Source organism: Marivirga lumbricoides, from assembly GCF_014636295.1.
GTDB classification, from domain to species: Bacteria; Bacteroidota; Bacteroidia; order Cytophagales; family Cyclobacteriaceae; genus Marivirga; species Marivirga lumbricoides.
In genome coordinates, this window is record NZ_BMEC01000004.1 from 115,344 (window position 1) to 173,014 (window position 57,671).

Consider the following 57,671-nt stretch of genomic DNA (forward strand, 5'->3'; position numbering starts at 1 on the left):
TTTCTCTTTCTGAAGTTTCAGTCTGAACTCTTCATGTTCTTTGCCGGCATCATTTAGCTGTTTCATAGCACCTGCTTTTTCCTGAATACCTTTCGCTTCTGCAATTGCTTTCTCCTGGATAACATTGGCTTCGGCCAGACCTTCTTTTCTTTTCGCTTCTGCTATTTTTTCTATTATGATGGCATCAACCATTCCCTGTCTTTCGCTTGCATCAGCCTTGGCATGCATTACCTGAGCCTCAGACATTCCAATAGTAGCTTCTTCCTTAGCTTTAGCATCGGCAATTATTTTACGAGCTTCAGCTTCTTTATCTGCTGCATCTTTTTTAGCGCCTGCTTCAATAATCACTTTCTGTGCATCAAATTTAGCTGATTTTTCTCTTGCTTCTGCCGCTTTTACGTCCTCAATCAGGCCTTGTTCAGCTTCGAGGTTTGCTTTTATTAAAGCTACATCTTTAGATCTGTTGGCTTCTTTTAGTGCTACTACATCTTTTATTTTTTCCTGTTCCTCTACTACAGTTTTCTCCATCACCACTCTTTCGCGAATAGCATCCTGAATGTTTTTCTTCTCTATTTCAACTGCTTTCTCCTTTTCAATTTGAGCTAAAGCCACAATTCTTTCTCTTTCAGTAGCTTCAATGTCACGATCTTTTTGAACTCTCTCTGTTTCAACTGCCTCTGCTCTTTCTTTATTTTTAGCCGCAATAATTACCTGACGTAATTTATTTTCCATCTGAATCTCAAGCTGTTCATCAGTCCTGATCCTAACTTCTTCAGATTTCAATCTTTCCTGCGAACTTACTTTGTCAATTTCTGCCTGCTCTCTTGCTACAATGGTTTCGATTTCTCTTCGCTGAGCTTCTTCTTTTTCTTTCAGTTGTTTTTCAAGCTCAAGAATAGCTTCTCTTGCCTCAACATCTTGTTTCTTAATTGTTTTTTGTTCATCTCTTCGGATAAGGTTGGACTTAATCTTTTGCGCAGCAGTTAATTCAGTAATCTTTTTGATACCCTCAGCATCTAGAATATTGTCAGAGTCAAGATTTTCTACTTTGGTCTGCTCCAGGTAATCTATAGCACAGTCATCTAAAACATACCCGTTCAAGTCGGTACCTATGATGTCAATGATTTCATTCCTGAACTCTCTTCTGGCCTCGTATAACTCTATAAATTCGAATTTTTTACCTACACTTTTAAGAGCTTCAGAAAACTTAGCTTCGAAAAGGCTTTCCAACGTTTCATGGTCCGAAGCCCTTGCGCAGCCAATTGTCTGAGCCACATTTACAATATCCTGAACGGATTTGTTTACTCTTACAAAGAAAGCCACTTTTATGTCAGCACGCATATTATCTTTGCAAATAAGGCCATCTTTGGTCATTCTTGATATTTCAAGCTTTTTAACAGAAATATCCATAATTTCTTCCTTATGAAGAATAGGAATTACCATACCTGCATTGAAGAAGATTTTTACTCCTCCCTGTCCGGTTCTGACCAGCACCCGGCCCTGGCTAACTTTTTTATACATGGATATAAGCCAGAATGTCAATCCAAGAAGTACAATTACAGAAATTGTAGCTATTACGTAAAATGATTCAATCATAAATTTATTGTTTTAGTGGGGGTTATTAAAGTTTGTATTTTTGAGCTAGAAAATATTTTTTATCCTGCGACTCTTCAAGAATGATGACTGTCTCATTGTAATTAACTACTTCCTCATCCATGGATTTGGCGTAGACTTTTATTACATCATCTTTAAATTGTATTTCTATCTGACCTATTTTATTGAGACTGATAGGGGAGATAACTCTGCCTGTTTTACCAATAAAATCAATCGCTTCTTCACCTTTGTGGTTAAACTGGGAATAGAGTTTTACAAAAGGCTTTGCTACCAGTTTGGTGATGAGCATTGCTACTACCAGGCCGGGAATGTATAATAGAAAACCAAATATGTTGCTCTCAATACCCAGAAGAGCGGTGATGTTTACATTGAAGAGCCACATCGTAAATACTACAATGGTAATAATAAACATTATAGGTAATTCTCCTATGTAAAAGAAGGAGAGGAATGCACTCCAAAACCCACCGCCATCTAAATCTGCGGGCTCCACATCTGCATCTGTAAAGTCCAGATCAAAGCCTGTAAAGATTATCAGGATCCAGTAAAGAAGCATTATTCCTCCTAACAGTGTTAAAATAAAATTAGCAGGGGCTAATGCTATGTTAATAAGATTTTCCATTATAGTATTTTAATAAATTAGCTGTAAGCGATAGGTAAAAAGAATATAGTTACTTGTTTTGCCGCAAGGCAAAACAAGTTAAATTCCTAACTGCTTCTTCATTTGAGCCAGCTCGTCCTCTACAGAAATATTTTCTATTGCTTTATTCATTTTGTCCTCATGTGTTTCACTTGCGGAAGCCATTTCTCCATAAGCCTGTGCCAATGCCTCATCCTGATTAACCTTATCCTTCATTCTCTCAAGCATTGAAACTACACTGTTGCTATCCATATTGGTCATTTGCTTGTTTATTTTCTGTGTGGCACTGCTCACTTTTACCCTGGCTTTTAGTGTATTAAGCTCATTTTCCCATTGGCTGATTCCTGTCTTAATGTTTTTCACATTTATTTCCAGTGAAGCCACCTGTTTTTCGAGAGTTGCTACATCTTCCTTCATGAGTAAAATATCTTTTGATAGTTTCGCTTTTTGTCTCAAATTTTCTCTCACAAAGTTTTCAGCTTCATTAGCCTCAATTTCACCGGATTGGCTTTTCTTCAATAGAAGTACAGATTTATTCTGAAGGTCTTCTTCACGTTGGATGGCATCATTTAATTCACGATTACGCTTTATATGCATTGCTTTCACTTCAGCCAGAGAACGCATTGAAGCATCCTGGTTCTCTCTCATGTCTCTAAGACCCTGCTCTATCATTTTTATAGGGTCTTCCAGCTTATCAATCGCGGAATTAGTTTCAGCTTGTCCTATTTTAAATAATCTTCTTAATACATTCATGATTTTAGTTTTTTACTTTGAAAATGATACCAGTTCATTAGTGTATTCCGAAAGGAGTAATCCTAATGAGTTAATTGTACTCTCTAACTCTTTTAAGTCGAGCGTCTCTACCTGTAAAGTATTTCGAAAAATCACCTTTTCTCCGGTTTCATCTAATACAAATGCTCCGAAAACGATATCCCTGTTTTTAATCAGAAGCTGTTTAAAAATTTTCCCATCGTCTTTTACATCGAAAAGGTATTGCTCGATAATTAATATTGGAGTAGCAACTCCAATCACCATATTTTTGACTCCTAAATCTTCATTTTCTATTACTAAGAGGTTGTCATCCTCGTTTTCATATAAAATGATTGATCCAAGCTCTAAAATATATTCGCGTACTTTTTTGTATGAGCTGTCCATTTAATTGGTTTTATAATTATGGGTGCTTTGTTGATTAATCATATGACAATATCAATAAAAAAAATTATATTTGCAAATATTATTAGCATTTAATGTTAATTTTATTTGCATGATTTAAAATCATAATTCTGGAAATATGTCAAAGTATGGTGAGAATATTAAAAAAATAAGGAGTGTGAGGGGATTAACCCAATCCCATTTAGCAGATATGATTGATGTGAGTAGAGCGGTAGTAAGTTCTTATGAAGAGGGGAGGGCAGAGCCTAAAATTGAGACAATTATTAAAACTGCTGAAATATTTCATATTTCAATTGACACACTTTTAAAAAAGAATATTACCGTAAACCAGCTTAGCGGTTTTGCCATTCCTGATATTCAAAACCCAATAAAATCCAGAGGTTCTCAGAAGAAGTCGGACTATCTGGCCGGATTTTTTCCAGAAGGAGTGGTTGTACTTAAGCCTGAGCAAATGGAAGCCAATAACTATGTTAGTGGCGGACAGCTGGTTTTTGGGTTGGAAAGCAAACCACTTAAGAATCAGTTGAGCATTGTAGAGTATAAGGACAATTTTGTATTAGGAACTGTTCATGCTGCTAATGAGAAAACAATTAAACTTGAAGACCGGGAGATACAGTTGCAGGACGTGAAGCGAGTACTAAAAGTATTTGGTATTTTTAATCCTGTTTCACTAATTGAACGATCTGAGAATAGGCTGCTATTGATGGAGCAAAGATTAAATGATTTAGAGAAGCGATTAAAGTTAGTGGAAAAGTCACAAAAATGACAGTTGACTTTACCGCTCCTTCGGAAACTGCAAAGTAAAAGTGGTATTTACACCAGGGGTGGAGCTTGCATTGAGTTTTCCATTGTGTAGCTGCATGATCTGACGGGAAAGTGCCAACCCTATCCCTGAGCCTTCCTTTTTAGTAGTGAAGAAAGGAATAAAAATTCTTTCCAAAGCTTCAGGCACTATGCCTTCGCCATTATCTTCCACATTTATATAGTAAAAGTTCTGGGTGGTGATGATGGTAATGGACAATGATGGATTTTCAGTGTTATGTAACGATTCCTTAGCGTTTTTAATCAGGTTAATTAATATGAGTTGAATTTGCTCTTCATCCGCCCACAGCTTTACATCAATTTCGGGCAGGTTTAGTTGTAAGCTAATGCCTCCTTTCTGCAGTTCCTCCTTATACAATTTAGCCACATATCGTATGAGTTGCTGTGCTGAAATAGTAGAGAACTTTGGTGCAGGAATATTGGTGTAATCCCTGTAGGCATTAATGAAATTCACCAGGCCCCGGCTTCTGTTTTCTATAGTTTTTAAGCCAAGCTTCAGATCCTCATGCGCTTCCAGGGGCATATCGTAAGACATAGGTTGTTTGGTCAAATCCTCTTCCAGAATATCATTCATAGAACTCACCAACGTAGCTATAGGTGTTATGGAATTCATGATTTCATGCCTTAGCACCTTGGTGAGGTTTTGCCATGCATACAACTCATTCTGCTGTAATTCTGAATAGATATTATGAAGGGAAACGATTTTCCAATCCTTATTTCCCAAACGAAGGATGGTGCTGCTTAAGGCCAGTTTTATATCGCTGTTTACGATGATTAAATCACTTTTTCCCGGTTTTAACTCTACTAAACGCTTAAATACTTCCGGCTGGCTCCTTCTGATGTCATCCATATTCCTGATTTGAGGGGTTAGGAGCAATTTTTTAGTCATGCTGTTGAGCAAACCTACCTCTCCACTGGCATCGAAAGATAAAATACCAGTCTGGATATTTTGAAGTATGGTAGAAATCATGATGAGGTTCTGCTCTTTTTCAACTCTTGTTTTTCGAAAGATTTCTAAGACATCATTGAATGCCTGATTTAGTTTTTTAAAAGATTTGCCCAGCTTATTGTCTGTAGAAAAATTTGAAGAAAAATCGGAATATTGAACGGATTCCAAAAACCGAATTACTTTCTTATTGATGGTATTTACATAGTTGTAAAGCTCCACAAATTGCAGAATAGCTAAAGCAAGCAGAACTACAGGCCCCAGATAGTGTTCCGATGATTGAAACAGAAAGGCAGTTAGACTTAAGGTAATAAATGCTCCTATTAATCTAATAATGAGTCCGATGCTAAACCTCCTGAGTATCAAATGATTTTGTGTTTATAAGTTTTAATAGGTTGTGAAAATAGTTATTTTTCTTTAGTAAGTTCATTTATATAAATCCCTATCAAAGAACACCCCTATAATCCCCTCAAGGGGATAGCCACTCCGATTGAAATTTGTAGAAAGTAGTAAACTTTATCGCAAATATTAATTCTCTAAATACAGGTTTTCCATATTGATAAAGTGCCTCTAAATTCTGAGCAATTAGTTAATTTCATGCGATTGGAAAAGTACTACAATCCGTATTTTTCCAATCTTCTGTAAAGGGAAGAGCGTGTTAAGCCCAGTTCCTGTGCAGCCTGAGTTATATTACCATAATTTTTGTCCAATGCTTTTCTAATCAGTATTTTTTCCACGTCCTCAATGTTAAGATGATCCAGGTTTAAGCCTCCGTCTTTTTTGTTTTCTGATTGAGCCGATTGAAAGAAGAAATCCTCTGGTTGTAAAACAGAATGGCTGCTCATTATTACTGCCCTTTCTATACTGTGCTGTAGTTCTCTTACGTTACCAGGCCATTCGTATTTACACATTCTGGCTAAAGCAGCATCACTCAGTTTATAAATTTCCTTATTATATTTTTTGCTGTAAAAGTTAATGTAATGATCTGCCAGGTAAGGAATATCCTCAGTTCTCTCTCTTAAAGGAGGCAACTGAATTTCAATGGTGTTAATCCTATACAGTAAATCCTGCCTGAATTTTCCGGTTTGGATCATTTCCTGGATAGGCATATTGGTGGCACTGATTAAACGAATATCAATATCGATAGCTTTATTGCTTCCCACACGAGTGATTTTCCTGTTTTGCAGGGCGGTCAATAGCTTTGCCTGCTGCGGCAGACTGATGTTTCCTATTTCATCCAGAAACAGCGTTCCGTTTTGTGCTACTTCAAATCTTCCTGCCCTGTCTTCTTTGGCATCCGTAAAGGCTCCTTTTTTATGGCCGAATAGCTCGCTTTCGAATAAGCTATCTGTTACTGCACCTAAATCAACAGTTACGAAAACCTGGTCATCCCGAAGGGAATTCCGATGGATGGCACGCGCTATGAGTTCCTTTCCGGTGCCATTTTCCCCCGTAATCAAAACATTGGCATCAGTTCTTGAAACACGCTTAATGGCATCAAAAACCTGTTGCATGGCAGGGCCTTTTCCGATAATATCCCTGAATTTACGGTCAATATCTGCGGAAAGCGTTTTTTGTTGAGATTGTAGCTGGGATACTTTGTTCCCGGCATCTTTTAATTTTAAAGCAGCATTTAAAGTGGCTAAGAGCTTATCGTTCTCCCATGGTTTCAATACAAAATCAGTAGCACCTTGTTTAATTACTTTTACTGCTGTATTTACATCTCCGTATGCTGTAATCAACACGACAATAGCAGAAGGATCAATTTCAAGAATTTTATTCAGCCAGTGAAAACCTTCCTGACCAGTGCTCACATCCCGGGTAAAATTCATGTCCAGCAGGATGATGTCATAACTATCATTTTGCAGCAGTGTAGGGATAAGGTTAGGGTTACTTTCAATATCTACCCTTTTAAAGTGTCTTTTCAGAAATATTTTGGCAGCATTGAGTAAATCAAGATTATCATCAATTATTAAAATAGTGCCTGTCTTCTGCTCAATCATTTTTATCAATTATTAGTCTATCGTCAGCGGATATTCCTGCTATATTAATGAGATCTGGTCAAAAGCTATACCGTTTTAGGGGATTTAATATAATTATCAATCAGAAATTCTCAAAAAGTGGGTTTAAGATATTTAAATAAAGGTAATCTGAAATCTATCAACTGATAAGAATCACATAAGATGTCCGATATCGGACGTTAGTGGCCAGTGGTGGACGGGCTTGTTTTCTATCTACTGCTTTGTTAGAGTAAGCTTACCGATCTAATTTCAAGTAGATGATTTCCCCAAGTACCCTGCTGGTTTTAACCAGATATAAGGGTGGTAAGTCCATAGATAAATATCCTAAACCTTCGATGAAAAGCTTCCGTTCTAGACAATACATGTAGCAACATGTAATTTTAATTTAGAGAAGGAGATGTTTTGAAATAGGATTTTCAAGCATAAAAATTCCCTTTAACAGGACGTATAATGAAAATAAATAAACTAACCGAATCTTTTAATAAAACAGAGAAGATGCCGGTGCTTTTTTTGGGGCACGGTAGCCCTATGAATGCCATTGAGGAAAATGAGTTTGTAAGAGAATTTAGAGGGATTGGTAAAATATTACCGAAGCCAAATGCCATTCTTTGTATCAGTGCACATTGGGAGACACGAGGAACTTTAGTCACTGCCATGCAAAACCCTTCAACCATTCATGATTTTAGGGGTTTTCCAGATGCACTGTTCAACGTGCAATATCCCGCACCTGGCAGTCCGGAATTAGTAAGCGATGTAAAATCTACCGTCACTAAAACTAATATAGGATCAGATGAAAAATGGGGACTGGATCATGGTGCGTGGAGTGTGATAAAACACCTATATCCTAATGCAGACATTCCGGTGGTTCAGTTGAGCTTAGATTACTATCAAAAACCACAATATCATTATGAACTGGCTCAAGAGCTGAAGTCGCTAAGAGAAAGAGGCGTATTAATAATTGGTAGTGGAAATATGGTGCATAACCTAAGGATGGTAGAATGGAAAAGGTTGAATGATACTTTTGGTTTTGACTGGGCTTTGGAAGTTAATGAAAAGATAAAGCAATTTATATTTAATGACGATCATCAGGCCCTCATTAACTTTTCGAAACAAGGAAAACCCTTTCAATTAGCCATACCTACTCCTGAACATTATTTACCCATGCTATATGCTTTGGCACTGAAGGAGAAAAATGACACTGTCAGTTTCTTTAATGATAAGCCAGTAGGAGGTTCTCTTACTATGACGAGTTTAAAAATTGACCAAATGTAAAGAAGAATTATCATTAACAATTTAAATATAATAAAATGAAAAATACAGATAATAAAGTAGTTATCATTACAGGAGCTGCTATGGGCCTTGGCTTGGCAGCTGCTAAAGAATTAGCATCTCAGGGGACCAATCTATCTCTTGTCGATTACAATGAAGAAAGTTTAGCAGAGGCTAAAGAAGAACTTAGTAAGCAATTTCCAAATGTGAAAATTCATACGGTGGTAGCCGATGTGTCTAATGAAGATGCTGTAAAAAAATATGTGGATGAAACTGTAAGTACTTTTGGCCGCATTGATGGATTTTATAATAATGCAGGCATAGAAGGTAAGCAGGCAGGGATGATTGAGTATGATATAAATATATTCAAAAAAGTGATTGACATAAACCTAATGGGGGTTTATTACGGGATGAAATATGTGATTCCTGTGATGAAAAAACAAAAATATGGTAGAATTGTGAATGTAGCCTCTGTTGGTGGAATTCGTGGTGTGCTTAATCAGGTACCTTATGTAGCAAGTAAGCATGCTGTTTCAGGTATGACAAAAAATGCAGCTCTGGAATATGCCAGAGATGGAATTACCACCAATGCTATAGCACCTGGTGCCATTTTAACACCAATGGTAGCTGAAGCTTTCAACCAAATAAACCCTGATGATCCTAAGGCGGCTGAAGCTGATTATGCTCAAAATAACCCAAGTAAAAGACTAGGGGAGCCAGAGGAAGTTGCTAAAGTAGTTTCATTTCTTTTAAGTGATGGTGCATCTTATGTGAACGGGCAAACTATAGCTATTGATGGCGGTGAATCAAATAGTTACGGAACCGTATAGTATTTCTGGTTAACGGTTAGAAGAAGATAGAAAAACTCATTATCGTATTGAGGATAGCTATTTTGAATTTATTTATAGATTCATCTTATGCTTCAGTACGTTAATGAGTTTTCTTTTTACAGGAGAGGACAAAATTTTTCAAAAAATAAAATGGCAAATACAGCTTTAGTTATACCTCCAAACTCAATTAATTTTATCCTGTGATAGCTTCTAAGTTAAGACTACTGAATAAAAAAGAAATTCTTAATTTAGCGTCATAACCTGCTCTTCCTTTAGTTTGAATCCCCTTTTTACTAATCGAACTCAGGTTATTATGCAATTAAGAAATAACTATATGCTTTAATGAAATACATCATTTTACTCTTTTTTATAATAAGCAATTATATTAATCTGTCCGCTCAAAAGATGCTTTCTGAGGAGGAATCGGAATGGCTTACGGAAAATGTAATTTCTTTTTCTTCTCCTATTGACCAGATAAGTCCGGAAGAATTAGAGGGCATCTCTTTACCCAACGGAACCAAAGTAGTGGGCTTAGGAGAAGCAAACCATGGAACTAAAGAGTTTCAAATTCTTAAGCACAAGTTGGCAAAGTACCTCATTCATGATTATGCCTTCAATACAATTATGTTAGAATTTCCCTATAGTCACGGACTTCTTCTTAATGATTATATCCAAGGGAAAAATGATGCCGGAATAAACATATTAACAGATCAAAAGAACAGTGAATACCACAATGAGCAAATGTTGGCATTTATACAAGATATTAAGCTTATAAACGAATCGAGAAGTGACTCTAATAAAATTCAATTTCTTGGAACGGACATTTTTGGTAAGCCATATGCGTTTGAAAGAATTTTAAGTTACTTTGGCCAGGTTGATGATGCTTTCGAAGAACTTCTTCATGATCATCAATATTTAACTAAAGATCGATATACCTATCCTTCAAAAGATAATAACAGGACATTTAAAAAGATTTCTTCAACCATTCTTAAGCAACTGAAAAGCAATAAGCAATCCTACATTTCCCAAACTTCATTGCTTCAATATAACCGAATTTACCGTTTGGCAGAACTATTAAGAATAGAGTGGAAAGGAAATAGTAGAGCAAAAGAGGTGACGAAAAATATCCTTCTCACTCTCAATGAAAATTCAAGTAACAAGATTTTCTATTTCGCTCATAGTTTGCATGTTGGGAAAAACAATTCGCATTTTGAAGGAAACCTGCTTCAGAAAGCACTCGATAAGTCCTATTTTGCCATTGGAACAGATTATGCGTTTGGTTCCTTTACATTAAAAAACATGACCGACCTAAACAATATATTTCCGGATACTGTACAGATAATCCCCCTGGAAAATTGTTTTGCAGACCATGTGGCTGAAATAAATGGGAACTTTCACTATCTGCAGTTCCCATCTGCCCCAATTACATCCACCAGCTGGTTATCCGAACCTTTATACATTGCAAGTACCGGTATGGGCTTTAACCGACCCTTCACCTCTGGAGAGGAATTTAGGCGATTAGATAAGGTTAGTAAGCAATTTGATTCCATCATTGTATTTGATAAGATTAGTCCGACTAAACTTATTAAAAACTAAACTCACTTTAATTGTAATCGAATCCATTTACGTGCAATATTTGTAGCCATATACAGCATGGTTCTATATGTACATTAAACCTCACCATTAACTTAATTCACTCAATGAAAATACCCCACATCACAGCCCTGCTACTTCTATTGTTCTCCTGTGGAAAGAATGAAAACAAGACTGATAAAAAGAATGATAAAGTAGCTGTTGCGGAAATAGTAATACCCGAATTCCAATCAATTATAGACTCTGCAGCAGTGCAGGGAGCCATTTTAATTTACAACAAGGCTACCAATACCTACTATTCAAATGATTTTCGCTGGGCAAATAAGGGGCATTTGCCTGCTTCTACTTTCAAAATAGCCAACTCCATTATAGCACTTGAAACAGGAATAGTGGAGAACGACAGTACACTTTTCGAGTGGGGTGGTGAGGAGCGAGCAATGGAAAGTTGGGAGCAGGACTTAGTATTCAGAGAGGCTTTTCACTTTTCCTGTGTACCTTGTTACCAGGAGGTAGCAAGAGAAATTGGTGTAGAGAAGATGAATTTCTATCTGGATACACTGAATTATGGTAATATGCAGGTAGATTCCACCAATATTGACACGTTCTGGCTGGAAGGAGCCTCCCACATCACACAGTTTCAGCAAATAGACTTTCTCAAGCGCTTATATCAAACGGAACTGCCAATTTCGGAACGAACGGAAAAGATCATAAAAAAAATGATGGTGATAGAAGCGAACGACCAATTCCAATTGAGTGGAAAAACAGGCTGGTCTAACAGCAATGGACATAATAATGGTTGGTTTGTAGGGTATTTAGAAAGCAACAACAATACCTACTTCTTCGCCACCAACCTTGAGCCTCAGCCACAATTTGATATGTCTGGCTTTGCTGAGATCAGGAAAGAATTGACAATGCAGGCATTTAAGCAGATGGATATTATTGATTGAAATTATCAATTGAGCGGTCCTGATTTATCTTCATCGAAGATAATCCCTTTAAATATCTGGGAGCAATTATTTTCAAGGAGCTAATGGTTTTAACCTTGAAAGATTGAAAATATAGCAAGGATTTGCACGAGATTCCTCAACTCTATTTTTGAGCTGTATCGACCCATAGGGAAAGGAGGTAAAAAATTTATCGGAGATTAATAGGGGGAGTTAAGAAGAAGGGAAAGATTTGTTGCTTGCGAATCAGGAGCCTGCCAACTCTTTGGCTGGGCGAGTTTCCACCGCCATGTTTCGTGTCTCACGAAACAGATAAACGCAAATGCCTGCATATAACGCAAATTTGACATATGATTAGTGTATCATAAGAACTCAATCCCCAGGCTGGCAGGCTATCCCGTCAATCTCAATTTGATAATGATATGATAAATAGTAATTTGTGAAATAAATGTAGCTGCTTACGAGATTTCTCCCCTCTATTTTTTAGAGAGAGGGGAAAATTTATCGGAGATAAATAGGGGTGAGTTAAGAACTGTCGAAGACGAATCCTGAGCCTGACAGCCCTTCGGCTGGGTGAGTTTTAGAAATGAAGAAGTTTGGCGCAAAAAAGAACAATCTTACTAGCAAGAGAATTAAGGAAGGCCTCTACAGAAGCTGAGAATAAACTATGGAAGTATTTACGAGGTAGAAAGTTCAATCAACTTAAATTTTTAAGGCAGCATCCAATTATTTATGGTGGAAATACTGCCAGGGAAGATTTTTTCATAGCTGACTTTTATTGTCATGAAAAGAAATTAGTAATAGAGTTGGATGGAGGTATTCATAATGATGAAAAGCAATATGACAAAGGAAGAGATCAGATTTTAAATGAACTCGGAATTTATGTGTTGAGAATGGAAAATAGCATCATGGAAACTCCGGATCAAGCTTTAGAAAAAATTAAGGAATTTATACGTTCAAAAGGTTTATAAGTGATTTTGTAGGATCAGCACTGGGCCGGATATAGTGAAAAGATAATAATAATTACCTCAGATGAGAACTCATCCCGTCAACCGCCAACTGGCGGTCGCCACCCTTCTCTTCAAAAAGAGAAGGGAATAGTAGAAGCAATCAGCCTCAATTTAATAACGATATGATAAATAGTAATTTGTGAAATAAATGTAGGTGCTTACGAGATTTCTCCCCTCTACTTTTTAGAGAGAGGTGAAAATTTATCGGAGATAAATAGGGGTGAGTTAAGAACTGTCGAAGACGAATCCTGAGCCTGACAGCCCTTCGGCTGGGTGAGTTTTAGAAATGAAGAAGTTTGGCGCAAAAAAGAACAATCTTACTAGCAAGAGAATTAAGGAAGGCCACTACAGAAGCTGAGAATAAACTATGGAAGTATTTGCGAGGTAGAAAGTTCAATCAACTTAAATTTTTAAGGCAGCATCCAATTATTTATGGTGGAAATACTGCCAGGGAAGATTTTTTCATAGCTGACTTTTATTGTCATGAAAAGAAATTAGTAATAGAGTTGGATGGAGGAATCCATAAAGAACAAAAACAATATGATGAGGGAAGAGATCAGGTCTTAAATGAACTCGGAATTTATGTGTTGAGAATGGAAAATAGCATCATGGAAACTCCGGATCAAGCTTTAGAAAAAATTAAGGAATTTATACGTTCAAAAGGTTTATAAGTGATTTTGTAGGATCAGCACTGGGCCGGATATAGTGAAAAGATAATAATAATTACCTCAGATGAGAACTCATCCCGTCAACCGCCAACTGGCGGTCGCTACCCTTCTCTTCAAAAAGAGAAGGGAATAGTAGAAGCAATCAGCCTCAATTTAATAACGATATGATAAATATTAATTTGTGCATTGAATGTAGATGCTTACGAGATTTCTCCCCTCTATTTTTTAGAGAGAGGGGAAAATTTATCGGAGATAAATAGGGGTGAGTTAAGAACTGTCGAAGACGAATCCGGAGCCTGACAGCCCTTCGGCTGGGAAATTTAGCTATTGATTGGGTGATTCATAAAATGGAAATTTCAATAGGCAATGAAAAGTGTTTAATTTTGTATAAAATTCCATTGAAAATAAGACCCTACATACCTTCGGATAAAGCAGCTGTTCTTCACTTGTTTGATTTGAATACTCCTCAATTTTTTGACGAGACAGAAAAAGCAGGTTTATTTAGTTACCTCGAAAATGAAGTAGAAGATTACTTTGTGGTGGAAGAAAAAGATAAGTTAATTGGGGCTGGTGGCATTAATTATGAGCTGCAGGCTAAAACTGCGGTGATTTCATGGGATATTATCGCTCCAACTCATCACGGGGAGGGGATAGGTAGAAAATTGATGAAGCATAGAATTGAGTTTATCCGTAAAAAGGCGGACATTGATAAAATTGTAGTAAGAACCTCGCAGCACACTTACCTATTTTATGAAAAGATGGGGTTTAAACTCCTGGAAGTGAAAAAAGATTATTGGGCAGAAGGCTTCGATTTGTATTACATGGAGCAGCCTACTAAAAAAGATTAATTTTGATTTTATCAATAAATTCAAGGTTTTTCTGGTTAACCTACGTTAACAACCGTCTCTCCGGTTGTACATCCTTCTCCTATTAAATGCTTCCACATTTTTTTTCTTCTGTGTTTTACGCTCACAGAAAAATGCTTAATAATGGTTTCAAATCATCCATAAAAGCACTCAAAAATTCCGAACTCCAATTAAGGTAGATAGACTACCGCTTTAGGGTGGTACTCTACATTGTGTTGCTTTATTGTTCTCTCTAGTTTTACTGAAATAAAAATAACTCAATCAAATTCAGAAACTTATGAGAACCTTTGAAATCATTTTACTACTTGCTATTACCATTCTTCCCTTTTTCAAAAGGAAAGTGCTTTTACATTTTAAAGCTAATTATGTCTTGATTTTTCTCGCTTCATTATTGGCTATGCATTTACTTTTTGAAGGTCTGCGCTGGCAGATGTTTCCTGCTTATGTACTGCTGTTTGTACTGGCATGGAGAATAAAAGTGGTGGATGCTTCTCAACCAGCTCGTTTAAATTTTTGGAGAGGTAGTGGCTATTTCGTTTTCGTGCTTGTAGCTGTTATAGCATGGGTACTTCCCATCGCTTTACCCGTTTTTACTTTGCCGGAACCTAGGGGGAATTATAAGGTTGGCACGCAAATACTTCATGTTAAAACTGATAAAGCAGAGGAAATTACAAAAGACCCCAACGATAAAAGAGAATTTCTGTGCAAGATTTGGTACCCAAGCCAGGCTGATGTATCCAATTTAGCAGGAGAAAGCTACCTTGACCAGACTGGTAGAGAGGGTTTTGCGACTAAATATGGCTTACCGGCTAATGCGCTCAACTACCTGGATTATGTGGATACTTATGTGTACCCAAAGATTCCAGTAGCAGAAGGCAAATTTCCCGTATTGCTATTTTCGCATGGCTATGGCTCCAATGCTACAGGTTACTATGCATTGCTAACTGAGATTGCAAGCCAGGGCTATATCATCATCAACATGAACCATACCTACGAAAGTTTAGGGGCTACTTTTCCGGATGGTAGTAAGAAGTATTTTGATTATCAGTTTCAGCAGGAGGTTACTGATTGGAATGCGGAATTGATGGATCCTATGATAAAAGCCTTTGAGGAAGGGGTGGAATTCGAGAAAAGACATCAAATCGCCCGGCCTGCTATCAAGGATTATTATGAAAAAAATATTCAGGCAAGGTGGGCGGATGATATAGTAGATGTATTAGACTTATTAGACCAATGGAATGGCGAAGGTTTTTTGAAAAACAAGCTTAATCTTGATAAAATAGGTGTTTTCGGACATTCGGTAGGAGGGGGCACAGCCGGGAGAGTGGCCATGCAGGACAGTAGAATAAAGGCAGCAGCTAATTTGGATGGCATCCAATGGGGCAAAAAGATTGATACAGTGTATCATTTGCCTTTTCTTTTTATTTCTGCTGATTGGCCTGCCGAGCATATGGATATTAACTCTCATGTGTACCTGAAGAAGAGCAGCGACTATTTTTATGATGCCAGGCTGCTTAATTCGGGCCATCCCAACTTTATGGATATTCCTTTTCTGGTGACTATTAATGCGGTTAATCAGTCAGGAGATATTGACCCCGCATTGGGTACAGAAATAACTACTAAACTGGTGACTGCTTTTTTCAATCGACACTTAAAATCTTCTGCCGATACGGATATGGAAGGTATAGCAAATGAATATGATTTACTGGAGATGAAGGTTTACAAGGGTGATTCGATTCAATAAATCATAAGAGAAAGATGTATACCACTTTGGTGAATTCAGGGTGGCATACTTTCTATGCAGTGTCTATGTAAACGCATTGTGAAGGCCTTTTATTAAAGAAAAAGGGACAACTATGGAGGGTAGCTGTAAATAAACAAAGCTTTTTATCTGGCTCTAGTTTATTTTCATTGGTAAAAGATAAACATTATTTTTTTTACGTAAAGGATATTAAACGACTCTAGTTATGGACTACAAAAGTATCTACATGCGATATATTATTGTATTAACAGTTCTATTTTCATCTTGTGTTGAGAAAGAAATTTCCAACAAAGATAAGCTCTCTGGAATTTGGGTTTATTCAAAACAGGTAAACGGTTCCAATTCAGATATTTCTGACACATTATCTGTTACAGAATATGAGTTCATATCTGACACAAGTGGACTTTTGTTCAATTACGAACTTTTCATTAAAACAAGAACTTCAAATAGAAGTCAATTATATGGTATTGATAACTCTTATCAAGATAGTTTTTTGGTGGACAAAGACTTTGATAATTTAACAATTGTGCCAGGTCATTTATTAAATCCTTTTTATTACACAATTGAGCAACTTAATGATACTTTGATAATTCGAAATGAAAAAGATAATAGATCAGAAACATTTTACAAAATAGAATATTAAAAGAATTACGGGTGAAGTAACTGATCACTGGCAGCGGGATGAAGTGAAATGTGTACATAGAGGACAATTCCACCACCATGTTTCGTGTCTCACGAAACAGATAAACGCAAATACCTGCGTATAATGTAAATTTGACATATGATTAGTTGGTATAAATAAACTCCAGCCAAAGGCTGGCAGACTATCCCGTCAATCTCTATTTGATAACGATATGATAAATACTAATTTGTGCATTAAATTTAGATGCTTACGAGATTTCTCCCCTCTATTTTTTAGAGAGAGGGGAAAATTTATCGGAGATAAATAGGGGTGAGTTAAGAACTGTCGAAGACTAATCCAGAGTCCGCCTAATCTTTAGCTCCCATCTTTTTTCTATTAAATCTCATATTAAGAAAAGCAAAAGCCTTCAAAACCGAAAATTAAGTGTGATTGATATGATTTTTATACCCAATTAAAATATGCGCATACCGCTTTTGGGAAAAAGTTATGTGTGGTTAAAAATTTTACTCACGCATATCAAATTTTACCAGTGCGCATATATGCGTGCTGTAAAGGCATTATTAAGAAAGGCTTCTTGATATATAAAGTGTGACGCTCTGAAATCTATTTTCCGAACCTCAATTCACTTGCTCTTCTATCAATAGCTCTATTTTATAATTTATCCACTATATTTATTCCTCAAGTTTACAGTTAACCATCAGTATTAAATAATCAATTTACAGACTTTTGTTGGTTCACTTGAATTCGATAGCGGAAATATGGTAAATGAACTATCCAAATATCCATTATCCTAGGATTATAATAACTTGAGTCTTGTGATTGAATTATATAGCTGCTTAAATAATTGAAGAAAACCGAAAAAATTCTGATACTCATCTGGATAGCTTTTTTTCTGCTCATGGGAGTAGATTATCCCGGTAGCTATTTGTTTTTTGCACTATCAACTTTTGCACTAAGTTTTTATTATATTATAGCTTCTTTCAAGCTTTTTAAATCAGAAAACAACTCCTCAATTATAATTCCGATTCTTGCGGGTTTATCCTTATCAACTTCGCTTGTCACGATACCATTTAATATTTTATTGCGCAACTGGGAATGGCTTAAAGTATTACCTTTAATTAATATCATATTTACGGCATGTCTAGTTAGTTGGGTAATTTTTAAGTGGATCGGTAAAACTCAAATTCAAGAAAATTATAGACAAATTCTCCTACGTACCACTGTAGTTTTACTGATTGCTTCTTTCTTTGCTTTCCGGCCAGTAGAGAGTAAAGTTTACAGAAAGGTGGTAATTTATCTTAATGCAAGAAATCAGGACATGATCAATAATATGCGAATGTTTGACTACTGGCAGCAATCAGAAGAACAATTAGGTAAAGGGAATTGCGAAAAAGCTATAGAGTATTCTCTTCAATCTTTCCAGGAAGGATTAAAATGGCTTTGGATAGAAGGTGACTCTTTAACAGAGAAGGATATAAAACAGATCTGGAAGATTCATGGTGCTTATACTAATATTTATAAAGCTTACGTATGTAAAGCTGATAAATTATATGATTCCAAGAATTATGAAGAAGCACTCCTATATCGAATAAAAGCTGATTCCTTTTTAAATATCAACCCTGTGGCCTTAAATGATTCATGGAAGGTGGAAAGGGCAGACTCAAAAAACAGTATCGGAATTTATTATAAAGCTTTGGGGCAAACAGATTCGACTATATTATTTTTTGCAAAAGCCATTGTTTATCATTCCGACAGTATAAGTATTTCTAATGATAGACTTGCAACCTATTTAACTAACTTGTCAGAATCTTTAGCTGATGGCCGCTATTGGAATGAGTCAAATCAAGCTGCAAAGACGAGTATTGATGTGCTGAATACGGATTCTATCACAAAAGAAAAAAATGATCTGTATTCAACCGCCTACTTTCAACTTGTTTATAACGCTCTTGCAAATAGTGACCTGTCACAAGCAAACAAGTACTTGTCGGAGGTTAAGCAATTTTTAACCCCTAAGGGGGAATGTAAATACTACCTCTTTCACTCACTTCTCTCTAATAGATTAGATAATCCTATTGAGGCAATTGAAAATGCAAGAAAAGCCAGAGTTTGCTACCACCAGGTGTTTACTGAAAAACATCAAAACATTGCTGAAAGTTATATGGTGTCATTCGAGTCATGGATGAAGATACCGCAATACGATTCGGCAATTTCAAACCTAAGAGAAGGTATTCGAATAACCAGAATGAATCATGGAATAGCGACTGTGAGATTTCAGGACTATATAAAAAGAGAAGGGTTTTATGATTATTCAGTCGGTAATTATAAACAATCTTTAGAAAAGCTTCTGAAGGTGAAGAAGACTTATGAACGGGAGCTTGGTCAAGAGAGTGAAAAACTGCCCGAAGTCTTAGCAACCATTGGTAGAGTTAAAATAGAGCAAGAAGACTTTGTTGAAGCTAAGAAAGTTCTAACTGAAGCCTTAAGAATCTTAAAAACACATCCTTTTCTTATTGATGAAAGATCATCTAACTTATTAAATGACCTCGCATATATAAGTTATGCAACCAATCAGAGTTACGTTGCAGACACCCTTTACAATAAATCAATTAAATTAAACAATGAGGTTAAAAAAGATTCTAGTTTGTCAGTTGCCAGTGCTTTAAATGGACTAGGTCTTATTGCTATGAAAAATTCTAATTTTTCTCGGGCTGATTCGTTATTCAAAAAATCTCTTCAACTTTATAAATTTCATTACCCAGAACTGCATCCAGATATAGGAATTGTACTGATGAACCAGTCTGAACTCTCCTTCATGAGTATGGAATTTACAGAAGCGCTTTTCCTTGTAAATGAAGCACTTGAAAATTTTATTCCTTTTCATAGAGCTAAGCACCCGACACTAGGGGATATGTATTTATTGAAAGCTTATATCTTAACTGAAATTGGTGATGTTAAGGAAACTCAGATACTTTTGACTAGAGCTTTGGAAATATATGAATCAAACTTTGACCCCAAGCATGAGAAGATTATATCAACTAGAAAAATTATACAGTTGTAGGTAACCTTAATTAAAAGCATTAGCTATTAGTCCTTGTTCACACCATTTAACAGATAACTCATCCGACCACTTCCTTCTGAAAAGCCGGAAGGAGGAATCCTGAAAGCTTCCGGGACGCGAGGTAGCAAGAGCCTTATGGATAGAAGCCAGCTGAAGGCTCTCATCTTTTTTCTATTAAATCTCATCCTAAGTAAAAACAAAAGCCTTCAAAACCGAAAATTAAGCGTGGTTGATTTGATTTTTATACCCAATTAAAATATGCGCATACCGCTTTTGGGAAAAAGTTATGTGTGGTTAAAAATTTTAATCAGGCATATCAAATTTTACCAGTGTGCATATATGCGTGGTAGGAAACAGGTACGCATATATGCGTGGCCAAAATGCAGTACGCATATATGCGCGATGTGAAAGCACTGCGCATACTATAGTTCTAAGGAAAGCATAGTTGGAGATTAGAGTATGACTCTGAAATTTATTTCCGAACCTCAATTCTTCTAATTTTCGATTAACACATGTATTTTGAGGATGTGTTTTATAATTAATCTGCTATATATAGATAGTTAGTTCGTCAAAACCAACCCTTGAAAATTTTTCTCTTAACGAATTAAATATTCATTATTTGACAAACTCAACATCGATTGCATTTTCAAATTTATCAATCACAGCATAATAGCTAGATGATTCTTCCTCTGTAAGATTTGAATATTCTTTACTAAAAGAGGATTGACTACCGTTCGAATAAATGCCATATTTAGGGCTAATAGTTAATTTTGGAGAACAGGTTGTACTATTTCCGCTATACCAAAGAACATAAATAAAATAATTTACATTATCTGATAGAAGGGAAGCATCAATAAATATTGATTCAGTGACACCAGGTCCATCATTTTCAGATTGAAAAATGGGATCACCATCAGCATCAGTAACATATAAATCAAGATCTACATCTTGATTAGTACTTGTCCAACTTAAATCAATTTTTAATCCTGGAGTATGCTTTCCATTATTAGTGATACTAAAAGTATGATATACATTATCATTTTCGTTATCAACAATCACATCAAGTGGCTTTATTCCAAGGTCTGTAACGGCATCTACAATTTGAATTCTTAAATTCTTGGTTGAAAAAGTGTAATCTCGAAATTCATTATTGAATTCAAACTCCACTTCAAGTGACTCGGATCCAGATGGAATTATAAATTCTCTTCTCGTGCCACCATTAAAATAATTATTACCATATGTATAACTCGGGTTCTCGGATAAATCAAGTTCAATTGTCAAATCTTTTTCATATGCCTGAGATAAATTTACGGTTAATTTAAGGCTCTCACCAAATTCAATTTCTGATGTTGTATTTTCAAAACCAATAACTGTCACATCATCAGGTTCAATATTTAAGTTATGTATAACTTGATCTCCCAAGGAACCACCTTCACTTATACTAATTAGTTTTATTTCTAGATTTTCGGCCTCAAGTTCTACAATACCATCTTTAATAATCAAAAATTCCATATTGAAAGCCGTTGCACCAGCTGGAATTATAAAAGTAGTTGAAGTAAGTGGTGTTACGTCTGAAGGAAAACCTGCAGTGCCCGAAACTTCATAAGTGACAAGTATTTCTTTTGAGCTTTTTCCATCTAATTGTAAGGGAACAAAAATAGAATTATTAGACTCTACAACATTTGTTTGCGAATTTTTAAATGAGACAGTTAAAGCGCTTGGGTTTTCATTCGAATCTTTGCAAGACACAAATAGACTGATCAAAGATAATAATGGAAGTATTTTCTTTAGCATATTGGTATTTTTATAATAATTATTTCAAAAGTAATTAAAATAATTGGAATAATTATGTTTTTATTACCGTTAAATTATAATTTTATCAATTTTTATTTTAAATACTTCTGAGTTAATAATATTCAGCAAAGTTGCCTCTAGTGAATCAGTTTCTATCTTTACTATCTTACTCAAGTTATCCATTATCTCTAATTATAAATTACGAATAAACCTTTCAGTACTCATTATTCATCGAAATAATATACTTAAGGCCTAATACATACACCTTATCTATAGGTTTTCCTACAAGGAACAAATTGCGAAGCTTTCACCCTACTGAATAAAATAATCTCATTCCCAAAAAATATCCCTTCCCCCATATCCCCAAATTTTACTAACTTATTTCCCTTAACAGCTGCCGTCCGCATGCGGACGATTGCGTGCTTTTATGAACGAGGGCAAATACACGATAGTGCCTTTTAATGCCTTTAGAGTAGGTATAGGCTTACTTGGCACAGAGTTGGTAAATGGATATTCCGAATTATTACAATAATTAAATGGATAAGAAAATTGTACAAAAAAGGTGGACAGCTAAAAAGCTTTTGATGATTGGTGCCGGGGTATTGGTGTTGAGCTTAATTGTATACCAATTGCTTTTTGCAGATAACCGCTCTACCTTAAATGTGAATAAGGACAGGCTAAGCATCGCCAGCGTGAAAATGGGAGAGTATAAAGATTTTATCCCTGTCACAGGGTCGGTGGAGCCGGGCGAAACCTACTTTCTGGATGCTATTGAAGGCGGAATTATTGCTGAAGTAATTAAAGAATCCGGAGCCAAACTGGATAAGGGAGATACCATCCTGAAGCTAACCAATTCTAATTTGCAGCTGGATGTAATGCAACGGGAGACGCAGCTTTACGAGCAAATCAATAACCTAAGGCAAACCCGCCTTTTGCTGGATCAGAATGATTTGAGTCAGCAGGCTCAGCTGGCAGAAATTGACTACCAGTTAAACCTTTTAAAACCCCAGTACTACAGGTTTAAGAAGCTTTTTGAAGATAAATTTATTTCAGAAAGGGAATTTGAAGAAATCCGTGAGCAGTACGAGTACAATGTGAAGAGAAAGCAACTCACTTACACAAGTTACAGAAATGATTCTGTTGCCAGGGTAATTCAGTTGAGACAGCTGACCAATTCGGAACAAAGAATGCAGCGCAGCCTCGATGCCGTGGGTAATATTCTGAATAACTTAATTATTAAAGCACCTAAAGAAGGCCAGCTTTCTACTCCACAACTGGAAATTGGTCAATCTATTAATTCAGGTCAGCGCCTTGGTCAGATAGATGTGATGAATAATTACAAAATCCGCGTGGCCATAGATGAGCTTTATCTGCCAAGGGTAGATGTAGGCCAGTCGGGTTCCTTCGATTTTTCCGGTCAGAAATATAACTTAGTGATCGATAAAATCTACCCCACTATTTCAGGAGGAAGGTTTGAAGTGGATATGATCTTTAACGGAGAAAGCCCGACAGGAATTAAGCGTGGACAGACTGTAAGAATAAAACTAGAGCTGGGTGCCACAGAAGAAACTTTATTACTGCCTGTAGGCGGATTCTATAAGGATACTGGCGGTAACTGGGCCTATGTCATCAATCCTAATGATCCTAATGAAGCCATTAAACAACCGATCAGACTGGGTAGAAAAAATATAGATTACTACGAAGTACTGGATGGCTTAGCGGAAGGAGATAAAGTGATTGTATCGGGTTATGAGAATTATGGAGATAAGGAGAAGTTGAGTTTGAAATAGTATAGGGTACAGGGTACAGAGTATTGAGTACAAAGTACAGAGAAGTGAGATTTGAGTACAAAGTATTAAGTACAATGAAGTAAGAGGTAAAAGTATTATGACCTAAGTAGATGAAAAGAGAGGATTGCAACATATTAATAAATTATAAAATCGAAAAAACGGAAGGTGGCTTAATCAGTCTGCACACATGGTAACTTGTCAACCTGCATACATGGTAACCTGCCAACTTGAACACTTATAAACTGAAGAAAAAATATGGATCACGTAATTAAAACAGTCAATTTAAGGAAGCTTTATACTACCGAGGAAGTAGAAACCACAGCTTTAGACAGCATTAACATTGAAATAAAAAAGGGGGAGTTTGTCGCCATCATGGGCCCATCAGGCTGCGGTAAATCTACCTTGCTGAATATTCTGGGGCTTCTGGATAACCCTAACTCAGGTGAATATCATTTTGTGGATCATGAAGTGGCCAAATACTCTGAGAGACAAAGGGCACAGCTCAGGAAAGGCTCTATCGGTTTCGTGTTCCAAAGCTTTAACCTGATTGATGAGTTGACTGTTTTTGAGAATGTAGAGTTGCCTTTACTCTATATGAAAGTGCCTTCCTCGGAAAGAAAAACCAAGGTGGAAGAAGTGCTTACCAGAATGAATATCATGCACCGAAGAAACCATTTTCCTCAGCAGTTATCAGGAGGTCAGCAGCAGCGTGTGGCAATTGCCAGGGCTATTGTAGCCAAACCCGCTGTAATTCTTGCGGATGAGCCAACAGGTAACCTGGATTCGGCCAATGGAGAAGAGGTGATGAAGTTATTGGAGCAACTCAATAATGAAGGCACCACCATTGTAATGGTAACGCACTCACCGCATGATTCCAATTACGCACACAGGGTGATCAATCTATTTGATGGTCAAGTGGTTACAGAGAATATAAGAGAGCAGTTTCATGTGTGATAACTGATAATTCCTTCATTAATTTATAAAGATATGTGGAAAAATTACTTAAAAATAGCGTGGAGAACATTAATAAAGCGTAAGCTTTATGCTATCATCAATCTGGGAGGGCTTACAGTAGGTTTGGCCAGTTTTTTACTAATAGCCTTATACATTTCCCATGAGAACAGTTATGATACAACTTATACGGATCATGACCGGATTTTCCGTATCAATCAAAATTTCAAAAGCAGTGAGGGAGATAATTTCACCAGTTACACACCTTCTCAGTTGTTGCCTTCTATGTTGGATGAAATCCCAGCGGTTGAAGCCGGAACACGAGTTTTTGATGTAGACCTCTTTGGCCCGGTGGTGATAAAAAGCGGGGAGGAGTTATTTCAGGAAAGTAAATTTGCCTATGTAGACCCTTCCTTTTTTGAGCTTTTTAACCTGCCTTTACTGGCCGGTAGCAAAAGCGGCTTACTTAGTGATATCAATCAGTTGGTACTTACCCAAACTACTGCTGAGAGATATTTTGGAAATGTACATGCTGCTATTGGAAAACCATTAACTGTTAATGACAAAATAGAATTAGTGGTTAGTGCGGTAGTAGAAGATTTTCCGGTCAATTCTCACCTGAAGTTTGATTTTCTGGGTTCTTTTATGCGTATCCGTGCCGGTAAAGAGCCTGGCTTTAGTCCAAGTAATTACTATACCTATGTCCGCTTGCCGGATGCATCCAAAGAGGCTGAAGTGGAATTGGCGGTTAACCAATTGATGGATAAGTATATGGGCAAAGAAATGAGTGAGTATGGTTTTGAATTACTGTTGAATATGGAGCCTCTGGAAAATGTTCATTTTGATACCCTCCATACTTCCAATATTACCACAACGGCAGACATCAAGTATCTCTACATATTTGGCAGTGTTGCATTGCTTATCCTGGTGATAGCCTGTATTAATTATATTAACCTGGCTACTGCTGAAGCTTCAGAGAGGAGAAAAGAGGTGGGGGTTAGAAAAGTGATGGGCGCAGCAAAAACCCAGCTTTTCTGGCAGTTTATGAGTGAAGCAGGCATATTAGTGATTACTGCGGCCTTAGTAGCCCTTGTGCTAGTCTATTTTACATTGCCTTATGTAGAAGGGATTGCAGGGGTTTACCTGCCACTAAAAGGTTTATGGAATCAAGGGTTTTTGTTAATGTACGGAGCTATTATAGGCATTGTAATATTGTTATCAGGTGCTTACCCTGCCATTGCTATTGCAGCTCTCAATCCTTTACAACAATTAAAAAAAGCTGGTGGAAAGTGGAACCTAGAACTCCTGATGAGGAAAGGGTTGGTAGTTTTTCAATTTTGTGTTTCCATGTTTTTGATCATGGCAACCATATTGATTTTCAAACAATTGAATTTTATGCAAAGCCACACCCTGGGATATGAAAAGGATTTGGTTGTAGCCCTCCCGATTGATGGGAAAGTAGTTCGTGAAATCGAGGGTATAAAAACCGAACTTGAAAGAAAGGGTATAGCTACTTCCAGCAGTTTGGCGGCATCTATGCCTTCCCATATTGGGGCGCAATACAGTCTGAGAGACCCCGCAAAAGATGAAATGGCCACTTTTGGTGCTACAGGCTATGCCGTTGATGATGATATAGTGAAGACATTAGGTATTAAGGTAATAGCAGGCCAGCCATTCGGGCCGGAAGACCCTGAAAGAGGGGAAGAATTATACCCAATACTTATTAATGAGGCTGCTCTAAAGAGCTTAGGTTGGACAGAAGAAGAAGCCATTAACAGAGAAGTATTGATGGGTGGAGAACCTGCCAGGATTAAAGGTATAGTAGGAGATTTCCATTTTAGCTCTTTACATCAGCGTATTACTCCACTGGCTATTTTCATTCAGCCCTGGGAGAGTAATCAATTGTTGATCAAGTTGGCTTCAGATAACATTCCTTCCCAAATGAAAGCACTTCAGGCATCATGGAAAGAACTGGCCCCTCATCGTCCTTTTACTTATTCTTTTTTGGATGAGGAGTATGAACAGCTCTACAGAGCAGAAATGCAAGCGGGTCTTATTTTGAGTGTGTTTTCTACCATTGCCATCTTTATAGCGTGCCTTGGTTTATTTGGCCTGGTATCCTATGTAGCCATCAAAAAGAGTAAGGAAATCAGTATCAGAAAAGTTCTGGGGGCAGAATCATTCGATATCCTGAGAATGCTATCCTCAGAATTTGTTAAACTGCTGGGAATATCGGCTTTACTGGCTGTGGTAATAGGTAGTTTTACTTTCAATTCGTGGTTGGAGTCCTTCGCCTACAGAACTGATTTACCATTTTGGATTTATGTTGTAGCAGTGGTACTGGTAGTAGCCATATCATTAATTACAATTTTGTATAAATCTTTGATAGCAGCAACACGAAACCCTATTAATAATCTGAAAAGCGAATAACCGGACAGATCTAACCAATAAAGCCATGCTCCAAAATTATATTAAAATCGCCCTTAGAAATATCAAAAGATATCCTCTTCGTCATTTTATCCATGTGTTCGGATTATCAATTGGGATTACAGTCTGTGTAGTGGTATTTAAATTAATAAGTTTTGAAAATAATTTCGATACTTTTCATCAGGATGCTGACCAAATTTACAGGGTAAACACTATGGTGGATTATGGCAAAAAGGTAGCCTCTAATCCCGGTACGCCTCAACCTTTGAATGAAGCCCTCAAAAATGAATTTCCTTCCATAGAGATTACTGCCCCTGTCTATCATGCAGGTAAAATGATAGTGAGGTCGGGTGATGGAGCCAAAAATCTGGGTGCCAGCGATTTTGTGAGTTATGTAGATAATGGTTACTTCGAAATATTCAATTATGAGTGGTTGGCAGGAGATTCATCTTCAGCTTTAGATCAACCCAATGCTGTCGTTTTAACAGTTCATTCAGCCAAAAAATACTTTGGGGAACAGCCTTTGCATCAAATTATCGGCAATGAATTACTATACGGGGATACCATACAGACAATTGTAAAGGGGGTAGTTGTCGATCTTGCTAAGCAATCTGATTTAGTATTTACTGATTTTATATCTTACTCCACTGTTTTCGGTAAATATGATGCGGATAATGCTAATAATTGGGCTGGATTAAGTACCCAGAGCCAAATGTTTGTAAAGCTTTTTCCTGAGCAGGAGGAGGCCGCGAGAGAAGGGTTAAAGGCTGCACATCAAAAATATGTAAGTGCAGACATTGACTGGATTAAAGGCTTTAACCTGGAGCCATTGCGAGAAGTACACTTCTCAAGCACTTACAACGGCCATGTAGGAGATAAGCGTACTTTAAAAGGACTCATGATCATTGGATTCCTGATCCTGATCATTGCTTGTGTCAATTTCATCAATTTGGAAACCGCTCAGGCCCAATTAAAATCAAAGGAAGTGGGTATCAGAAAGTCCCTGGGCAGCTCCCGAAAGCAGCTCATTGGTCAGTTTTTAATGGCTACCTACTTAATTATTGTGTTAGCCATTTTAAGTGGTATTTTATTGAGCCATCTGGTTGTTATTTATTTTCAAAATTTACTTCCGGCCGGATTTGATATGAGTTTTTTCGCTATGGAAAATCTTGTTTTTTTACTGGCTTTATCGCTCTTGGTTTTATTTTTCTGCGGTATTTATCCTGCTCTGGTCATTTCAAAGTATTCACCGGTAAAAGCTATTAAAAGTGGTAAATACCAAAAATTTGATATCAATTATTTTTTGAGAAAGAATCTAATTGTTATTCAATTTGGTTTTTCCATTGCTTTCATCATAGTAGTACTGGCTATCAAATCACAAATGGATTTTCTGATGAATAAAGACCTGGGGTTTGAGAAGGAAGCCATAGTCTACATTGAAACGCCTTATGATGCCGATTTTAATAAAAATAGCAGCTTAAAAAATGAATTACTCACTGTACCGGGAGTGGAAGAGGTGAGTTTAAGTTTCGATGCGCTAATGTCCGGCTCACTCATAATAGGGTCGGTTGCCTATGAAATCAATGGAGAGTTGGAAGAGCTGGATCTGCAAATGAAAATGTCGGACACTTCCTATTTGCCATTACATGATGTGCCACTTTTAGCAGGAAGATATTTTAGAAACAACAAGCAAGAAGTCATCCTCAATGCTGCTGCCCTAACAAAACTAGGGATTGATAGCCCTTCAGAAGCTATCGGTAATTCTCTTAAATACAGAGATTCAGATTTATTAATAGTGGGAGTGATTGACGATATCCACACGAGATCTATGTATGAAGCTGTGAAGCCCACCATGTTCACTTACAGCGAGACAGTCTATAATGTGAATGTTAAATTGGCATCAGAGGTGAATTTGGCTACTACATTGGAAAATTTACAGGAAAGCTATAAAAAGATTTATCCTAATGAAGCAAATGACTTCCAATTTTTAGATGAAGCGGTTGCCAATTTCTTTAAAAATGAAATAAGATTAAGGAAAATACTCTTCTTCGCAACAGCTTTGGCTATTTTCTTAAGTGCCTTGGGGCTGTTCGGGTTGGTTTCTTTCACTATTTCGCAGAGATTAAAAGAAATCAGTATTCGAAAAATACTGGGAGCTACAATTGCTGATATTTTAGTGATGGTTTCAAAAGAGTATGCCATGCTGATAGGTATATCCTTTTTATTGGCGATTTATCCGGCCTGGTATTTTCTAAGCGATTGGTTCAGCAACTTCCATTATAGAATTTCCATGCCAGTAGGTATTTATTTGCTCTCGGGTATAATTGCACTGTTATTATGCTTATGCATAGTGTTGATTCATTCATTTAGTGCGGCTAACGCTAATCCGGCAGAGGTATTGAAAGATGAATGAGCAATTGGGATATATAGAATTGATTTTAAGAAATGAGAAAATATAAGCGATAGATTTCTATAAGAGATTATTAAAAACATTAAAAAACTGAACACCATGCTCAAAAACTACTTTAAAATAGCACTTAGAAACCTTTCCAGAAACAAAAGTTTCACCTTCCTCAATGTGACAGGCCTGGTAGTAGGCATGGCTGGCGCTATGCTGATTGGTTTGTGGATTATGCGTGAGATGAGTGTGGACAGATTCCATGAAAAAGGAGAGCAAATCTACCAGGCGTGGAATAGAAGCACATTTGATGGCGAATTATGGTGCTGGAACACTACACCTAAACCTATGGCTCCGGTGCTTTACTCAGATTATCCTGAAGTGATTAATTATACACGCTATTCGGACGCGGGAAAATTTCTTTTTAGTACAGAAGATAAAAATTTAAATCAGGAGACTGCATTTGTAGATTCTACTTTTTTTCAAATGTTCAGTTTTCCGCTAATAGCTGGGGATGTCAAACAGGTTTTTGCTACTCCTAATTCAGTGGTTATTTCAGAATCTATGGCAACCCGATTATTTGGTGAGCAAGAAGCATTAGGACAAGTGATTACCGCTGATGGACGTTTTCCTGTAACCATTACTGGAATTATGAAGGATCTCCCGGGTAATACCAGATTTGAATTTGATGCTCTTTTGACTTGGTCTTTAATGGGGCAAATTTACGAACTAGATGACTATTGGGGGAATAATTCCATCAAGACCTATGTTCAGCTGGAGGAAAATGTTGATATCACTGCACTTAATGAAAAGGTGAAAACCATCACTCAAGAGCATTCGGACGAAGACACAGAAGTGTTTTTGTATCCCCTGGAAGAGCTTCACTTATATTCTGTGTTTGAAAATGGAGTGCCAGTAGGTGGGAGAATAGATAATGTAAAGATGTTTGGACTCATAGGTATCTTTATCCTACTGATAGCATGCATCAATTTCATGAACTTAAGTACTTCCAGAAGCGAAAAAAGAGCCAAAGAGGTAGGGATTCGCAAGTTGTCCGGTGCACGAAGAGAGATGCTGATAGGGCAGTTTATGATGGAATCTATCGTGCTGACAGTCATCAGTGGTTTACTGGCTATTATGCTTGTACAATTGTTGCTTCCATTCTTTAATAACATTATTAACCTGGAGTTATCTATACCTTTCCGGAACCTATGGTTTTGGTTAATATTCAGTGGATTTATTGTATTCACAGGACTTTTAGCGGGTAGCTACCCGGCTCTCTTTCTGTCTTCTTTTCAGCCGATTAAAGTTCTCAAAGGAGCCTTTAAGAATTCACGGTCACTTTTGGCACCAAGAAAAGTGCTTGTTATTGTGCAGTTTACTTTTGCCATTGTGCTTATTGCTTCCACCATTATTGTTAAGCAGCAAATTGAGCACGCCCAAAAAAGAGATAAAGGGTATGATGGCTCACAATTAATTTATTTAAGCTATGGAGAGCAAATGGAGAAAGCATTCCCTGCTTTCCGGGCTGAATTGACGAAAAATGATGCGGTTCATTCCACTACCAGAACCTTGTCTCCAGTAACTGAAGGGTGGAGTAATTCCTGGGGTCTAAGTTGGGAAGGCAAAGATCCTGAATCTAAAATAGTAATAGATATTTACAGTGCAGATCAGGACGCCATAAGCACGCTTGGTCTGGAGCTTGTGCAAGGAAGAGAAATTGATATTTCAACATATGCCACCGATTCATTGGCTATGGTTTTGAATGAAGAAGCTGTGAAAGTGATGGGGTTTGAGGATCCTATTGGTCAGGTGGTATATGATAATGATGAGGCCTGGCATGTGGTGGGCGTAGTGAAGAACTTTGTCAATGGCTCGCCTTTTTCAAAAGATAGGCCTATGGTAATTGAAGGTCCGAAAAGGTGGATGGGTGTTGTTCATATTAAACTTACAGAAGGAGTTCCGGTAAAAGAAAGCTTAGCAACAGTAGAGAAAGTTTTTACTACACACTATCCCAATATTCCCTTTGAGTATGAATTTATTGATGAATCGTTTGCCGCAAAATTTGCCAGTCAGAAACGAATAGCTACGCTCACCTCAATTTTTTCAACACTGGCTATCATTATTTCATGCTTAGGGTTGTTTGGTTTGTCAGCTTATGCAGCAGAGCAAAGGCGCAAGGAAATCGGGGTAAGAAAAGTTTTAGGAGCTTCAGTTACAAGAATTTTAGTGTTGCTATCCGGTGATTTTGTGAAATTAGTTTTTGTTTCCATTGCTATTTCCATACCGATTTCATGGTATCTCATGCATAAATGGCTCCTCAATTTCGATTATCGAATTTCAATATCAGTTGCTGTATTTATTTTAACAGCTATTGTAGCGCTGTCCATTGCTATTTTAACGGTGATTAGCCAAACCTATAAAACTGCTAATATCAACCCGGTAAATTCTCTTAAAGACGAGTAAAGACATTTTAAACTCCAGGACCCATGCTTAAAAACTACTTTAAAATTGCCTTCAGAAACCTGTGGAAAAACAAAACCTATTCCACCATCAATATACTAGGGCTTACTCTTGGGATCACATGTAGTAGCTTACTTTTTATGTTGGTAATTGATGAACTTTCTTTTGATAACATGTATGAAAAGAAAGACAGACTTTATCGATTGGTTGAAATCAATTCAACATCCGAGGAAACCAGACAATTTGGTATAGTTCCCGGTCCGACAGGAAAAGTCTTGAGTGAGGAATATGAAGAAATAGAAGATTACACCAGGTTGTACAAATTTGGGGGACAGATAGTTTTTCAACATAATGAAGAACCGTATCAGGAAAGAGCTTACTATTTTGCAGAGCCTAATTTCTTTGAACTTTTCAATCTGGAGTGGATAGCAGGGGATCCTGCTACAGCGTTGCAAAAACCTTTTGCAGTGGTGATAGATGAGGAGTGGGCAATGCGATTGTTTGGCTCAACAGATGTACTTGGAAAAACCTTAGATTCCGGTGGTGAAACAGATTTTCTGGTAACCGGAGTGATCAAAAAATTACCTCAGAACTCTCATATTCAATACAAAATTCTAGTAGGCTTACCTACCGATTGGGACTTCTATAAGGAAATATCAACAAGTTGGGACAGGTATGGGGCTTATACTTATCTGTTGTTGAAAGAAAATGCAAAACCTGAAAGTATTCATCAGAAAATGGAAGGATTTGTAGCAAATCATTTCAAAAACCCACAGGAGCATGACTTTTATTTGCAGGCTTTACCCGATATCCATTTTAACTCTGCTGCCATAGAATATACCAGTGATACAAACAGAGGGGAAATCACTTATGTGTATATCTACATAGCGATAGGCTTTTTCATGCTCTTAATTGCATGTATAAATTATATGAATCTGGCAACAGCCAAAGCACTTGATAGAGGTAAAGAAATAGGGATCCGTAAAGTTTCCGGTGCTTATCAATATCAGTTAATCTCACAGTTCTTATCTGAATCTACATTGTTTGCTTTTATCGCTTTCTTCCTTTCCTTTTTCCTGATTGATCTGCTCTTGCCTACTTTCAATGGGCTTACGGACAAGCAATTTGAGTTTAACGTGGCTACTTTTGGTAGTATTTTTATGCTCATATCGAGTATCACCATTATTGTGGGCCTTCTATCAGGGAGTTATCCGGCTGTGCTGATGTCGCGCTTAAAGCCTGCCAGTATTTTAAAGGGTGCTATGCACACCGGTAAAGGAAGCATATTGCTTAGGAAAGTGCTGGTTAGTACTCAATTTACCTTATCGGTGATTATGATTATAGCCACTTTAATCGCTTATCGACAACTTGAATACATTCAGGATGTTCCGCTGGGCTTCGAAAATGAGCAAATGCTGATTGTAGATATTAATAATGGGGATGTCCGCGAGCGTTTTGAAACCATAAAGACGGAATTTGCTAAATCGCCTTATGTAGAAGGAGTGGCTGTATCTTCACGGGTTCCCGGCGAGTGGAAATCCATTGCTGAAGTATACACTAAAAACTTTGGAAGTGCTGATTCTATTAAAATGAATTATATCGGTTTTGATGCAGATATGATTGATCTCTATAAAATGGAGATGTTGAAAGGAGAAAATTTCTCAGGTAATAATGCTGTAGATTCTTTACACGTCATCATTAATGAAACGGCCGCAAAAGCCTTAAACCTGCAAGAACCTATCGGTAAATTTCTGTCATTGACCGATGATGGAACTGAGCAGCAGTTGCAAATTGCCGGGGTTGTAAAAGACTTTAATTTTCAATCATTGCATAATAAGGTGGGACCTATGATTTTAGGTTTTCGATCGAATGTATTTCAAAGTATAGATTACTTCTCACTCAAATTTAATGCGGAACATACCGAAGAAGTGCTTGCTCATGCAGAATCTGTTCACCATCTGTTTGATGCCCACTCTTCAATGGAGTATCATTTTCTGGATGAACAATGGGCAGCTTTTTATAAGGAAGATAGAAGGGTCAGCAATGTGTTTAGCATTGGTGGAGGTGTAACCATCTTTATTGCCTGTTTAGGTTTATTTGGCCTGGCCTCTTTTATTATTCAGCAGCGCACCAAGGAAATCGGAATTCGAAAAGTACTGGGTGCAGAAGCTACAAGCATCATTGCATTACTTTCCAAGGACTTCTTGAAACTGATATTATTGGCCACTTTAATTGCTGTACCCATTTCATGGTTTGCTATGGATAAATGGCTGCAGGATTTTGCCTACAGAGTAGATTTGAGCTGGTGGATATTTGCTATAGCAGGCATTGCAGTAATGGCCATCGCCTTTTTCACTATCAGTTTCCAATCAGTGAAAGTAGCGCTGATGAATCCTGTAGATTCCTTAAAGAGAGAATAGATTAATATAAATGTTGGATTAAAATCTAAAGACATGATCAAGAACTATTTTAAAATTGCCCTCAGAAACTTATTAAAGTATAAGTTATATTCCACCATTAACCTGATAGGTTTGTCATTGGGTTTGGGAATCAGTATGTTGATTTTCCTATTTGTGCAGCATGAAAATTCCTTTGATGATTTTCATGTCAATAAAGATAGGATAGCACGTGGCCTTTGGGAATCCGGTGAAGAGGGAAACGTGAGCACCAGTGCCAGCACTCCTATGGCTTTTCCTACAACCATTAAAGCAAAGTTTGATGGAGTGGAAAAAGTTACCCATTATGTAACTACAGGTGCATTAGCGAAAGTAGAAGGGGAGCAAAGTATAGATCAGTCACTTCATGTGGTAAGTGCAGATTTTCTTGATATTTTCTCTTTTGAAGTAATTAAAGGAGAGAAAAACCCATTTTTAAATGAAAAGGAGGCTAACCAGATAGTTATTACAGAAGATGTAGCAGAAGTGTATTACGGCACTACAGATGTTATTGGAAAAACTTTACTAATTCAGTTGGGAGCTACTTATGAACCTTTCATTATTAAATCAGTACTGGCTAATCTGCCTTCCAATTCCAGCCTTGATTTTGAAGTACTATTGCCTGAAAATACATTGAAAACAATTATTGGTGAGAACTACCAGGATAGATGGCATAATACCAATGGGGGCAGTTTTGTATTGATGGCTGAAGGAACTGATATTTCTGCACTGGAAGCAGGTTTTGCTTCTTTGGTAAAGGAAACAGTTAAAAGGGACATGGAGGAAGATACCTACAATTTACTTCTTCAACCGCTCGAAGAAATTCACCTGGACAGTGAAATCCAGACAAGTTTAGTAGTCTCCACTAATCCGCAGTTACTGTGGATTCTCTCAGGAATAGCGGTACTTATACTGTTAATTGCCTGCATTAATTTTACTACTTTATCAATAGGCCGATCTGCCACAAGAGCGAAAGAAGTAGGGGTTAGAAAGACCATGGGTGCTGCCTACAAACAGCTTTTCGGCCAATTTATGACGGAGTCAGTATTAATGACTATAGCAGCGGCATTGGTTGGTTTATTGCTTGCAAATTTATTGTTGCCTGTTTTTAATGATTTGTTTGAGAAGACATTGCAAATAGTATTCAGCCCGGCTCAGGTAGCAATAATCTTTTGCCTGCTTATATTAATCACTTTTATAGCGGGTGCCTATCCAGCATTGTTCCTTTCACAGTTAAGGCCTATAGCAGTATTAAAAAGCAACCTTAACCTTAATTTTGGAAAGCAGGGTTTGCGTAAATTTCTTCTCGGCTTTCAGCTTTTTCTATCACTATTTTTGCTGGCTTGTACTTTCATTATGTACAAGCAGATGAACGATATCAATAAATATAATTTAGGGTTTACCAAGGATGATATTCTGATGGTAGAAGTGCCTGCTATTCCCGATCAAAGTTTTATTACCATCATTAAGAAAAGCTTTGAAAAAGCAAATCGGTTTAAGAAAGTAATTCAGCAAAATGCCCAAATTGAAAGAGCAGGTATTGCTAATGCTACCTATGGAAATGATACCTGGTGGGAAGGTGGTTTTCCAGATAAAACAGGGCAGATGAAATATTTCAAATTCAGTTTTGTAGGAGCAGAATATGCAGATATTTTAAATCTTGAGTTTGTGAAGGGAAGGAATTTTTCTCTTGATATTCCTTCAGATAGTAATGCGGTAATCATTAACGAAGCTTTTGTGAAATTAATGAATCTGGAAAATCCTTTACAGGAACAGATTTATTCTGCTAAAAATGATGGCTTTAAGGATATCAGAATTATAGGTGTGATGAAGGATTTCCACCATGCCTCACTCTATGATAAAATTGAACCTGTAATGATTGCCTTAAATCCGGAAGCAGTTTTCTCAGGCATCAATTCATTAAACATTTCAGGAGGTACTAACCCTACAGTTTATATTAAACCTGCCACAGATGATTTTCAGGCAGTATTAACAACCTTAAAGGCAGCATGGAATAATTTATACCCTGAGGAGCCATTTAAATTTTCATTTTTAGATGAGGTAGTACAAAAGCAATATGTGTCCGACCAGCGATTAGGAAAAATGGTTGGTTTAGCTTCCATTATTGCCATCCTGATAGCTGCTATGGGCTTATTTGCGTTGGCCTCCCTGGCTATCTCAGGGCGTATGAAGGAGATTGGCATTCGCAAAGTAATGGGAGCTTCGGCTTACAATATCTCAGTGATGTTTAACAAGGAGTTTCTGAAAATCACCTCTATAGGGGTTGTACTGGCTATGCCATTTAGTTACTGGTTGATGATGAGATGGTTAGACCAGTTTGAGGTGAAAGCTTCACCGGGTGCATGGGTTTTTATAGCTACCATACTGTTGGGAGTAGTTTTTACAGTGCTTGTGGTCTCTTTTCAAACTGTAAGGGCAGGTTTAATGAATCCCGTGAGAAGTTTGAAAGAAGAGTAAAAAAAGGAAAAAGAAATTGGTCATTAGTTATTGGTGCAGGATAATCAACAAAATGAGTTTTAATTATTAATTATTAATAAACCAATAACTATTTACTAATAAACCAATAACCAATGACTATTTACTAGTAAACCAATGACTAAATTAACTGATTGCTCATGTTTAAAAATTATATAAAAATCGCCTGGAGAAACCTTCTGAAAAAGAAAGTATACTCTTTCATCAATATTGCTGGTTTGGGAATGGGAATGGCTTGTTGCTTTCTTATTTACATGTACGTACAGGATGAACTTTACTATGATCAATACCATGAGAAAAAGGATCGCATCTATAGAGTGATTCATGGCTTCAGTGAGTCGTCTGAATCGGATAATGTAAAGCCGGATTATTATGAGGTGTGGGGCAATGCTCCTGTTGGGCAAGCGCTGGCCAACGATTTTCCTGAGATTGAGAAGATAGTTCAGTTTTCCGGTAGAGCAGACATACTTTTAAGAAAGGGTGAAAAGATGTTTCAGGAAGAGGAGGTGTTTTTTATGGATTCTACTGCTTTTGATGTGTTTAGCTGGAAACTACTCAAAGGAGACCCCAATACAGCATTAGTGGCTCCATTTAGTATTGTGTTGACTGAAAGTACTGCAAAGAAATATTTCGGTGATGAAGACCCTTTAGGAAAAACATTGGAGGGAGATGAGTCAGGAGGTAGGTCAAATAAAGGTATTTACACTGTTACCGGAATAATGGAAGATGTGCCCCAAAACTCTCATTTCAAGTTCAATACCTTAATTTCGATGAGCACTTTCAAGCAAAGAAGACCTGAGATATTTGATTGGTGGGGGTATGTTGATTTCTATACCTATTTTTTGGTGAATGAGGAATTCAATCCTGAGGCATTTCAGAAGAAGGTACCTGAATTTTTAGCCAGGAGAGTGGAGGAAAATTTAGAGGGATACCATATCAAAGCAGAGCCTTTAGAAGATATATATCTTCACTCTTCTGCATTGAGGCAGCCAGGGGAGTTAGGCAGCATGTCGAATATCTACATTTTTTCAGTAGTAGGTCTATTCATCCTGTTTATAGCTATAATTAATTTTATGAACCTCTCCACTGCGCGTTCTATGGATAGGGCTAAAGAGGTTGGCATTAGAAAGAGCATTGGCGCTGACAGAAAAGGGCTTATTTTTCAATTTTTGGGAGAATCACTCATCATTGTTGTAATATCTTCTATTCTGGCATTTGCACTAGTAGGTGTCTTATTACCATTAATGAAAGAGCTAACTGATAAATCTTTCGATTTTACTCACTTCTTTTCACCTTCAACAATTTCTATACTTCTTCTATGCATTGTAGGCATTGGCTTTTTAGCTGGCTCTTATCCGGCTTTTGTGCTTTCAAACTTCAAACCTGTAGCAATACTTAAGGCATCTGCAGCAGGTAATCAAAGTAGAGGTGTTTCCTTAAGGAAGGCATTGGTAGTATTTCAGTTTACACTTTCCATTATTCTTATTTCGGGTACTATTATAGTATATACCCAAATGGGACACATTTTGGAGACAAACCTGGGATTTGATCAGGAAAGAATGTTGGTAGTTGATTACAATTACGATGAACAGGTAAATGAAAAATTAGATAACTTAAAACACGAGATGGAGTCCATTCCATCTGTGGCTTCAATGGCTGCAGCGAGGAGCATTCCCGGCAGCCATTTTCCTAAGGCAGAAACATCCATTGAAAGTGAAAGCGGAGAGATGCGACATGAAACTCAGCCCATTTTTCAGGTAGATGTTGACTTTATTCCTCATATGGGGCTTGAAATAGTTGCTGGGAGAGGATACTCTAGAGATTTCCCTTCAGATTTAGATAATGCTCTTGTCATCAATGAATCGGCAGCAAGGCAATACGGCTATTCAAATACCGCTGATGTGGTGGGGAAAAAATTTACGCAGTGGGGTAAAGAAGGCAAAGTAATTGGGGTGGTAAAAGATTTCAACTTTGAATCGCTTCACAAAAAAGTAGAGCCGCTTACATTAATGCTGGAACGTTTTGCCAGCAGGTATTTGATTCTGAAGGTGAATTCAAACGATATTCAAAGCACTATCGCTTCTGTGGAATCTGTTTGGAAGTCTATTGCTCCACACCGTCCATTTCTCTACAGTTTTTTAGATGAGGATTTCAATAAGCAATACATTGCTGATTTTAGGTTCAGAAGACTTTTTACCATATTTTCTGTATTGGCCATATTTATTTCATGCCTTGGCTTACTGGGCTTAGCCACCTACACAGCTGAAAGCAGAACAAAGGAAATTGGCATTCGCAAAGTATTAGGAGCGGGTGTTACCAATATAGTTGGATTACTTTCTAAAGATTTCATAAAACTAGTATTGATAGCAATTGTAATAGCTACACCAATTGCCTGGTATGCAATGAATTTGTGGCTACAGGATTTTGCCTTTAGAATTAAAGTTAACTGGTGGTTTTTTGCCATTTCTGGTTTCTTGGCATTAGTTGTAGCTTTATTTACTGTTAGTTTCCAGTCTGTAAAAACAGCTTTAATGAACCCTGTTAATTCTCTTAAAAATGAGTAGACACTAATTATAGATTATCATGCTTAAAAACTATCTCAAAATATTCGTCCGTCAGCTCTTTAAGAATAAAGCTTACTCATTCATCACTATTGGGGGGCTATCGATAGGAATTGCTGCTGCGTTGTTAATCATGTTATATATTCAATTTGAACAAAGCTATGATGCAGACCTTAAAAATTCAGGTAATTTATTCAGACTGAACCTTTCCTCTACCTCCGAAGACGCTACAGTAGAGAAAAGTGCTCGCACTTCGCCTGCTATGGGGCAACTGGCTTTAGATAAAATTGCAGCAGTAGAAGATTTTAGCAGAGTAGTGATAATGGGTGAGGTAATTGCAGGAAGGGGAGATGATTTTGTTAGAGAGGAGCATATATTTCTGACAGATAACAACTATTTTGATTTTTTCGATTTAGAAATTAAACAGGGAAATGTTGCTTCAATGAGCCAGCCATTGAAGGCCATGCTTTCTGAAAATACAGCTGAAAAAATATTTGGTAAATCAGATCCAACTGGGCAGGTATTGGAGATCAACAGTACCAATTTTGATGGAACTGTAGAATTTGAAGTCGTAGGAGTTTATGAATCTCTACCAGAGAATAGACACTTAAGGCCTGAAATCCTTGTTTCATATGCCACATTACATCATTTCATAGGAAAGCAAATTGATCAGTCTTTCGATTGGTTAAATCTTTATACCTACCTTAAAGTAAATAGCGATGATATTCCATTAGTGGAGGAGCAGGTAAATGCTGCTTTACAAGAAAACTATGGAGAAACTTTAAAAACAGCTGGAACGGAATGGCAATTAGCTTTACAAGCTGTACAGAATATCCATACAAATACGCAATACGCAGGGGAGTATAATGGCGGCATAGACGGAAGTAAATTAAAATATTTTATATGGATAGGTACTTTCGTTTTGTTGATGGTTTATCTTAATAGCATCAATATAACCAATGCAAGAGCACTAAATAGGGCCAGAGAAATTGGAGTAAGGAAAGTAACCGGGGGAAATAAAAAGCAGCTTTTTCTGCAGTTCATGCTCGAGTCGCTTTTTTTGAACTTAATAGCAGTCTCTATTGCAGCAATAATCATTTTATTAAGCGGAAGTTACCTGGTTGAAGCCCTGTCTCTAAACTTACCTTCTACTCTTTTTAGCATTAGTAGGCTTAACCAGCCATTATTGGCTTTATGGATAGGAGGTACTTTGCTTTCCGGCATTTATCCTGCTTTAGTACTGACTTCCTTTTCACCCTCAGCGGTTTTGAAAGGAAGACTCACTTTTAAATTGAAAAGCACCTTTGCCAAGCCTCTTTTGGTCACTCAATTGATATTTTGCCTGATCATATTATCCGGAATTCTCACCGTTTATCTTCAGCTCAACCACATGAGGAATCAAAAATTAGGGATTTCTCTTGATGATAAAATAGTAGTGCGCTCTCCTATGCTCTTTGTTGAAGGAAGTGGTAACTATCAGGAGCAAATGAGCACTGAGTTCACAAAAATAGAAGGAGTAAAAGCCGTGGCTGCCACCAATGAAATCCCAGGCAATGAAGTGTATTGGCGCTCTGATAATGTACATGTAGAGGGGAAGGTTAAAAATGGTAGCATGTACACTATTTTAAATGTTGGTGAAAATTATTTCAATGTATTTGATATAACACTTCTGGCAGGTAAATATTTCAATAACCACTTACAAACAGGTTCTGAAGCAATTATTAACAAGAAAGCTTTAGAAACACTTGGATTAAAAAAGGCAGAAGAAGCTATTGGAGAAAAGTTGTATAGTAATGGTAATGCAGTACCTATTGTAGGCGTGGTGGAAAATTACAGACAACAAGGAGTAAATAGTCAAATGGATCCTATGGTGTTGAACTATTCATCAGGTGATTTAAACTATTATGTTTTGGATATTGAGGAAGGTAAAACTGAAAATGTGTTACCTCTAATAGCCAGATCATTCAATAAGCTTTTTCCTGCCTCGCCTTTTGAATACTACTTTCTGGATGAGCACTTTGATAAACAATATAAAAGTGAGCTTCAGTTTGTGAAACTTTTTAGTCTGGCAGCTATAGTAGCCATCATTATTGCAGTAAAGGGAATAGTGGGTGTAACTACTCAACTGATCATTCAAAGAAATAAAGAAATCAGCATCAGAAAGATCATGGGGGCCTCCTTTAATGATGTGCTTGTTTTAGTGTCAAGAGAATACTTATTGTGGTTAAGTACTTGTTTTATGGTAGGTGTTCCCTTGTCATATTACTTGTTTTCTAACTGGCTGAATAGTTTTTTGGTTCGGATAGATTTAGGATGGTGGTTTTATACCATACCTCTGTGCATTATCCTCATCATTTTTACCGGCTCAACGCTATTTCAAACTGTGAAAGCAGCCTGGGTTAATCCTGCAGAGACTTTGAAAAGTGAATAATAAAAGATTTATAAGAATTTAGAGAATAGCTATTTAAAATTAATACCACCGTCATGCTTAAAAACTATCTAAAAATCGCCTGGAGGAACCTGAGAAAGCATAAGCTTTATTCAGCTATCAATGTTATTGGTCTTTCAGTAGGAGTGGCTTGCTCCTTAATGATTGCCCTTTATGTACTGCATGAAATGAGTTACGATAATTTCCATCAGAACTCAGAAAATATTTACAGACTAAACAGGGATATAAAGGTAGGAGAAAATTTCTATCATTTTGCAATATCTCCTGCACCGGTTGCCTCTTTTATGAAAGAAGAAATTCCTGAAGTAGAAAAAGCAGTTCGGCTAAGAAACTTAGGTTCTTTCCTGGTGAAACGACCCGAAATGAGCCAAAGCTTTAAAGAAACAAGGTTGATTTTTGCGGATTCAGGTTTTTTTGACCTCTTTAGTTTTCAATTACTAAAGGGCAACCCATCTCAGCAACTCAAGGAACCTAATACTATAGTGTTAAGCCGTACAATGGCGGACAAGTATTTCAGGAATGAAAGTGCGATTAACAAATCATTGATTTTGGATGGTGATGAAACATATAAGATAACCGGTGTATTTGAAGACATGCCGGAAAACTCGCATATCCAATATGATTTCCTGATTTCTATGTCCTCCATAGAGGAGCAGGCGAGCAACAACAGCTGGACCAGTAACAATTTCTTTACTTACTACCAACTACGTGATGATGCTAGTCTGAAGAATGTGATCGATAAAATTAATCAGAAATCTGATGCAGAATTAGCGATTGTTCTTGAGACTATGATGAATGGAAAAACCATTGAAGAATTCAAAGCTGAAGGAGGCACAATGGATTTCTTTATGCAACCTCTGGAAGATGTTTACCTTCAGTCTGATTTTACCATTGACATAGGCAGAACGGGGAATAGAAACTATGTTATTCTTTTCGGATTAATCGCTGTTTTCATCATTATTTTAGCCAGTATTAACTTTATGAATCTTTCCACTGCGCGCTCAGCTAACAGAGGAAAAGAAGTGGGTGTGCGAAAAGTGTTAGGATCCTACCGATCTAACTTAGTAGGCCAGTTTCTGACAGAATCTATTTTATTGAGTGTGTTTTCATTTATGGTGGGGCTATTCCTGGTAGTATTACTTTTACCCTATTTTAATGAGTTAACAGATAAACGATTGGTACTACCTGTAGACAGCCCTGTTTTTATAATAGTTTTAATAGCATCATCATTAATAATAGGTATGTTGGCCGGTTTATATCCTTCGTTTTACCTGAGTGCTTTTAACCCTGTAGACACATTAAAAGGAAAGCTTTCTACTGCTTCCGGTAACAGTGCTGTAAGAAGCGGACTGGTAGTTTTCCAGTTCTTTATAAGTATACTTTTAATCACAGGAACGGTTGCCATTTACAAGCAACTGCAATTTATACAGAATAGAAATATCGGCTTTGAAAAGGATCAGGTCATTCTGTTGAATGATCCTTATATGCTGGGCAATAAAACAGAGGCTTTTAAGGAAGAGATCAAAAAACTTCCCAATGTAGTTTCTGCAAGTTACAGTGGCTTTATTCCCATTAGCGGATATAGTAGAACTGATAATACTTACTGGCCGGTGGGTCAGGATGCCTCTGATAATAATTTGGTAGGCATCCAGATGTGGAGGGTAGATCCGGATTATGTCACAACCATGGGTATGAAAGTAATTGATGGCAGGGATTTTAATAAAGAAATAGCCTCAGATTCTTCCGGTGTAATACTGAATGAAAGAGCCTTTGAAATGTTCGGTTTTAAAAGAGGAGAAGACAATGCTATCCAAACAAATGCTTTTGATGAATCGAACAACCTGATTGAAGGAGAATTTGAGCAGCACAAGGTGCTGGGGGTAGTAGAGGATTTCAATTTTGAATCCATGAAAGAAAATATCGGGCCCCTGGCATTATTTATGGGAAGTAGTACTTCCTCAATGGTGATCAAATTGCAATCAGATGAAATAGCCTCTACTTTATCTAATATAGAAACCAAATGGAATGAATTTGACTCCAGTTTGCCATTCAGCTATACATTCTTGGATGAAGAGTTCGCCAATATGTACAATGCAGAGCTTAAGCTGGCCCAGGTGTTTTCCATTTTCGCAGGCCTTGCCATATTTATTGGTTGCTTAGGATTATTTGCTCTGGCTTCTTTTATGGCAGAGCAGAGAGCAAAGGAAATAGGTATCCGAAAAGTGCTGGGAGCCTCAGTTAATGGAATAGTGCTATTACTTTCCAAGCAGTTTTCCCGATTAGTGATTTTGGCCTTTTTATTAGCTGTACCGCTTGCCTGGTGGGGTATTTCTCAATGGCTGGAAGGCTATAATTACAGGATAAACATTGGTTGGGAATTATTTGCAATTGCAGGTATTTCGGCCTTTTTAATTGCCTGGCTTACAGTGGCCTACCATTCTATAAAAGCGGCAGTAAGCAATCCTGTAAATTCTTTAAAAAGTGAATAATACTATTTGAGAATTCGATAAAAAGAATAACTAAAATCAAAGCTCATGTTCAGAAATATAATAAAAATCGCTTTTCGTAGTCTGTTAAAGAATAAGAGCCATACAGCTATAAATTTGGTAGGCTTGAGTATAGGTATCACAGCTACTTTTGTAATATTTCTCATTTTAAAATTTGACTTTAGCTTTGATAAGTATCACGATGATGCAGGTAATATCTATAGATTGGTAAAGGAAGAGATAACACATGGAGATAAAGATTTTGATATAGGTATTCCTTATCCACTTAGGAAAACTTTTAAAGAGAGTTTTCCTGAAGTAGAGCATTTCGCCATGGTTGATATGAGCAATGGGAGTTTAATTTCAATTGAGAAAAATGGTCAAAAAATAAAATATGGTTTGGATAACGCTAGTGTAGCATTTGTGACAGCTGAATATTTTGACATTTTTGATTACGAATTTTTACAAGGTACCCCTCAGTCATTATTTAATACTGCCAATGCGGCCGTGCTTACCCAATCTCAGGCGGAAAATCTATTTGGCAGTCATCAACAAGCTATAGGGAAAAGCATCATCTTAGATAACAATTATGAAGTATTGGTTTCAGCTATAGTTGCAGACCCTCCTGCTAATACTGATTTACCCTTTCAATTAATTCTTAATCAAGAATTAGGAGGAGCCGACAGAATTTGGGATTCATGGGGAGCAACATCCAGTTCAGTGCAGGCATTTATAAAAGTACATGACAATGTTGATATGGCGAATTTCAATCATCAAATTGCCGATTTCATACAAAGAAATATATCAGAAGATAATCCTACTGAAATTCGTTTAGTAGCACAACCTCTTGCTGAAATGCATACGGATTTTCGTTATGGAACTTTCACGGGTAGGTTAGCTACAGAACGGGAAACAATTACACTTGCGCTTGTTGGAATATTACTACTATTGGCGGCATGTATCAATTTTGTAAATCTTAACACTGCTTTAGCCAGCAAAAGAGCAAAAGAGATAGGTATAAGAAAAGTTTTAGGAGGGGGAAGGCTTCAATTAATGAAACAGTTCATGATGGAAACGGCTATCATCACGCTAATCGCCATATTTATGGCAATAGGCTTGTCCGAAATAGCGACTAATCATATTGAACCATTTATCGGTTATGATATACCAGAGATTTCTTATGATGTAAGCCTAATCACAGCTTTATTTGGGTTATTCATAACTGTAACCCTTCTGTCAGGACTTTACCCTGCCTTTATACTATCTGGTTATAAACCTATACAGGCATTGAAAAGTAAATTAAATGAAGTGGATAAATCTAGCTTTTCCGTGAGAAAATCTCTTGTAGTTTCACAGCTTGTTATCTCTCAGGTAATGATAGTGGCCGTAGTAGTGGTGACCAGGCAAATGAATTTTTTCCTGGCGCAGCCTATGGGTATCAATTCAGAGAATATTATTGAAATGCCAGTATATGATGCGGATCAAACCAATTTTGAAAACCTAAGTAACAGAATTTCAGAAATTGATGGGGTTAAGCATGTTTCTTTTTCAAATACAGGTGCAGCTTCAAGCTCCACCTGGGGCGGTAAAATTTATTATGTCAAAAATGGCGCAGAAGAAATTGCCAGTAATGTGGTGCAGGTCAAAAATATTGATGATCAATACTTAGATACTTATGATATAGAATTGTTGGCAGGAAGAAATATTAGAGAGGATACTATAAGGGAATATTTGCTTAACGAGCAAACAGTTAAAGCATTGGGAGTGGAAAACTATGAAGATATGCTCGGGGCCACTGTACAGGTTTGGGGAACAGATGGGCAAGTAGTAGGCATTATCAAAGATTTTTATACAACATCTTTACATCAGGAAAAACCACCTATAGCGCTGTGGTACGATAAAGAAAACTTCACACAGGTAGCTGTCAAAATAGATAACAGCATGGCCGATAATATACTACCGACCATTCAAAAAGAGTGGGAGCTTAGCTATCCCGACTATTTGTTTACTTATAGCTATTTGGATGATACGATCGATCAGTTTTACATTAATGAAGCAAGGATGAAACGTACTTTCAGTCTCTTTACCGGCATTGCCTTATTTATAGGTGCTATCGGTTTGTTAGGCTTACTTTCATACATTGTACAGAGCAGAACTAAAGAAATAGGTGTAAGAAAAGTGCTGGGAGCCAGTATATCTGAAATCATGCAATTGCTAACATTCGATTTTGTTAAACTGGTTATTGTGGCTTTTTTGATTGCTATACCAGTTTCCTTGTACTTTATGAATCAATGGCTACAGGATTTTACCAATAGAATATCCATCAGTATATGGGTGTTTTTGATAGCTTTTTTGACCTCCGTATTTATTACATTATTAATAATTGTATACAAGGCGTTTAGGGCATCAATTATCAACCCGGTAAAAATACTTAAAGACGAATAACCTTAAAACATAATCATTATGCTACTCAATTACTTGAAAATTGCACTTCGCAATATAAAGCGCCATAGTCTTCGCTCATTCATCCATGTACTAGGTTTGTCTATAGGCATTGCAGCTTGCTTTGTTATTTATAACCTGGTGTCCTATGAGTATAGCTTCGATACCTTTCACCCGGAGAAGGAAAAGATTAACAGACTTACTACTTTAACCACTAACGGAGTGGAAGATTGGCCTAATCCTGGCTCACCTATTCCACTAGCTGAAGCAGTAAGGAATGAAATGAAATCAGCAGAAGCTGTTACTCAATTATATACTATTAGGTGTCTGGTGGAATCTGCTGATAAGGAGGACAACTATGGTATAACCAATAAAGCTGTATTTACTGACCCTCAATATTTTGAGTTTTTCAAATATGAGTGGCTGGCAGGTAATCCTGCTTCTTTAGAAGATGCTTATACTGTAGTACTTACACAAAGTAAGGCTGAAAAATATTTTGGCAATACTACTCTTAACAACATAGTGGGGAAAGAATTAATTTATACAGATACCATTAGAGTCACCGTTGCAGGAGTAGTAGCTGATTTAAAAGAGCAAACAGATTTAATATTTACCGATTTTCTGTCTTACTCCACAATTCTAAATAATCCTCATATCCGTAAGTTTAGAAATGTGGACGATTGGGAAACAGTTAATTCTTCTGCCCAGCTTTTTGTAAAGGTTGATCCAACAGAAACTGAACTGGCAAAAAGAGAATTATTGGCTATAACTGATAAAAATATTGAAGAAGATGGTAACTGGACTACCACTTTTGATCTGGAACCATTAAATCAATTGCATTTTTCAGATAACTACGCTTTTCATACTGCCGACAAATCCACCTTAAACGGATTAATAGCTATTGCATTTTTTATTCTGATAATTGCCTGTATAAACTTTATCAATCTGGAGACAGCTCAATCCAAATTAAGGACTAAAGAGGTAGCAGTAAGAAAAACCCTGGGCAGCTCCAGGAAACAGTTGGTAAGTCAGTTTTTGACGGAAACTTATATACTAATAATTACCTCCATTGTATTAGCCATTTTTATGAGTGAGCTGGGTATCATTTATTTTAAGGAAGTATTACCCGAGAACTTTAATTTTAGCTATTTTACTTTCTGGAACTTACTATTTCTCTTAGGGTTATCGCTTATAGTTCTTCTGTTTTCAGGATTTTATCCTGCCTCTATTTTGTCCGGATTTTCACCTATAAAAGCCTTAAGAAGTACTCAATCTGCAGGCAGAAGATTCAATTTTCAATACTTTTTAAGAAAGAACCTCATTGTATTTCAGTTTGCCTCTTCTATTGCATTCATCATAGTTATTCTAGGCATAAGTGCACAGATTAATTATTTGATGGAAAAGGAAGTAGGCTTTAACAAAGAAGCAGTATTGCATATTAATACTCCTTTTAAAGATTCACTTTCCAAAACTGAATTGTTAAAAGCTAAGTTGGAATCCATTGCGGGAGTCAAAAATGTTGCATTAAGTAGTGATATGCTGATTTCCAATTCTTTGTGGACTACCTCGGTGGATTATGAAATAAATGGACAAAAGGAGGAAATTAATATACAATCAAAAATAGGAGATACCTCTTATTTAGGCCTCTATGAAGTACCTATTTTGGCAGGAAGAAATTTTACCACAGATGAAACAGAGATTGTGGTCAATGAAGCTGCATTGGAAAAATTAGGGATTCTTGATCCACAGGATGCATTAGGAAAAACTGTGTTATATGATAGCAGCAATCTATCAATAGTAGGGGTGATACCAAATATTCATACAGAATCGATGTATGAAGCTATCAGGCCAATGATGATGGGCTATGATAAAAGAAACTTATTTACAGTAAACGTAAAACTAGCTTCCAATGTAGATGTCACCGGCATTGTAGACCAAATGAAAGATACCTACAAAAAAGTTTATCCAAACGAAACCTATGAATTCCAGTTCCTGGATGAGACAGTGGAGGACTTTTACCGAAGTGAGGTAAGGTTACAAAAGGTGTTGTTTTTTGCTACTTCTATAGCGATATTAATCAGTTGTTTGGGCTTGTTCGGGCTCGCGTCTTTTACTATTGCGCAACGCACTAAAGAAATCAGTATTCGAAAAGTTTTAGGAGCCTCCATTAGTAGTATTTTAGTGCTGATTTCTAAAGAATATGCTTTATTAATAGGAATCTCTTTTGTGGTTGCCATCTATCCTGCATGGTATTTTATGTCGGAGTGGCTGGGTAATTTTCAGTTCAGGATGGATACACCGGTAAGTATTTACTTGCTGGCGGGAGGAATAGCTTTTCTGCTTAGTATTGGCATAGTGGCTCTACACTCTCTAAAAGCTGCCAATAGCAACCCGGCGGAGGTGCTGAAAGATGAGTGATTTGAATATGAGAATTTTTATTTAAACATCTAATTATTTAAACTAATGGTATTATAACTTACGTTATAGGTTAACAAACATTTAATTTTAGATGAGCTTAAGTAGAATTTTTTTAGGCATTATTTTAATTGCATTTAATAGTTCCTCATTAATTGCTCAAAAGGAAGTTTCCAACTGGATTGTAGGTGAATCAATAGGCTTCAATTTTAATAATGGAAGATTTGATATTTTTAATCGCCCGACTAATCCTGATCAAACTTTGAGGTCTTCAACAATTTCTTATTCAGATCCAACGACTGGAGAATTGCTTTTTTTTTCAGATGGTAAATATCTTTGGAATAGGGATTTTGGTATTGTGAATAGAGATAATCCTTTCAAAAGTGGTGTCAACTCATTAAACCAAACCATTATTTCTACCCCTATAGGTAACAATGAACATATAATCTTTACTATTAAGCAGTCTTTAGATCAAAATGATGGAGCTTTTTACCATATTTATAATACTGAAAAAAATGAATTGACTTCTATTAATGAAAAAGTTGTTTCAGGAGTTGCTGAAAAAATTACTTTAATACCAAAGAATAAAAAATATTCATATTGGCTGATAATGCAGGATCTCTTAACCAGTAATTTGCTTATTTATTCTGTGGAAGGTAAATCTATTGATTTAATAAATTCATATCCTTTAGAGGGATTAATAGAACAGCCTGAATTGAACGATAATGCTGGTTATTTACAATCCTCTCCCAATGGTGAGTTTCTCGTTAATTTAAATTACTCTGAAAATCCTTTATATAATATTGTCGAATTGTTTCGCTTCAATAAAGTATTAGGGGAAATTGTAAAAATAGGAACACTTGGTAATTATGATTTTCTTTTCTCAGCTATATTCTCCCCGGATAATAGTAAATTATTTATAACATATGGTGGTGACGGATCAGGTACGGAACCATTGATTCAATATGATCTTTCAGTTGCTTCAGTGGATGAAATTATTAGGACAAGAGACTCCCTGAAGTTTGAGTATGAGGTATTCCCTGAAAGTGATTTATTTCATACTATTACTCCCACTATACTTCAAACTGGATACGATGGTAAAATTTACAATAGTTTTTTAGGAAGTATTCGTGGCCCTAATGGGGCTCTTAATAGAACTATAGCCATAATTAAAAATCCAAATGAAAAAATTCAAAATATTGATTTTGAAATTATAGCTTTAAAAACGGAGGCAATAAAAACAAATATTGGATTTGTAGAGTCCTTTCCTCAATTTCCTCAATATTATTTTGATAATATTCCTACTAAAAATTTATATTACGGAGAGTGCCCGGGCTTGAAATCTCTGGTTTTTTATCCAAACCCTACAGATGATGTTTTATATTTAAGTTATGATAATCCAGTTTGTTTGTACCCATTTGAAATAGAGGTGTTTAATAGTTTTGGCCAGCTGATAACTAAGTTTAGATATAACAAGGAAGATGAAGGGGTAAGCTTAAGTAATTTTTCTTCTGGTCTTTATTTCATTTTAGTTAGAAATAACTATGATACTATCCTGAGAAAAGTAGTCGTACTTTAAGTAAATACGACTACTTGATTTAGAGCATTTAATTAGGAAAATTAAATGCTCTTGGTACGCTATTATTAACTAATCCGCAGCTACCCGGAGCCGTGCACTGAGCATTGACTAATAAGGTGATTTGACTAGAAAAAGAAGCTCCTGTTAAAGTGGTGAGATTAATATTGGCTGTATAATTATTGGATGGCCCCACATCCCTTCCGCGAGAAGGAGGTGCTGTACCTCCATCTAACAAACAACCAAATGCAAATTGTACATATAAGTTGGCAGGAGCTAAACCGGTGCCACATCCTGAACCACTTACAAAGCATGTACCACTTGTAGCTTTAATTCTTAAAGTATAGTTTGTTCCAGGACTTAATGAGGAAACTGGATTTCCGCTACTATTTAAAATTGTGATTTGTAGATTGGGTAATATCTGCTCCTGTAATACTTGTTGAGAACAGCATTGTGCGCTTATATCTTTTGCATGGAATGCCGCCATCATAATCATAAATAGAATAATTAAATTTTTCATGACTTTTATTGTTTAGGTTTTGGAAGTAAAAATGATTGAGGTCTTTCTCTAATAAGTTCTTCTTTTTCTAAATAAATAGGAGCAATTGCAAAAAATATTTGGTTGAAGCCTTCATGGGTGAATCTAACTTGCATTTCAAAATTTTCAGAAAAGCTCATATTTTTTAATGTTTTCTGATCTGTCTCAAGCCCATATTTGCTAATGATCTTAAAGATGATGGGTTTATCAGCTTTTATTTGTACTTTATAAGGTTTTCCAATTTCTATATCATCTTTAGATAAAATTTGCCGATTATTATCATCGAATAATTTAGCTTCTATTTTTGACTTTTGTTCAGTCCAGTTTAATTCTTCTAAATTAATTTCATCAGAGTTAAACAATTGTAATTCTTTTTGCTCCTGACATGTTGAGAACATTATTAATGGAACAAAAATTAGGGATAAATACTGGATAGGTTTTTTCATGATTTTTAAAGTTTTAATTGAAATTAATTAGTGTGAAAGTTTATTATTGAATATTGACCTCCTTTCATTTAGTTTATTTTTACAGATAGTATAAGTGAAATTAAAAATAAAAAAAATAATTTGCAAGTACTATGGATAGTTATTTTGCTTATAGTGAGGGAGATAAGGAATTGTAAAGGCTAAAAAGACTAAAAAAATTAATTTATTAGCTATCAATGGCAGACGTCCGCAAATGGACAATCTCAAAGCAATTATGAACAGAGCGACAATACAAAGCTCTCAATTTTCTATTTAAAGCCTGTTTTGCACTGTGGCACCCCAATTGAATATTCCAGCTAAGAGTTTTATTCATTTCAAATCAAATAGCCATGTTCAAACACAACCTGCTTATTATCTACCGTAATCTTAAACGTTTTAAAAGCACTTTCTTTATTAACCTGTTGGGGCTTTCTACAGGTATGGCATGTGCCTTACTCATTTATCTTTGGGTTAACGATGAACTTTCAATGGATAAGTTCCATCAAAAGGACAAGCAGCTTTACCAGGTTTACATGCATCACGAGGAGAACGGGCAAATTCGTTCTGCTCCACCAGTACCAGCTCTTCTGGCAGATGTATTGAAACAGGAAGTTCCTGAAGTAATTACTGCCGTTGAGGATACTGAAACAAACGACTTTGGTGATGGTTTTTCATTATCCATAGGAGAAGAAAAAGTGAAAGCCAGAGGTAAGTTTTCAGGCGCTGAATATTTTCAGCTTTTCTCTTTTCCCTTTTTGAAAGGCGATGGGAAAACAGCACTATCTGATAAGAGTAATATTGTTTTGACCGAATCCATAGCGAAAAGAATTTTCGGAACCACTGACGTAATTGGTAAAACTTTAGAGTGGCAAATACTAAAGTTTAAAGGGCAAGCCCAAATTTCAGCAGTCTTAGAAGATTTACCTGACAATAGCACTGAATCATTTGAGTTTGTACTTCCTTTCTCCGTCTTTATTGATGATTTAATGGGGAAAGAGCGAAATCACTGGGGAAATTACATTGCTCTCACTTATGTAGAACTCGCTAAAGGAACTGATATTGATGAATTAAATGAAAAAATAGCACCAACTATTAAGAATAAAGTAGAGAAAACAAATGTTGAGCCTTTCTTTAAAAAGTACTCAAGCAAATATTTGCATGGGAAATTTGAGAATGGAAAAGAGGCAGGAGGAAGAATCACTTATGTGCGCCTATTTTCTATCATTGCTTTTTTTGTATTGGCTATAGCCTGCATCAACTTTATGAATTTAAGCACTGCAAGAGCCTCAAGGCGCCTCAAGGAAATAGGAGTAAAGAAAACAATGGGAGCTAGTAGAAAACAGTTAATCTTCCAACACCTGGGAGAATCCATCACTATAACACTGCTTTCTTTAGGAGTGGCCTACCTCATTGTGCTACTGTTATTACCTCAGTTCAATCAAATTACAGGTAAGTATCTTACTATCAATATGGGAGTTAACCTTTTTATTGCTACTGTATGTATTACCTTATTTACTGGGATAGTAGCAGGAAGTTATCCGGCTCTTTATCTTTCCGGATTTAAGCCAGTCAGCATTTTAAAAGGCAAGTTGACTACCTCAACTGGTGAATTATGGACAAGAAAAGGATTAGTGGTTTTTCAATTCGTGATCTCAATTATACTTTTAGTAGCAGTTTGGGTGGTTTATAGTCAGATTGAATATGTTCAAAATAAAAACCTGGGCTATGAAAGGCAACACGTGATAAAATTTCCTATAGAAGGAACAGTGGCAGATAGATTAGAAGCTTTTATCAATAGATTAAAAGGTGTGCCAGGAGTAATAAATGCTTCTGCTACCACTCATTCAATTGTAAAAAGTGGAGCTTCAACCACAGGCGTAACATGGGAAGGCAAATACACTGACAGCAATATTTTATTTGAACAGGCCAGGGCATACTATGGCTTAATAGAAACTCTTGGTATAGAAATGAAAGAAGGGCGAAGTTTTTCTGAAAAATATGGAGCGGAAGAGGACAAGATTATTTTTAATGAAGCGGCTATTGAGGTAATGGGTTTGGAAGATCCTATCGGTAAAAAGGTGACAATGTGGGGCAATGAAAAGGAAATAATTGGGGTAGTGAAAGATTTTCATTTTTCCTCTTTGCATGAGGCTGTTTCGCCTATGCTGTTCCATTTCGATAAAAGTTTTATGTTGAATATTTTTGCCAAGGTGCAATCTAATAATGTGGAATCATCTTTAGCAGGTATACAAGCACTTTACAAGGAATTTAATCCGGGGTTTACCCTGAATTATGAATTCCTGGATGCCAATTACCAGGCCCAGTATCAGGCTGAGCAAAGAGTTTCTTTACTCTCACGCTATTTTGCCGGTATTGCTATTATTATTTCCTGCTTAGGTTTGTTCGGCTTAGCAGCCTTTACCGCTGAGCGCAGACAAAAGGAAATTGGTATCAGAAAAATTTTGGGTGCCGGTGGATTGCAAATTATACAACTGCTTTCTGCTGATTTTACTAAAATGGTAGTTATTGCAATTGTAATTGCTATCCCCATAAGTTTTTGGACAACAAAAAGCTGGTTGCAGGGCTTTGCTTATAGTATTGAGCCAGAATGGTACTATTTTGCCGGTGCAGGATTAGCTGCGTTGGTTATTGCCTGGCTCACCATTAGTTTTCAAACCATTAAATCAATTCGGATTAATCCGGCCGATACTTTGAAAGATGAGTAATCTGACCTAAGATTCTCCTACTCCTCATCGATTGACCCGAAGGGATCCCTTTGACGTATCGAGGAGGTTTTACAATGGCTTTTATAAAGCTGAAATGGGTTTAAATTAACTATTATGGTAATGGCTCGTGAGACACGACCCACGGCAGACTATTATTTAATATTAAAAAGACTAACCCGACCACTTTCGAGGAACTTGAAAAAGCGGGTGGGAGGTTCCGAAAGCTTTCAGGAAGCAGGCCAGCGAAGGCCATAAGGATAGAAGCCAGCCGAAGGCTGGTCAGCCTTTGGCTGACATTAAACTTTCCTGACTTTTTGTTTCTTTTTTGTCAAGTTATCGCAGTCCTTTGAACTGAACCTCAATAGAGATAACAGGACTTTTGCTATATTAGAAAATAGAGCTAAAGCTGATTAGTTTTCTGCTTACTTACATCTGTGAGGCTATCCCCTTGAGGGGATTATAGGGGTGTTACCCTAGAGGGGACTACAGGGGTGTTTTACGAGATAGAATAGTTTTCCATTGAAGGAAATCAAGTCTTGTTATATAGTAGAAAAAAGAAGGGAGAGGAAAATTAACCATACGATTGGTTAGTGAGACACGAACCATGGCGACACCAGGGCAGACCTTTTGTAAAGCTATTTTAAAGATCAATTTAAAATCTCTACGCCAAGTTTCGTGTCTCACGAAAGTTTATGATAGCTGAATTGACAATGACATTCATTATAAGTTTAATGGTTTGAGAGATACGCACCATGAGAGGAAATCAGTATGCTAAATACCGAGCTACAAAACATTCAAATAGCCGTCCGATTTCGGACGTATTCTCTCGCTTATGGACAGCAATTGAGAAATAGAACTCATTTTTATAACTTGAGAGGCCTTTTTACTAAGTGGCACACTAATTGGAAAAATAATTCAAAAATTAAGATATGATTACACTAACAGACCTTGACAAATACATAAGCAGCAAATTTCAGCGGCAGTTTATCCTTAAAGGTATTAACCTTTCTATAGAGGAAGGTGAGTTCGTAACAATTATGGGGCCTAGTGGAGCAGGTAAGTCCTCCCTACTAAATATTATTGGATTACTGGACGAATTATCGGCCGGCACCTATCTCTTAAAAGAGGAAAAAATTGAAGCCCTCAATGAAAGAAAAAAAGCAGCCTTGCATAAACAGCATTTTGGTTTTGTATTTCAAGCATATCATCTGATAGACGAACTGACAGTTTATGAAAACATTGAAACACCCTTGCTGTACAGAGGAGTAAAATCTTCTGAGAGGAAAAGTCTGGTAGCGGAAATGCTGGACAGGTTTGGTATAGTAGCTAAGAAAGATCTGTTTCCGGCTCAGCTTTCAGGAGGTCAGCAACAGGTGGTAGGAGTGGCAAGAGCTATCATAGGAAAACCATCTATATTATTGGCAGATGAACCTACAGGTAATTTACACTCTACCCAATCCAAAGAAATAATGCAATTGTTTCAGGAATTAAATAAGCAGGGCACCACGATTATTCAGGTAACCCATTCAGAAGAAAATGCGCAGTACGGATCTAGAATTATTGAGTTGGAAGATGGCGCAGTAGTGAAAGATTTTAAAACAAGTGCACAGTATGTTTAAGTTTATACCCCTTTTAGCAATAGTCTTACTATCTTCATTTATTGGAAAAGCTCAGGAAGTAAGAGTAATTTCTTTTGATGAAGCAGTAGCTATTGCCCTGGAAAAGAACATTCAGTTGCGCCAGGAGAAAAATCAGTTAATCTCTCTGGATGCTCAAAAAAAGCAGTCAGCAATGGCTTACTTACCTTCTGCAGGAATTAACTTTCAAGCTTCACGACAGGACGGGCAGCAATTTCAGTTAGTGGAAGATGGCTTTGAAATAAAAAACGTTCAGGCCGATAGATTATCAGGCGGTGTGAATGCTGATCTAACCATTTTCAATGGCTTTGGCAGGGTACATAGCCGTAAAATTGCTTCTTATAATTACGAAGCGCAACTGAAAGGTGTAGAAAGAACGCGACAGGAAATTATTTTCCAGATTGCTCAGCAGTATTTACAGGTACTGTTAGATAAAGAGTTACTCAAAATCAATCAGCAGGCAGTAACCGATCAGGAAAAGCAATTACAGCAAATTGAAGGATTCGTTAAACAAGGCCTGAGGCCTCAGGCTGATTTGTATACACAGCAAGCTCAGCTTAGGCAATTTGAATTAACTGCTATAGAAAGTGAAAATCAGTTAGAAATCAATAAGGCTACCTTTGCTCAAACTTTGCAGTTAAATCCTCTGGAGGTATTTGAAGTTGCTCCTATAGAAGCTTCTGATGTTGCCATTAAATTTCCTGAAGTAGATCTAAGCTCAGCTTTTAATGTGGCTTTGGAAAATAGAGTGGACTTAAAGCAGTCTCAATTAACTCTTGCGTCTGCACAAAGAAACGTAGCATTTTCAAAAACAGGTTTATACCCTTCTTTGTCTGCATTTTATCAGTATGGAACACAATATAGCTCTTTGAATACATTGAATTTCAGAGATCAGTTTTTCGATCTTTACCCTAACAATACTGTAGGGCTTAGCCTTAACATTCCCATTTTCAATAATTTTGTTAACAGAACCAGAATAGAAGTAGCAAAAGTTGATTTAGCCAATAATTCATTAAACCTTGAAAATTTAAAGCGTACAGTCTATAGAGATGTTCAAAATGCTTACTTGAATTTTAAAGCCGCTATAAAAAAAGCGGAAGTTACAAAAATAGGAGTAGAGGCTTCTCAGGAAGCACATGAAGTACAAAAAGAAAGGTATAAGATAGGAGTAGCTAATTTTGTAGAGTTATCTCAGGCCAATCAGGCTCTTATTAAAGCAGAATCTGATGATGCTCAAGCAAGATATACCCTGGTATTTCAAAAGCTTATTTTGGATTTCAATACGGGTACTCTTACCGCAGATCAGTTAATGGAATAGAACGCTGGGGTTTATTTTCTTGATAATTGTGTGCCACTTAGGCTTGTATTCAACAATTTGAATGGAAATATTTTCTCTTTTTTGTATTTCAGTCTTCAGGCAGGAGATAAGAAAGAGTGTCTATCACAATTATCTGTTAGAAAAGTATCCCCGGACGTATACCTATAGTCTAAAGGCATATTTTCTGCTAATTCACTTTCGATACTTTGAAACATTTCCAAACCTGTTAGAAAATGTTTTAAAGTAAGTATCTTTAAAGTTTTTGCAATACAAATCTCTAGTTATTCAATTTTATAACCTGAGTTCGACTTTAAATTTGCTTTATCTCTCGTTAGAACGTTCACGCTTTGGCGGGGACGTCAGTTTTATAATCGAACTCAGGTTTATAGTAAAACCTGAAGATCAATACTATTGAATCATTATGAACTGTTTGAATTAGGTTTACGCGA

At 36.8% G+C, this 57,671-nt stretch carries 38 protein-coding genes (1 of these 38 only partly in view); 28 read left to right on the forward strand and 10 right to left on the reverse strand.

From position 1 onward, the window contains the following. The 4 genes from IEV85_RS07455 to IEV85_RS07470 all read right to left on the reverse strand — a co-directional run. Nucleotides 1–1,596, reverse strand: partial view of a flotillin family protein gene (locus IEV85_RS07455; protein WP_188461825.1) — the 5' portion only. Its footprint begins 432 nt before the window's first position; only the first 1,596 of its 2,028 coding nucleotides appear in the window; its start codon is at nt 1,594–1,596; the stop codon falls past the left edge of the window. A 25-nt stretch (nt 1,597–1,621) separates the two neighbouring features. Further along, entirely contained in the window at nt 1,622–2,233 is a 612-nt protein-coding gene (locus IEV85_RS07460) for an OB-fold-containig protein (protein ID WP_188461826.1), read from the reverse strand. 78 nt (nt 2,234–2,311) lie between these two features. Then, nucleotides 2,312–3,004 carry a PspA/IM30 family protein gene (locus IEV85_RS07465; RefSeq protein ID WP_188461828.1) on the reverse strand — a complete coding sequence of 231 codons (693 nt, stop codon included), beginning with the start codon at nt 3,002–3,004 and terminating at the stop codon, nt 2,312–2,314. Nucleotides 3,005–3,016: 12 nt separating this feature from the next. Further along, nucleotides 3,017–3,406, reverse strand: a complete 390-nt coding sequence (locus IEV85_RS07470) for a type III secretion system chaperone family protein (RefSeq protein WP_188461830.1) — start codon at nt 3,404–3,406, stop codon at nt 3,017–3,019. A gap of 136 nt (nt 3,407–3,542) precedes the next feature. On the opposite strand from IEV85_RS07470, the gene IEV85_RS07475 reads away from it, so the two are divergent. Further along, nucleotides 3,543–4,190 (forward strand): helix-turn-helix domain-containing protein, encoded by a 648-nt coding sequence (locus tag IEV85_RS07475; protein ID WP_188461832.1) that lies wholly within the window; start codon nt 3,543–3,545, stop codon nt 4,188–4,190. Nucleotides 4,191–4,199: 9 nt separating this feature from the next. Here IEV85_RS07475 and IEV85_RS07480 read toward each other — a convergent pair whose 3' ends face one another. Further along, on the reverse strand, nt 4,200–5,558 hold the full coding sequence (locus IEV85_RS07480) for a sensor histidine kinase (RefSeq protein ID WP_188461834.1): 1,359 nt from the start codon (nt 5,556–5,558) through the stop codon (nt 4,200–4,202). Between the two features lie 248 nt (nt 5,559–5,806). After that, on the reverse strand, nt 5,807–7,195 hold the full coding sequence (locus IEV85_RS07485) for a sigma-54-dependent transcriptional regulator (protein WP_188461836.1): 1,389 nt from the start codon (nt 7,193–7,195) through the stop codon (nt 5,807–5,809). A gap of 468 nt (nt 7,196–7,663) precedes the next feature. On the opposite strand from IEV85_RS07485, the gene ygiD reads away from it, so the two are divergent. The 10 genes from ygiD to IEV85_RS07535 all read left to right on the forward strand — a co-directional run bounded on the left by ygiD (nt 7,664) and on the right by IEV85_RS07535 (nt 19,856). Then, nucleotides 7,664–8,485: a 4,5-DOPA-extradiol-dioxygenase gene (gene ygiD, locus IEV85_RS07490; RefSeq protein WP_188461838.1), complete on the forward strand. Its 822-nt coding sequence runs from the start codon at nt 7,664–7,666 to the stop codon at nt 8,483–8,485. A 35-nt stretch (nt 8,486–8,520) separates the two neighbouring features. Then, on the forward strand, nt 8,521–9,312 hold the full coding sequence (locus tag IEV85_RS07495) for a glucose 1-dehydrogenase (protein ID WP_188461841.1): 792 nt from the start codon (nt 8,521–8,523) through the stop codon (nt 9,310–9,312). A gap of 342 nt (nt 9,313–9,654) precedes the next feature. Continuing rightward, entirely contained in the window at nt 9,655–10,908 is a 1,254-nt protein-coding gene (locus IEV85_RS07500; RefSeq protein ID WP_188461843.1) for an erythromycin esterase family protein, read from the forward strand. Between the two features lie 104 nt (nt 10,909–11,012). After that, nucleotides 11,013–11,852: a class D beta-lactamase gene (blaOXA, locus tag IEV85_RS07505; RefSeq protein WP_188461845.1), complete on the forward strand. Its 840-nt coding sequence runs from the start codon at nt 11,013–11,015 to the stop codon at nt 11,850–11,852. A 593-nt stretch (nt 11,853–12,445) separates the two neighbouring features. Next, nucleotides 12,446–12,820 (forward strand): endonuclease domain-containing protein, encoded by a 375-nt coding sequence (locus tag IEV85_RS07510; RefSeq protein WP_188461847.1) that lies wholly within the window; start codon nt 12,446–12,448, stop codon nt 12,818–12,820. 335 nt (nt 12,821–13,155) lie between these two features. After that, nucleotides 13,156–13,530: an endonuclease domain-containing protein gene (locus IEV85_RS07515; RefSeq protein ID WP_188461849.1), complete on the forward strand. Its 375-nt coding sequence runs from the start codon at nt 13,156–13,158 to the stop codon at nt 13,528–13,530. Between the two features lie 344 nt (nt 13,531–13,874). Further along, a complete protein-coding gene (locus IEV85_RS07520; RefSeq protein ID WP_188461851.1) occupies nt 13,875–14,375 on the forward strand; it encodes a GNAT family N-acetyltransferase in 501 nt (166 codons plus the stop codon). A 295-nt stretch (nt 14,376–14,670) separates the two neighbouring features. Continuing rightward, nucleotides 14,671–16,137: an alpha/beta hydrolase gene (locus tag IEV85_RS07525; RefSeq protein ID WP_188461853.1), complete on the forward strand. Its 1,467-nt coding sequence runs from the start codon at nt 14,671–14,673 to the stop codon at nt 16,135–16,137. Nucleotides 16,138–16,360: 223 nt separating this feature from the next. Next, entirely contained in the window at nt 16,361–16,798 is a 438-nt protein-coding gene (locus tag IEV85_RS07530) for a hypothetical protein (RefSeq protein WP_188461856.1), read from the forward strand. An 844-nt stretch (nt 16,799–17,642) separates the two neighbouring features. After that, on the forward strand, nt 17,643–19,856 hold the full coding sequence (locus IEV85_RS07535) for a tetratricopeptide repeat protein (protein WP_188461858.1): 2,214 nt from the start codon (nt 17,643–17,645) through the stop codon (nt 19,854–19,856). Between the two features lie 26 nt (nt 19,857–19,882). Here IEV85_RS07535 and IEV85_RS07540 read toward each other — a convergent pair whose 3' ends face one another. Together IEV85_RS07540 and IEV85_RS07545 are read right to left on the reverse strand one after the other, a co-directional pair. Then, complete coding sequence (locus IEV85_RS07540) at nt 19,883–20,020, reverse strand: hypothetical protein (RefSeq protein ID WP_188461860.1); 138 nt, start codon at nt 20,018–20,020, stop codon at nt 19,883–19,885. 451 nt (nt 20,021–20,471) lie between these two features. Then, nucleotides 20,472–21,650: a Calx-beta domain-containing protein gene (locus IEV85_RS07545; protein WP_188461862.1), complete on the reverse strand. Its 1,179-nt coding sequence runs from the start codon at nt 21,648–21,650 to the stop codon at nt 20,472–20,474. Nucleotides 21,651–22,186: 536 nt separating this feature from the next. Here IEV85_RS07545 and IEV85_RS07550 point away from each other — a divergent pair. The 13 genes from IEV85_RS07550 to IEV85_RS07610 all read left to right on the forward strand — a co-directional run bounded on the left by IEV85_RS07550 (nt 22,187) and on the right by IEV85_RS07610 (nt 50,542). Beyond that, complete coding sequence (locus tag IEV85_RS07550; protein WP_188461864.1) at nt 22,187–23,440, forward strand: efflux RND transporter periplasmic adaptor subunit; 1,254 nt, start codon at nt 22,187–22,189, stop codon at nt 23,438–23,440. Nucleotides 23,441–23,695: 255 nt separating this feature from the next. After that, nucleotides 23,696–24,394 (forward strand): ABC transporter ATP-binding protein, encoded by a 699-nt coding sequence (locus tag IEV85_RS07555; protein WP_188461866.1) that lies wholly within the window; start codon nt 23,696–23,698, stop codon nt 24,392–24,394. A 33-nt stretch (nt 24,395–24,427) separates the two neighbouring features. Next, nucleotides 24,428–26,821 carry an ABC transporter permease gene (locus IEV85_RS07560; protein WP_188461868.1) on the forward strand — a complete coding sequence of 798 codons (2,394 nt, stop codon included), beginning with the start codon at nt 24,428–24,430 and terminating at the stop codon, nt 26,819–26,821. Between the two features lie 25 nt (nt 26,822–26,846). After that, complete coding sequence (locus IEV85_RS07565; protein WP_188461870.1) at nt 26,847–29,231, forward strand: ABC transporter permease; 2,385 nt, start codon at nt 26,847–26,849, stop codon at nt 29,229–29,231. 96 nt (nt 29,232–29,327) lie between these two features. Then, nucleotides 29,328–31,682: an ABC transporter permease gene (locus IEV85_RS07570; protein WP_188461872.1), complete on the forward strand. Its 2,355-nt coding sequence runs from the start codon at nt 29,328–29,330 to the stop codon at nt 31,680–31,682. A gap of 23 nt (nt 31,683–31,705) precedes the next feature. Further along, nucleotides 31,706–34,099 (forward strand): ABC transporter permease, encoded by a 2,394-nt coding sequence (locus IEV85_RS07575; protein WP_188461874.1) that lies wholly within the window; start codon nt 31,706–31,708, stop codon nt 34,097–34,099. 33 nt (nt 34,100–34,132) lie between these two features. Continuing rightward, on the forward strand, nt 34,133–36,592 hold the full coding sequence (locus IEV85_RS07580) for an ABC transporter permease (protein WP_188461876.1): 2,460 nt from the start codon (nt 34,133–34,135) through the stop codon (nt 36,590–36,592). Between the two features lie 158 nt (nt 36,593–36,750). After that, nucleotides 36,751–39,174 carry an ABC transporter permease gene (locus tag IEV85_RS07585; RefSeq protein ID WP_188461878.1) on the forward strand — a complete coding sequence of 808 codons (2,424 nt, stop codon included), beginning with the start codon at nt 36,751–36,753 and terminating at the stop codon, nt 39,172–39,174. A 19-nt stretch (nt 39,175–39,193) separates the two neighbouring features. Next, on the forward strand, nt 39,194–41,602 hold the full coding sequence (locus IEV85_RS07590) for an ABC transporter permease (protein WP_188461880.1): 2,409 nt from the start codon (nt 39,194–39,196) through the stop codon (nt 41,600–41,602). Between the two features lie 53 nt (nt 41,603–41,655). Further along, entirely contained in the window at nt 41,656–44,109 is a 2,454-nt protein-coding gene (locus tag IEV85_RS07595) for an ABC transporter permease (protein ID WP_188461882.1), read from the forward strand. 45 nt (nt 44,110–44,154) lie between these two features. After that, a complete protein-coding gene (locus IEV85_RS07600) occupies nt 44,155–46,551 on the forward strand; it encodes an ABC transporter permease (RefSeq protein ID WP_188461884.1) in 2,397 nt (798 codons plus the stop codon). 18 nt (nt 46,552–46,569) lie between these two features. Continuing rightward, nucleotides 46,570–48,966 carry an ABC transporter permease gene (locus tag IEV85_RS07605; RefSeq protein WP_188461887.1) on the forward strand — a complete coding sequence of 799 codons (2,397 nt, stop codon included), beginning with the start codon at nt 46,570–46,572 and terminating at the stop codon, nt 48,964–48,966. 91 nt (nt 48,967–49,057) lie between these two features. Beyond that, complete coding sequence (locus tag IEV85_RS07610; RefSeq protein WP_188461889.1) at nt 49,058–50,542, forward strand: T9SS type A sorting domain-containing protein; 1,485 nt, start codon at nt 49,058–49,060, stop codon at nt 50,540–50,542. A gap of 28 nt (nt 50,543–50,570) precedes the next feature. Here the strand turns inward: IEV85_RS07610 and IEV85_RS07615 are convergent, their stop codons facing one another. Both IEV85_RS07615 and IEV85_RS07620 read right to left on the reverse strand, forming a co-directional pair. Then, the gene (locus tag IEV85_RS07615; RefSeq protein ID WP_188461891.1) at nt 50,571–51,059 is read right to left on the reverse strand and encodes a hypothetical protein; all 489 of its coding nucleotides are present in this window, start codon (nt 51,057–51,059) and stop codon (nt 50,571–50,573) included. 5 nt (nt 51,060–51,064) lie between these two features. Further along, nucleotides 51,065–51,523, reverse strand: coding sequence for a hypothetical protein (locus IEV85_RS07620; protein ID WP_188461892.1), 459 nt, complete (start codon nt 51,521–51,523; stop codon nt 51,065–51,067). Nucleotides 51,524–51,891: 368 nt separating this feature from the next. Here IEV85_RS07620 and IEV85_RS07625 point away from each other — a divergent pair, with 368 nt between their 5' ends. From IEV85_RS07625 to IEV85_RS07635, 4 genes are all read left to right on the forward strand, one after another. Continuing rightward, nucleotides 51,892–54,267: an ABC transporter permease gene (locus IEV85_RS07625; RefSeq protein ID WP_188461894.1), complete on the forward strand. Its 2,376-nt coding sequence runs from the start codon at nt 51,892–51,894 to the stop codon at nt 54,265–54,267. A gap of 120 nt (nt 54,268–54,387) precedes the next feature. Next, nucleotides 54,388–54,522 carry a hypothetical protein gene (locus IEV85_RS25055; RefSeq protein WP_262892138.1) on the forward strand — a complete coding sequence of 45 codons (135 nt, stop codon included), beginning with the start codon at nt 54,388–54,390 and terminating at the stop codon, nt 54,520–54,522. Nucleotides 54,523–55,196: 674 nt separating this feature from the next. Next, the gene (locus tag IEV85_RS07630) at nt 55,197–55,886 is read left to right on the forward strand and encodes an ABC transporter ATP-binding protein (protein ID WP_188461896.1); all 690 of its coding nucleotides are present in this window, start codon (nt 55,197–55,199) and stop codon (nt 55,884–55,886) included. Then, the gene (locus IEV85_RS07635; protein WP_188461898.1) at nt 55,879–57,222 is read left to right on the forward strand and encodes a TolC family protein; all 1,344 of its coding nucleotides are present in this window, start codon (nt 55,879–55,881) and stop codon (nt 57,220–57,222) included. The genes IEV85_RS07630 and IEV85_RS07635 overlap by 8 nt, the downstream gene beginning before the upstream one ends. The last annotated feature ends 449 nt before the right edge of the window (nt 57,223–57,671 follow it).

Coding starts and splice junctions, on each gene's coding strand:
- IEV85_RS25055 (WP_262892138.1), top strand. CDS start 54,388: ATGGCTCGTGAGACACGACCCACGGCAGACTATTATTTAATATTAAAA.
- ygiD (WP_188461838.1), top strand. CDS start 7,664: ATGAAAATAAATAAACTAACCGAATCTTTTAATAAAACAGAGAAGATG.
- IEV85_RS07620 (WP_188461892.1), bottom strand. CDS start 51,523: ATGAAAAAACCTATCCAGTATTTATCCCTAATTTTTGTTCCATTAATA.
- IEV85_RS07615 (WP_188461891.1), bottom strand. CDS start 51,059: ATGAAAAATTTAATTATTCTATTTATGATTATGATGGCGGCATTCCAT.
- IEV85_RS07600 (WP_188461884.1), top strand. CDS start 44,155: ATGTTCAGAAATATAATAAAAATCGCTTTTCGTAGTCTGTTAAAGAAT.
- IEV85_RS07565 (WP_188461870.1), top strand. CDS start 26,847: ATGCTCCAAAATTATATTAAAATCGCCCTTAGAAATATCAAAAGATAT.
- IEV85_RS07625 (WP_188461894.1), top strand. CDS start 51,892: ATGTTCAAACACAACCTGCTTATTATCTACCGTAATCTTAAACGTTTT.
- IEV85_RS07595 (WP_188461882.1), top strand. CDS start 41,656: ATGCTTAAAAACTATCTAAAAATCGCCTGGAGGAACCTGAGAAAGCAT.
- IEV85_RS07545 (WP_188461862.1), bottom strand. CDS start 21,650: ATGCTAAAGAAAATACTTCCATTATTATCTTTGATCAGTCTATTTGTG.
- IEV85_RS07470 (WP_188461830.1), bottom strand. CDS start 3,406: ATGGACAGCTCATACAAAAAAGTACGCGAATATATTTTAGAGCTTGGA.
- IEV85_RS07460 (WP_188461826.1), bottom strand. CDS start 2,233: ATGGAAAATCTTATTAACATAGCATTAGCCCCTGCTAATTTTATTTTA.
- IEV85_RS07610 (WP_188461889.1), top strand. CDS start 49,058: ATGAGCTTAAGTAGAATTTTTTTAGGCATTATTTTAATTGCATTTAAT.
- IEV85_RS07570 (WP_188461872.1), top strand. CDS start 29,328: ATGCTCAAAAACTACTTTAAAATAGCACTTAGAAACCTTTCCAGAAAC.
- IEV85_RS07555 (WP_188461866.1), top strand. CDS start 23,696: ATGGATCACGTAATTAAAACAGTCAATTTAAGGAAGCTTTATACTACC.
- IEV85_RS07465 (WP_188461828.1), bottom strand. CDS start 3,004: ATGAATGTATTAAGAAGATTATTTAAAATAGGACAAGCTGAAACTAAT.
- IEV85_RS07495 (WP_188461841.1), top strand. CDS start 8,521: ATGAAAAATACAGATAATAAAGTAGTTATCATTACAGGAGCTGCTATG.
- IEV85_RS07530 (WP_188461856.1), top strand. CDS start 16,361: ATGGACTACAAAAGTATCTACATGCGATATATTATTGTATTAACAGTT.
- IEV85_RS07580 (WP_188461876.1), top strand. CDS start 34,133: ATGATCAAGAACTATTTTAAAATTGCCCTCAGAAACTTATTAAAGTAT.
- IEV85_RS07475 (WP_188461832.1), top strand. CDS start 3,543: ATGTCAAAGTATGGTGAGAATATTAAAAAAATAAGGAGTGTGAGGGGA.
- IEV85_RS07560 (WP_188461868.1), top strand. CDS start 24,428: ATGTGGAAAAATTACTTAAAAATAGCGTGGAGAACATTAATAAAGCGT.
- IEV85_RS07605 (WP_188461887.1), top strand. CDS start 46,570: ATGCTACTCAATTACTTGAAAATTGCACTTCGCAATATAAAGCGCCAT.
- IEV85_RS07485 (WP_188461836.1), bottom strand. CDS start 7,195: ATGATTGAGCAGAAGACAGGCACTATTTTAATAATTGATGATAATCTT.
- IEV85_RS07585 (WP_188461878.1), top strand. CDS start 36,751: ATGTTTAAAAATTATATAAAAATCGCCTGGAGAAACCTTCTGAAAAAG.
- IEV85_RS07500 (WP_188461843.1), top strand. CDS start 9,655: ATGAAATACATCATTTTACTCTTTTTTATAATAAGCAATTATATTAAT.
- IEV85_RS07540 (WP_188461860.1), bottom strand. CDS start 20,020: ATGAGAGCCTTCAGCTGGCTTCTATCCATAAGGCTCTTGCTACCTCGC.
- blaOXA (WP_188461845.1), top strand. CDS start 11,013: ATGAAAATACCCCACATCACAGCCCTGCTACTTCTATTGTTCTCCTGT.
- IEV85_RS07635 (WP_188461898.1), top strand. CDS start 55,879: ATGTTTAAGTTTATACCCCTTTTAGCAATAGTCTTACTATCTTCATTT.
- IEV85_RS07590 (WP_188461880.1), top strand. CDS start 39,194: ATGCTTAAAAACTATCTCAAAATATTCGTCCGTCAGCTCTTTAAGAAT.
- IEV85_RS07550 (WP_188461864.1), top strand. CDS start 22,187: ATGGATAAGAAAATTGTACAAAAAAGGTGGACAGCTAAAAAGCTTTTG.
- IEV85_RS07525 (WP_188461853.1), top strand. CDS start 14,671: ATGAGAACCTTTGAAATCATTTTACTACTTGCTATTACCATTCTTCCC.
- IEV85_RS07575 (WP_188461874.1), top strand. CDS start 31,706: ATGCTTAAAAACTACTTTAAAATTGCCTTCAGAAACCTGTGGAAAAAC.
- IEV85_RS07520 (WP_188461851.1), top strand. CDS start 13,875: ATGGAAATTTCAATAGGCAATGAAAAGTGTTTAATTTTGTATAAAATT.
- IEV85_RS07630 (WP_188461896.1), top strand. CDS start 55,197: ATGATTACACTAACAGACCTTGACAAATACATAAGCAGCAAATTTCAG.